The following is a 53,946-nucleotide window of genomic DNA, read 5'->3' as shown; positions in this document are numbered from 1 at the left end:
CGATCGCGGCGACCGCGTCCGGCGACGGCCGGCCGTCGAGGTCGAGGAGGTCCGGCGACGGCTCGTCCCAGGCGACGCGCCCGACCACGCGCAGTTCCGGCGTGGCCTCGACCACGGTGCCGACCAGGTCCGCGGGCAGGCGGTTGTCGTAGTCGCGGGTCATGCCGTCGACGACCGGCACCGTGACCTCGGCGCCCGCGATCATCAGGCCGGTGCTCCAGCTCTCGTCGGTGGCGGTCGCGGCCATGGCGATGTTGCCCGCGTTCACGAAGCGGATCGTGTCGCCCGGCACCGGGTGGATCACCTCGGGAAAGTAGCCGAAGCCCAGCATCAGGACCTCGTGTTCCTCGGCCATGGCGGCCTGCGTCAGCGACGCCAGGGCCAGGACGGCGGCGGCAGCGGTCTTGCGCAGCATCTCGCGCTCCTCGTAACGGTACTTCCGGCCCCACCCGCAAAGTCACGGCTTACCCGCCTAAGGGCGGAATCGGGCGGAAATGTGGCCCCTGCACGGGATCCGCACCGGGCCGGTGCCGCATTGACCCCCGGGGCGGCATCGACTACATCGGTGTCCGAGGCGGGCATGGTGAAATGGTATCACACGAGCCTTCCAAGCTCTTGGTGCGGGTTCGATTCCCGCTGCCCGCTCCAACCTCTCCGCACTCCCGGACACGTCGCCCGCCCCGCCGCGCGGGGCCCTTGATGCCGCGTCGCGGCGTCCGGGCGCGCTGCTCTGCCGCGGACGCAGGCGCTTGACCCGGCGCGTCAGCGTGGCAGAACCGTGCGGAACCGAAAGAGGCGGACGGAGACCCGAATGGCCCGAGACACCAGCCCGGCCCGGTCCGGCGAGGAGCGCGCGAAGTCCCGGAAGCTCGGGGCGCTGGCGCGACTCTGGCCGTTCATCGTGCCCTATCGCGGCCTTCTCGCCGCGGCGCTCTGCGCGCTGGTGTCGACCGCGGCGGTGTCGCTGATCCTGCCCATGGCCGTGCGGCGGGTGGTGGACAATTTCGAGGGGCCGGATTCCGCGATCCTCGACCAGTACTTCCTTGCCGCGCTCGGCATCGCGGGGCTGCTCGCCGTCGGGACCGCGCTGCGCTACGCGCTGGTGACGCGGCTCGGCGAGAGGGTCGTGGCCGACATCCGCGTCGCGGTCTTCGAGCGGGTCATCGGGCTGTCGCCCGCGTTCTACGAGAAGATCATGACCGGCGAGGTGCTGAGCCGGATCACCACGGACACGACGCTGATCCTGTCGGTGATCGGCTCGTCGATCTCGATCGCGCTGCGCAACGCGCTGATCTTCACCGGCGGGCTCGCGCTGATGCTGGTGACCTCGCCCAAGCTGACCTCCATGGTGCTGCTGATCGTGCCGGCGGTGATCGTGCCGATCCTCGTGCTCGGCCGGCGGCTGCGCCGGCTCAGCCGCGAGAGCCAGGACTGGATCGCCGAGAGCTCGGGCAACGCCTCCGAGGCGCTCCTGGCGGTGCAGACGGTGCAGGCGAACACGCACGAGGCGATGTCGCGCGCGGCCTTCGCCGGCGTCACCGAGAAGAGCTTCGATGCCGCGCGCCGGCGCATCTGGACCCGCGCGGTGATGACCGCGATCGTGATCTTCCTGGTCTTCACCGGCATCGTGGGCGTGCTGTGGATCGGCGCGTGGGACGTGCGCGCGGGCGTCATGAGCGTGGGCGACCTGGTGCAGTTCCTGATCTATTCGGTGATGGTCGCGGGCGCGGTGGCGGCGCTGTCCGAGATCTTCGGCGAGCTGCAGCGCGCCGCCGGGGCCACCGAACGGCTGGTCGAGCTGCTCGACGCCGAGGACGCGGTGGCCGATCCGGCCGCCCCGCAGGTCCTGAAGGCGCCGGTGCGCGGCGCCATCGATTTCGACGACGTGCATTTCTCCTACCCCGCGCGGCCGGGCATCGCGGCGCTCGAGGGCGTCGACCTGCACGTGCGGCCGGGCGAGACGGTGGCGCTGGTCGGCGCCTCAGGGGCCGGAAAGAGCACGATCATCCAGCTCCTGCAGCGCTTCTACGACCCGCAGGAGGGCACGGTGCGCCTCGACGGCGTGCCGCTGACCCGGCTCGCGCGGCGCGAGTTCCGCCGCCACATCGCGCTCGTCCCGCAGGACCCGGTGATCTTCGGCGCCTCGGCGCGGGACAACATCCGTTTCGGCCGGCCCGATGCCAGTGACGACGAGATCGAGGCGGCGGCGCGCGCGGCGGCGGCGCACGAATTCATCATGCGGTTGCCCGAGGGCTACGGCAGCTGGCTCGGCGAGCGCGGCGTGATGCTGTCGGGCGGCCAGAAGCAGCGCATCGCCATCGCGCGGGCGATCCTGCGCGACGCGCCGGTGCTGCTTCTGGACGAGGCGACCTCGGCGCTCGACGCGGAGAGCGAGCGCGCGGTGCAGGTCGCGGTGGAGCGGCTGGCGCAGAACCGCACCACGCTGGTCGTCGCGCACCGGCTCGCCACCGTGAAGAAGGCCGACCGGATCGTGGTCATGGACCAGGGGCGCATCGTCGCCACCGGGCGGCACGACGCGCTCGTGGCCGAGGGCGGGCTCTACGCACGGCTGGCGCGGCTGCAGTTCACCGACGGGATCGCGGCGGAGTAGCCCGACGGGCGCCGCTCGCGCTGGCGCGCATCGCCCCGCCCGCCGTCCCGTCGGCCGGCGCGCCTAGAGCTTGTCGAGGAGCGCGATCAGGCGGTCGCGCTCGCGCGGGCTGAGCCGGGCCAGCGTTTCCTCGGTGATGCGCGCGGCCACGTCCACCGCGCGCGCCGCGAAGGCCGCGCCCTCGGGGGTCAGCGAGATCTCGAGCCGGCGCATGTCGGTCTCGGAGGGCCTGCGGTCCACCAGCCCCTTGGCATGCAGGCGGTCGACCACGCCCTTGGTCGTCGCCGCGTCCATCCCCACCAGCCGGCCGAGCTGGTTCTGGCTGATCGCGCCCTCGTCGGCGAGCTTTGCCAGCACGGCGAACTGCGTCGGCGTGACTTCGGGCATGCGGCGCGCGAAGATCTCGAGATGTTTCTGGTTCGCGAGGCGGAGCTTGAAGCCCACCTGGTCCTCGAGCCGGTAGGATGTCGCCCCGGCGGGCCCGGTGTCTGTCGTCACGTGCGATGCAACTCTTTTCAGCGCGATCGTGCCGGTGTGCCGGGGTCGGGACGCGCCGCCCGTCAGGGGCGCGCGCGCCGGTCGCCCTTTGCAAACCGCACGAAACTTGCGCATCATCCTTTCATGAAAAGCGGCAGCGGTCCACATCGCCGATGGTCGAAAATTTCGTTTGACAGCTAACAAGTTTTTCGTGCCGAATAAGCGTGTCGCGGCCAAAGTCGCGATGGCCTGTCCCCGCTCGGGGGGCACGTCCGGACCCGGTGCCGCGCACCGAGAAGGCCGAGGAGAGGGCACATGTCGTTCGTCAGGAATGCGTGGTACGTCGCAGGCTGGTCGCAGGACTTCGCGGAGGCTCTGGTGCCGCTCACCATGCTGTCGCAGCCGCTCGTGATGTTCCGCGCATCGGACGGGCGCGTGGTGGCCCTCGAGGACCGCTGCCCGCACCGGCTGCTGCCGCTGTCGAAGGGGCGGCGCATCGGCGACACCATCCAGTGCGGCTATCACGGCATGACCTTCGGCACCGACGGCCGCTGCGTGCGGGTGCCGGGCCAGGACAACCTGCCGGCCTCGGCCTATGTCGACGCCTTCCCGGTCCACGAGGCGCACGGCATCGTCTGGGTCTGGATGGGCGACCCCGCGCTCGCCGACCGCAGCAAGGTCTTCGACATGCCGGAATTCTCCGACCCGGCCTGGCACCTGCACCTGGGCGACAAGCTGCACATCCGCGCGAACTACCTCAACGTGGCCGAGAACCTCGTCGACCCGGCGCATGTGAGCTTCGTGCACCCGACGACGCTCGGCAACGCCGCGTCCGAGAACGTGCCGGTGCACGTGCGCACGAGCGGCGAGGCCATCCTCGCCTGGCGCTGGATCCGCGACGCGGAGCCCGTGGGCTTCTTCAGGCAGTTCGGCGGCTTCGCCGGCAATGTCGACCGCTGGCACTACTACCATCTGCACCTGCCCTCGACGGCGGTGATTGATTTCGGCTCGGTCGACGCGGGGCTCAACTGCGCCGAGGACGAGCGCGACCGGGGCGTGCGCATCTTCGCGCTGCACTTCGTGACGCCGGTGACCGAGGGCTACACGATCGACCACTGGATGCACCTGCGCAACACCGCGATCGGAGACGAGGCCGCGTCCGAGCAGATGGACGCCATGTTCCGCGTCGCCTTTGCCGAGGACAAGGAGGTGCTCGAGGCGATCCACGAGGAGGAGCGGCGCCCGCAGAGGCGCAAGCCCATCCGCATCGCCATCGACAAGGGCCCGAACGTCTACCGCAAGCGCATCCGGGACCTGATCGCCGCCGAGGCGACCGAGGATCTGGGCGCGGCGGAAAAACCCGTCTACGTCTATCACGACTGAGGCCGCACGGCGCGGCCGCGCCGCCTTTCCCTGCCGACCCCGGCGCGACAAGACCGGGGCGTGCGCATCCCGACAGAGAGGACCCGAGGACCATGGACCGCAAGACATTCCTGAAAGGGCTCGTCGCGGCATCGCTCGCCGCGGCGACGGCCGCGCCCGCCGCGGCGCAGGATGGCGAACCGATCAAGATCGGCGAGATCAACCACTACAAGCGCATGGCGGCCTTCGCCGAGCCCTACAAGATGGGCATCGAGATGGCGGTCGAGGAGATCAACGCCGAGGGCGGCGTGCTGGGCCGCCCGCTCGAGTTCGTCTTCCGCGACGACCAGGGCGAGCCGGGCGAGGCGATCCGCATCGCCGAGGAGCTGATGACCCGCGAGGAGACCGCGATGGTCACCGGCTCGATCCTGTCGAACGTGGGCCTCGCCATCGCCTCGCTCGCCGGGAACCGCGAATTCGTCTACCTCGCGGCCGAGCCGCTGGCCGACGCCGTGACCTGGGAGCAGGGCAATCCCTGGACCTTCCGGCTGCGCGCCTCGACCTACATGCAGGCGGCGATGCTGGCCGAGGCGGCGGCCGAGACCGATGCCATGACCTACGCGACGATCGCGCCGAATTACGCCTACGGCAAGGACGCGGTCGCGGCCTTCAAGGAGGTGCTGACCGAGCTCAAGCCGGGCGTCGAGTTCGTGGCCGAGCAGTGGCCGGCGCTCTTCAACATCGATGCCGGCGCCGAGGTGCAGGCGCTGGAGCGCGCCAAGCCCGACGCGATCTACAACGTGACCTTCGGGCCGGACCTCGCCAAGTTCGTGCGCGAGGGCAACACGCGGGGCCTGTTCGAGGGCCGGCAGGTCTACGGCCTGCTGTCCGGGGAGCCCGAATACATGGAGCCGCTCGGCGCCGAGGCACCCGAGGGCTGGATCGTGACGGGCTACCCCTGGTACGATTTCGAGGGCGACGCCAATGCCGAGTTCGTCTCGGCCTACCGCGAGCGCTGGGACGACACGCCGAAGATCGGCTCGCTCGTGGGCTACGCGACCGCGCTCTCCATCGCCGCGGCGATCGAGAAAGCGGGATCGACCGAGTCGGACGCGATCCGGCAGGCCTTCGAGGGTCTGGCGGTCGACACGCCGGCGGGCGAGATCACCTATCGCGAGATCGACAACCAGTCGACGCTCGGGGCCTGGGTCGGCCGGACCGAGCTGCGCGACGGCGCGGGCGTGATGGTGGACTGGTCCTACAAGGACGGAGCCGACTACCTGCCCTCCGACGAGAGGGTGCGCGAGCTGCGTCCCTCCGAGTGACCCGAGCCGGCCGTGGCGGCGGGGCGGTCCCGCCGCGACGGCCGCTGCCGGATCGCGGGCCGCGGGGACCATGCCCCGGGCGCCTCGCCCGGGCGGGCCGTCCCTGCCGCCCCGCAGATGATCCGCCCCGTTTCCCTTCCAACGACCGGAGACCTTCATGGGCCTCTTCCTCGCGCAGCTTCTGACCGGCCTCGCCAACGCGGGCGCGCTCTTCATGGTGGCCTCGGGGCTGTCGCTGATCTTCGGCGTGACGCGCATCGTGAACTTCGCCCACGGCTCGTTCTACATGCTCGGCGCCTATGTGGGCTATTCGCTGATGCAGGTGCTGCCGGGTGCGGTGGGCTTCTGGGGCGCGATCGTGCTCGCGGGGCTCATCGTCGGCATCATCGGCGCGCTGGTCGAGGTGCTGGTCCTGCGGCAGGTCTATTCGGCGCCGGAACTCTTCCAGCTCGTAGCGACCTTCGGCGTGATCCTCGTGGTGCAGGACCTCGCGCTGATGATCTGGGGGCCGACCGACCTTCTCGGTCCGCGGGCGCCGGGGCTCGAGGGGATCGTGCGGATCATGGGGGAGCCCGTGCCGCAATACGACCTCGCGCTGATCGCGATCACGCCCTTCGTGGCGATCGCGCTCTGGTACCTCATCACGCGCACCCGCGTGGGCATCCTCGTGCGCGCCGCCACGCAGGACCGCGAGATGGTGGGCGCGCTCGGGGTCAACCAGTCGCTGCTCTTCACCGGGACGTTCTTCCTCGGCTGCGCGCTGGCGGGCCTCGGGGGCGCGCTGCAACTGCCCAAGGGCGGGGCCGACCTGCTCATGGACTTCACCATCCTCGCGCAGGTCTTCGTGGTCGTGGTGATCGGCGGCATGGGATCGCTGCCGGGGGCGCTGCTCGCGGCCGTGCTGATTTCGGTGCTGAACGTCTTCGGCGTGGCCTACCTGCCGCAATCGACCCTCGTGCTCATGTACGTCGTCATGGTCGCCGTCCTGATGTGGCGGCCCTTCGGCCTCCTGGGGCGCGAGGAGGTGGCGGGCGAGCTGGGGCAGGTGGGCGAGCCCGACCGCCCGGTCCGGCCGGCCGGCACCGCGGTGCGGGTGCTCGTCGCGGCGCTGCTCGCCGTGCTCGCCGCGCTGCCCTTCTGGGGCGGCAGCTTTGCGGTGGTGCTGGTGACCGACATCCTGATCTTCTGCCTCTTCGCGGCCTCGCTGCACTTCCTGCTGGGGCAGGGCGGGCTCGTGTCCTTCGGGCATGCGGCCTTCTTCGGCGGCGGGGCCTACGTGGCGGCGCTGCTCGTGAAATACGCGGGCACGCCCATGGAACTGGCGCTGATCCTCGCGCCGCTCGGCGCCGGTCTCGTGGCCATCGCCATCGGCTGGGTGGCGCTGCGCGCGACGGGCGTCTACTTCGCCATGCTCACGCTCGCCTTCGCGCAGCTCCTGTGGAGCCTCGTCTTCCAGTGGGGCGACGTGACGGGCGGCGACGACGGGCTCGTCGGCATCTGGCCCGCGCGCTGGGCGTCGGACAACGACGTGTATTTCTGGTTGGCGCTGGTCCTGTCGGTGGGCGGCATCCTCGTGCTGCGCCATGTCGCGCACGCGCCCTTCGGCTACGCGCTGCGGGCGGCGCGGGACAACGCGCCCCGGGCCGAGGCCATGGGTCTCGACACAAAGCGCATCCAGCACGCGGCCTTCGCCTTTGCCGGCATGATGGCGGGCGTCGCGGGCGGGCTCTTCGTCTTCTCCAAGGGATCGGTGTTCCCGAACGAGATGGAGATCGCGCGCAGCTTCGACGCGCTGATCGTGGTGTTCCTCGGCGGGGTCAAGACGCTGTCGGGCGGCTGGGTCGGCGGCGCCACCTTCAAGGGGGTCGAGGACCTTCTCGTGCGCTTCGAATACTGGCGGCTGGCGCTCGGGCTCCTGATCATCGTGGTGGTGATCGTGGCGCCGGACGGCATCGTCGGCGGCCTGCGCAAGCTTGGCGAGCGCCTGGGCCTCCTGCGCCCGGACGAGGCGCCGCGCGGCACCGCCGCCCCCGCCGCTCGGGAGCCCGCGGAATGACACGACGCAGCCGACCCCTACCGGAGGCCAGACCATGACCCCGATCCTCGAGGCCCGGCACCTGTCGCGCCATTTCGGCGCCCTGCGCGCGGTCGACGACGTGAGCTTCTCGCTCGCGCCCGGAGAGCTTCTGGCCCTCATCGGGCCGAATGGCGCGGGCAAGTCCACCTGCTTCAACATGCTGATGGGCCAGCTCCGGCCCACGGCCGGCACCGTGATCCTCGACGGGACCGACATCACGGGAAAGAAGCCGCGCCACATCTGGCGGATGGGCGTCGGGCGGACCTTCCAGATCACCGCAACCTACGCGTCGATGACCGTGGCCGAGAACGTGCAGGTGGCGCTTCTGTCGCATCACCGGCGCACCTTCGCTTTCCTGCCCTACGCGACGAGGCTCTACCGGGACGAGGCGCGGGCGCTTCTCGACACGGTGGGGATGGCCGACCAGGCGGACCGGCACGCCGCGATCCTCGCCTACGGCGACCTGAAGCGGCTCGAGATCGCCATGGCGCTCGCCCACGCGCCGAAGCTTCTGCTGATGGACGAGCCGACTGCGGGCATGGCGCCGCGCGAGCGCGTGGCGCTGATGCAGCTCGTCGCCGACATCGTCGCCGAAAGGGGAGTGAGCGTGCTCTTCACCGAACACGACATGGACGTGGTCTTTGCCCACGCGCACCGGATCATGGTGCTGAACCGCGGCCAGCTGATCGCCAACGGCGCGGTCGAGGCCATCCGCGCCGACCCGAAGGTGCAGGAGGTCTACCTCGGCGGCGGCACGCTCTTCTCGGCGGAGCGCGCCCATGCTTGAGGTTACCGGGATCGAGACCTTCTACGGCAAGGCGCGCGTGCTGAACGGGCTCGGGCTGACGGTCGGCGCGGGCCAGGTGGTGGCACTCCTGGGGCGCAACGGCGCGGGCAAGACGACCACGATGAAGTCGATCATGCAGCTCGTGCCGCCACGGGCGGGGCGCGTCGTCTTCGACGGCGCCGACATCACCGGCTGGCCGCCGCACCGCGTGGCGCAGGCGGGGCTCGGCTACGTTCCCGAGGAGCGGCGAATCTTCACGCAGCTCACCGTGGCCGAGAACCTCGAGGTCGGTCGCCAGAAGGCGCGGCCCGGCCGCGTCGCCTGGACCGAGGCGCAGCTCTTCGAGCTGTTCCCGAACCTCGCGGAACGGCGCGGCAACCGCGGCAAGGCGCTGTCGGGGGGCGAGCAGCAGATGCTGACCATCGCGCGGACGCTCATGGGCAACCCGGCGCTCGTCCTCCTCGACGAGCCGTCCGAGGGCATCGCGCCGGTGATCGTCGAGCAGATGGCGCAGGCGATCCTGACGCTCAAGGCCGAGGGATTGACGGTCCTCATCTCCGAACAGAACCTGCATTTCGCCCGAGCGGTCGCCGACAGCGTCGTTATCATCGAGCACGGCGAGGCCCGGTTCTCGGGGACGCTCGCCGATCTCGACGCCCGCCCCGACATCCGAGACGCCTACCTCTCGGTCTGAACCGCGGGCCGCGGGACTTGCATCGCGCACCGGCCCGCGGCCTAGTGGGGCGGGACCCGAGGGGAAAAGGGCGCGCGGCATGGACGAGACGGGACGACACGACACCATCCGGCCCGGCGAGCGGCAAGTGCACGTGCCGCCGCGCTGCGACGCGGCCCTGCGCTTCATCGGGCGCTGCCGGACGCCCTTTGCCACGCGCGCGGACTGTCCGCGGCAGGGCCGGCAGGACGGGCCCGACTGCGCGCTGGAATTCGACCCGCCCTGGGACGCCGCGCTCGACGGCATCGAGGCGTTCGAGCATGCGGACGTGCTGTACTGGCTCGACCGCGCGCGGCGCGACCTCGTCACCCAGTCGAAGGGCGGCACCGCGGTCCCGGTCGGCACCTTCGCGCTGCGCTCGCCGGTGCGGCCGAACCCGATCGGCCTTTCGCGGGTGCGACTCATCCGGCGCGAGGGCGCGCGGCTGATCGTCCGCGGCCTCGACTGCATCGACGGCACCCCGCTCGTCGATCTGAAACCCGAGACCTGCCATCATTCCGCGCCGGGCACACCCGCGCGGTAATCATCCGCCCACTTTTCAGGCAAACCTGTCGAAACCTGCCTGTGAAATCGGCACGTGCCCCGTGTCCGCCACCCGCCACGCCGCGCCGCCGATTGCGGCCGCGCGATGCCGTGGCACAGATGCGCAAAAGTTCGGCAGCGGGGGCGGTGCCATTCCTTACGACGAGTGCATGGAGGGAGCGGGGCAGGCCGCCCAGCGCGCGCGCGGCAGGGCCGCGCTGACCCTGCGCCTGCGCAAGGAACAGTCGCGCATCGCCCGCCTCGTGCAGGCGGGGTCGACCAAGATCCTCTTTCCCCATCCGCGCGGCGATGCCTGCGAGGCGGTGTGGCTGAACACCGCGGGCGGGATCACCGGCGGCGACGACTTCGCGCTCGACGTGGACCTCGAGGATGCGGCGCGCGGCGTCCTGACCACGCAGGCCGCCGAACGCATCTACCGCGCGGTGCCGGGCCCTGCAGGCCGCGTCGCGAACACGCTGACGCTCGGCCCCGGGGCCGAAGCCGCGTGGCTGCCGCAGGAGACGATCCTCTTCGACGGCGCGGCACTCGACCGGACGCTGCGGATCGACATGGCCGGCGACGCGCGGTTCCTCGGCTGCGAGACGCTGATCTTCGGCCGCGCGGCCATGGGCGAGAGCGTGTCGGAGCTGCGGCTGCGCGACCGGATCGATCTGCGCGTCGACGGCCGTCTTGCCTATGCCGACCGGCTGTGGATCGAGGGCGATGCGGCCGCCGAACTGGCCCGGGCCCATGTCGCGGCCGGCGCGCGGGCGGTCGCGACGCTGGTGCTCGCCCGTCCCGGGGCGGCGGCCGCGCTCTCGGCGCTCCGGGCGGACCTGCCCGCCACCGCCGGCGCCTCCGCGCTCTCCGACGACCTCGTGACCGCGCGCCTCGTGGCGGCGGACGGATTCGAGATGCGGCGCGTGCTCGTGCCGCTGCTGGCCCGGCTCTCCGGGCGTCCCCTTCCCAGACCCTGGATGATCTGACAGATGCAGCTGACCCCCCGAGAAAAGGACAAGCTCCTCGTGGCCATGGCGGCCGAGGTGGCGCGCCGGCGCCTGGCGCGCGGCGTCAAGCTGAACCACCCCGAGGCGGTGGCGCTCATTACCGACGCCGTGGTCGAGGGGGCTCGCGACGGCCGAACGGTGGCCGAGATGATGCAGGCCGGTGCCGAGGTCATCACCGCGGAGCAATGCATGGAGGGCGTGCCCGAGATGATCCACGAGGTGCAGGTCGAGGCGACCTTTCCCGACGGCACGAAGCTCGTGACCGTGCACAACCCGATCCGCTAACCGCCGAGGAGTTTCCAGATGTCCCGTTCCGCCCTTCGTTTCGCCGGCCCGGCGCTTGCCGCGGGCCCCGCGCTCGCGCATCTCGACCCGGCCGCGCACGGCTCCTTCGCCGCCGGCGCGAGCCACCCCGTCTTCGGGCCCGACCACGTGCTGGCCATGGTGGCGGTGGGCCTCTGGGCCGCGCTGCTCGGGGCCCGGGCGCTCTGGGCGCTGCCCGCGGCCTTCGTGACCGCAATGGTCGCGGGGTTCGTCGCGGCGCTGGGCGGGCTCTCGCTGCCGGCGGTGGAGCCGATGATCCTCGTCTCGGTGCTGGTCCTCGGGCTGCTGACGGCCGCGGCCCTGCGCCTGCCGCTCGGCGCGGCGGCGGGGGTCGTGGGCGCGCTCGGGCTCTTCCACGGCCATGCCCACGGCGCCGAGATCGGGGGCGCGAGCGCGCTGTCCTACCTCGCGGGCTTCGCCGTCGCGACTGCGCTCCTGCACGCGGCCGGAGTTTTCGGCGGGCGGGAACTTATTGCCCGCGGCGGCGCTTACCTGCGCGGCACCGGCGTGGCCGTGATGCTCGCGGGCTCCGCGCTGCTCGTCGCGGGCTGAGAAGGGGAACGGCGATGATCCCGGGAGAAATCATGACCGGCGACGGCGATCTCGTTCTCAACGAGGGGCGCGCGGCGATCACGCTCATGGTCGCCAATACCGGCGACCGGCCGGTGCAGGTCGGCTCGCACTACCATTTCGCCGAGGTGAACCCGGCGCTCGATTTCGACCGCGACGCGGCGCGGGGTATGCGCCTCGACATCGCGGCAGGGACGGCCGTGCGCTTCGAGCCCGGACAGCGGCGCGAGGTCCAGCTCATTCCGTATGCCGGCGCGCGCCGGGTCTACGGCTTCAACCAGAAGGTCATGGGCGCGCTCTAGACGGCGTGCCCCAGCAGGTGGGCCCGGCAGCGCCGCGGCCCCGGAAAGGAACGCGATGGTACCGTTCATGAGGGCCTACACGGCGTGGTTCGCGCTCGCCTTCGAGACGCAGATGGTGGTAATGACCCGCACGGCGGGGCTTGTCGGTCTCGGACCGCTGCCGCGTGGCGAGGCGTACCGCATGACCGCCGAGAAACTGCCCGCGTTCATCGACAGCGGACAGAAGCTCGGGATGGCGATGATGCGCGGCGCGCCGCCGGCGGCGCTGTTCGGGATCTGGTCGGCGCCGCTGACGCGGAAGGCCCGCGCCAACCGCCGCCGCCTGGCGCGGCATCGCACGCGGACGTCGCGGTCCTGACGGTGCCTCGCCGCTGCCCGGCCCCCGGGCAGGCAACCTTTCAGGGAAGAGACGAGAGATGATGATCTTCACGCCGATGACCTACACCGCCACGATGGCGGCGATGACCACCAAGGCCTGGGGTCAGCAGCTGCGGCTCGCGCAGGTGCTGTGGAACGCCACGATGGTCCAGAGCCGGGCCGTGTGGGGTCTGCCCTCCGCCGGGCCGATGAACATCTGCGCGCCGCTCCAGACGCCGCGCGCCGCGTCGCACGGCTCCGCGGCCCGGACCGCGGCGGTCGCCCGCAAGGCGGTGCCGGAACCGGCCAACGCCGCGCCGGCGCCCGCCCCCGACCTGAAATCGGGCGGGGCGGAAGAGGCCGCGCCCAAGGCGACCGCTGCCCGGGCCGAGGCGCCGAAGGCCGCGCCTGCCGCCGCCCCGAAATCCGACAGCGCGCCGGCCGCGACGGCCGAGACGAAGCCGGCCGCGAAGGCCGCGAGCGCGCCGGCGGCAAAGACCGAGACCAAGCCCGCCGCGAAGACCGAGAGCGCACCGGCTGCGAAGACGGAGAGTTCGACCGAGGCACCGGCAGGGCAGACGCCGGCCGCCAAGTTCGAGCCGGAGCCCGCGGCCAAGGCCGAGATGAAGCCCGCGGCGACGGCCGAGACGGCACCGGCCAAGGCCGCGCCCGCGGCGAAATCGGCGCCCGCGGCGAAACAGCCCCGCCGCCCTGCGGCCTCGGCCCAGCCCGGCACGGGGGCGCGCAGCGCGTCCCGGGGCACCGCCCGCGACCGCGCGCGGCGCAAGCCCGCCTCGCCGCCGTCGATGCCGCAAGGCCCGAAGGACGGCAAGACGGACTGATCCCGGCCGCGGGCGGGGCCAACAAGCCGTCCCGCCCGCGCCATTTTCCCGCATCCCGGAGACCCTGCCATGCCAGCCCGCCTGTCCCGTGCCGACCATGCCGCGATGTTCGGCCCCACGACCGGAGACCGCGTCCGGCTGGCCGACACCGACCTCGTGATCGAGGTCGAGCGCGACCTGACCGGTCCCTACGGCGAGGAGGTCAAGTTCGGCGGAGGCAAGGTGATCCGCGACGGCATGGGCCAGAGCCAGGCCACCCGGGCCGAGGGGGCCGCCGACACCGTCATCACCAACGCGCTGATCCTCGACGCGACCGGCATCTACAAGGCGGATGTGGGCCTGCGCGACGGGCGCATCGCGGCCATCGGCAAGGCGGGCAATCCCGATGTCCAGCCCGGCGTCGACATCGTCATCGGCCCCGGGACCGAGGTGATCGCGGGCGAGGGCCGGATCCTGACCGCGGGCGGCTTCGATTCGCACATCCACTTCATCTGTCCGCAGCAGGTCGAGGACGCGCTGCATTCCGGGATCACCACGATGCTGGGTGGCGGCACCGGCCCCGCGCACGGCACGCTCGCCACCACCTGCACGCCGGGGCCCTGGCATATCGGCCGGATGCTGCAGGCGCTCGATGCGTTTCCCATGAACTTCGGCCTCTCGGGCAAGGGCAACGCCTCGCTGCCCGGGCCGCTCGTCGAGATGGTACGCGCCGGGGCCTGCGCCATGAAGCTGCACGAGGACTGGGGCACCACACCCGCGGCGATCGACAACTGCCTGTCCGTGGCCGACGACATGGACGTGCAGGTGATGATCCACACCGACACGCTGAACGAAAGCGGCTTCGTCGAGCATACGGTCGCGGCCCTGAAGGGCCGGACGATCCACGCCTTCCACACCGAAGGCGCCGGCGGTGGCCACGCGCCCGACATCATCAAGGTCTGCGGCGAGCCCTTCGTGCTGCCGTCCTCGACCAACCCGACGCGGCCCTACACGGTGAACACGCTCGAGGAGCATCTCGACATGCTCATGGTGTGCCACCACCTCGACAAGCGGGTGCCCGAGGACGTGGCCTTCGCCGAGAGCCGCATCCGTCGCGAGACGATCGCGGCCGAGGACATCCTGCACGACATGGGCGCGTTCTCGATCATCGCCTCGGACAGCCAGGCGATGGGACGGATCGGCGAGGTCATCATCCGCACCTGGCAAACCGCGGACAAGATGAAGAAGCAGCGCGGCCGTCTGCCGGACGAGCAGGGTGCGAACGACAACCTGCGCGTCCGCCGCTACATCGCCAAGTACACGATCAACCCGGCCATCGCGCACGGGATCGCGCACGAGATCGGGTCGATCGAGGTCGGAAAGCGTGCCGATCTCTGCCTGTGGTCGCCGGCCTTCTTCGGGGTGAAGCCCGAGATGGTTCTGATCGGCGGGATGATCGTCTGTGCCCAGATGGGTGATCCCAACGCCTCGATCCCGACCCCGCAGCCGGTCTATTCGCGCCCCATGTTCGGCGCCTTCGGCCGCGCGGTCGAACGCTCCGCCGTCACCTTCGTCTCCGAGGCGGCGCGGGCCGACGGCATCGGCGCGTCGCTCGGGCTCGCCAAGGACACGCTCGCGGTGAGGAACACGCGCGGCATCGGCAAGAAGGACCTCGTGCTCAACGATTACTGTCCGCAGATCGAGGTGAACCCCGAGACCTACGAGGTGCGCGCCGACGGCGAGCTTCTGACCTGCGAGCCGGCCAAGGTGCTGCCGATGGCGCAGCGCTACTTCCTGTTCTGACGGGCGCCGGGGAGAGCGGAATGGAAGGTTACGGATTGATGACGCGAGCCATGCGCCTGCCGCAAGACGGGGATGCCGGTTTGTCCGTTGGGTGCCGTTCACAAACTGCCTACTTCGTGGGCACGGGAGGGGACGACACAAACCTACGGACCACCGAAAATGGCACAGAGTGCAAATTCGACCATCGCGCCCAGCACGGGCGTGTTCAGCCAGGTCGCCGAGGGCTTCACCCGCGGCCTCACCTTCCTGATCGAGAACAATCCGCGTTACGCCCGGATCGAGAAGATCAACCGGATGAGCGACGCCGAGCTCGAAGCGCAGGGCGTGACCCGCGCCGAAGTGGTGCGCCGCGTCTTCCGCGACCGCTTCTACCTGTAAGGTGCCTCGGGGCAGGGGGCGCCGCATGAGCGCCCCCGCCCTGATTGCCCGCCACGTCCATGCCCACGCGCATGGGACGCCCGCGGGCCGCGTCGTGCTCGACTACGAGGCGCGCTTTCTCCGCCGCAAGGTGCTGCCGCTCGAGGACGGGCGCCGCCTGCTGGTGGACCTTCCCCAGACCACATCGCTCGATCACGGCGTGGCGCTCGTCTGCGAGGACGGCAGCGAGGTGCTGGTCGATGCCGCGCCCGAGCCGCTCTATGCGGTCACCGGCGGGGCACTCGCCCGGATCGCGTGGCATGTGGGCAACCGCCACACCCCCTGCCAGATCGAGGCCGACCGGCTGCTGATCCGGCGCGACCACGTGATGCGCGACATGCTGGCGCGAATCGGCGCCGAGGTGACCGAAATCACCGCGCCCTTCACGCCCGAGGGCGGTGCCTACGGTCACGGGCGCACCCACGGCCACGACCATTCGCACGGCCACGGGCCGCACGACCATTCCCACGATCACGACCATTCCGGGGCCGGCGCCCACGACCACGCATGAGCGCCGACCGGCTGACCCTGCAGAGCCTCTTCTCGCCCGCCTTCCCGACGGGCGGCTTTGCCTATTCCCACGGGCTCGAGGCGCTGGTGGCCGAGGGCCGCGTGCGGGATGCCGCGGCGCTCTCAGACTGGCTCGGGACGGTGCTGGGGTCGGGGGCCGGCTGGACGGACGCCGTGCTGTTCGCGGCGGCGGCGCGGGGCATGGCGCCGGCCGCGCTCGACGAGCTCGCGCGTGCCCTCGCGGGCAGCGCGGGGCGGCGGCGCGAGACCTGCGACCAGGGCGCGGCCTTCGCGGCCGCATGTCGCGCGGTGCACGGGATCGACCTGCCGGACATGGCATGGCCGGTCGCGGCGGGACGCGCGGTGCACCTGCTCGGGCTCGAGCCGGAGGCCGCCCTCGCGGCGGCGCTGCTCGGCGTCGCGACCGCGCTCGTCGGCGCGGGCCAGCGGCTTGTCCCGGTGGGGCAGGTCGAGGGCCAGCGCGTCATCGCGGCGCTCGTGCCCCTCTGCGCCGATCTCGCGCGCCGGGCGAGCGACGCCGATCCCGACGAGATCGGCGGCTTCGCGCCGCTGGTCGATGTCGCCTGCGCGCGGCAGGAAACGCTCTCCACCCGTCTCTTCCGATCCTGAGGAGGTATTTCATGGCGTCCCCGAACGGTCCCCTGCGCGTCGGCATCGGCGGCCCCGTCGGCGCGGGCAAGACCACGCTGACCGCAACGCTTGCCCGCGCGCTGTCGCCCCGCCTGTCGATGGCGGTGGTGACGAACGACATCTACACGCAGGAAGACGCCGAGGCGCTGATGCGGATGCAGGTCCTGCCGATGGAGCGCATCCGCGGCGTCGAGACCGGCGGCTGCCCGCACACCGCGATCCGCGAGGACGCGTCGATCAACCTTGCCGCCATCGCCGAACTCACCGAAAGGCTGCCCGATCTCGAGCTGGTGCTGATCGAATCGGGTGGCGACAACCTGTCGGCGACGTTCTCGCCCGAACTCGCGGACGTCACGATCTACGTCATCGACGTCGCCGCGGGCGAGGAGATCCCGCGAAAGGGCGGGCCCGCGATCACGCGCTCGGACATCCTCGTCATCAACAAGACCGACCTCGCGCCGCATGTGGGCGCGTCCCTCGAGGTCATGGACCGCGACGCGACCCGGATGCGCGCGGGCCGGCCCTTCGTCTTCGCGGCGCTGCGCCACGGCGAGGGCGTCGCGCGGATCGTGGACCTCCTGGCCGAGATCGGCGGGCTCGACCTCGGGCGCGCGGCGGCGGAATAGACCGGCGCCGTGCCCGCCACTGGCCGGCGCCGGGTCCGGCGCTAGGTGCGGGCGGGCAATCACGGAAAGGGACTCGGCATGCGCATTCTCTTCACCGGCGGCAGCGGCAAGGCGGGGCGGCACGTGGTCCCCTATCTGGCCGGGCTCGGGCACCGGATCGTCAACGCGGACCTGCTGCCGCTCGGCGCGACCGGCGTCGACGACCTGAAGGTCGACCTGACCGACAGCGGGCAGGTGTGGAACGCGCTGACCCAGATCGGCGACATCGCGGATCTCGACGACCCGGACATGCGGACGGATTTCGACGCGGTGGTGCACTTTGCCGCGGTCCCGCGCATCCAGCTCGTGCCCGACAACGAGACCTACCGGATCAACACGCTGTCGACCTACAACGTCATCGAGGCGGCGGTGAAGCTCGGCATCCGCAAGGTGATCTTTGCCTCGTCCGAGACGACCTACGGCATCTGCTTCGCCAAGGGCGAGGTGCGGCCGGACTACTTCCCCGTGGACGAGGAGCATCCGACCGTCCCGCACGACAGCTACGCCATGTCCAAGGTCGCGAACGAGGTCACCGCGCGCAGCTTCCAGGCGCGGTCGGGGATCGACATCTACGGGCTGCGCATCAACAACGTGATCGAGCCGCACGAATACGCGACCGACTTTCCGGCCTACCTGCAGCACCCGGAACTGCGGCGGCGCAACATCTTTGCCTATATCGACGCCCGCGATCTCGGGCACATGGTCGAATGCTGCCTGAACACGGACGGGCTCGGCTACGAGGTGTTCAACGTCGCGAATGCCGACAGCTCGGTCGGCGCGACCTCGGCGGAAGTGGCGGAGCGGTTCTATCCGGGCGTGCCGCGCACCCGCGAGATGGACACCTACGAGACGTTCTATGCCATCGACAAGGCGCGCCGGATGCTGGGCTACGACCCCAAGCATTCGTGGCGGGACGCGCTCGGGATGGAGCGGCCCTGACCGGGCCCTCCGGCGTGAGCCCGCCGATGCCCGGGGCCCGCGCCGCTTGCCTGGTGCCAGGGCCGGCTGTAGAAGTCCGGGCATGATCCGTACCGCTCCGGCCCTTTTCGCCCTCGCGCTCTGGCCCGCCGCCGTCGGGGCCCATCCGCACGTCTTCGTCGACAGCGAGCTGACCGTCGAGGTCGACGCGCAGGGCCGCATAACCGGCACGCGCATGACCTGGAGCTACGACGAGTTCTTCTCGCTCCTGATCCTCGAGGACATGGGACTGGACACCGACGCGGACGGCGTCCTGACCGAGGCCGAGAAGGACGCGCTCATGGGCTTCGACTTCGTCACCTGGCCCGAGGGTTTCGAGGGCGACCTCTACCTCGATGCCGAGGGGGGCAAGGTCGCGCTCGGGCACCCGGTCTCGACCTCGATCGACCTCGTCGACGGGCGCATCGTGTCGAGCCACACGCGCACCGTGCCGGAGGTTCCCGCGGAGGGCGCGGTGTTCCGACAGTACGACCCGACCTATTACGTCGCCTACACGGTCAAGTCCGTGTCGGTGACCGGCGGCTGCTCCGCCTCGCGCGAGGCGCCCGATCCCGATGCGGGCGAGGAGGCGCTGGCGCAGGCGCTCGAGAGCTACACCGAGGACCAGTTCCAGGTGCTCGAGCTCGGCATCCACTACGCGGACGCGATCACGCTCTCATGCGACCCGTCCTCCTGATCCTCGCGGGCCTTGTCGCCGCGGCGGCGCTCTGGCTCTTCGGTTTCGGGGGCGCGGACCGCGTGGCGGCATGGGCGGCCTCGGGCCAGCAGGAGGCGCAGCGCGCCATGGCGCTCGGCCTGCGCGCGCTCAGGGCCGGCGAGCCGGGTGCGCTCGGCGCGCTTCTGGGGCTCTGCTTCGCCTACGGCTTCTTCCACGCGGCGGGGCCCGGCCACGGCAAGGTTCTGATCGGCGGCTACGGCGCGGGCACGCAGGTGCCGCTCGGCCGGCTGACGGCGCTCGCGGTGATCTCGAGCCTCGCGCAGGCAGCCAGCGCCGTCGCGCTGGTCTATGGCGGGCTCTGGGTGCTCGGCTGGGGCCGGACCGAGATGGAGGGCGCCGCGGAACGCTGGTTCGCGCCCCTGAGCTACGCCGCGGTAGCGGCGCTGGGCCTCTGGCTCGTCGTGCGCGGCGGGCGGCGGCTCTGGCGCAGCGCGCCGGCCTTCGCAGGCGGCACGGGGCTCGTCGCGGCGGGTGCGGGGCCGCACCGCGCCGGGGCGACGGTCCTGCACCGCGGGCACGATCACGACCACCATGGCCACGACCATGCGACTGCGCCGGACGGCACCTGCGCCAGCTGCGGGCACCGCCACGGCCCGAGCGTTGAGGAAGTGGCGCGCGTGCGGTCGCTGCGCGAGGCGGTCGCGCTGGTGGCAGCGGTGGCGCTGCGGCCCTGCACCGGCGCGCTGTTCCTGCTGATCCTCACCTGGCGCATGGATATCGGCGCGGCGGGTGTCCTCGGCGCGTTCGTCATGGGACTCGGCACCGCGGCGGTCACGGTGGCCGTGGCAGTGGCCGCGGTGACCTTCCGAGAGGGCGCGCTGTCGCGCATCGCGACCGGCAGCGGTGCGGTGCGCGTCGCCGCGGGCATCGAGGCGCTGGCGGGCGCGGTGATCGCGCTCCTCGCGTTCGAGCTCCTGACGCGCGCGATCTGATCTCGGCGGCCATCCGTCGCCGCAGCGACGGGTCTGCGGCAATGCGCCTTGCCCGGGATCACCGCCCGGCGTAAGGCCCGACGCGATGAGACCGCCCGCCCGCACATATCCCGAGCATGTCCGCGCCGTCCTGGCCCTGGGCCTGCCGCTCGTGGGCGGACACCTGGCGCAGTTCGCCATCGGCCTGACCGACACCGTCATGCTGGGCTGGTACGGGGCCGAGGCGCTGGCCGCGCTCACCCTGGCGCACACGCTGTTCTTCGTGCTGTTCCTCGTCGGCGCGGGCTTCGCCTGGGCGGTGATGCCCATGGTCGCGACCTTCGCCGCGCAGGGCGACGAGGTGCGCGTGCGCCGCGCGACGCGCATGGGGCTGTGGCTGTCGATCCTGTTCTTTCTCGTCGCGGCGCCGCCGCTGTGGTTCGCGGAGCCGCTCCTGCGCGCGCTGGGGCAGGGCGAGGGGGTCGCCGCGGATGCCGGCCTCTACCTGCGCGTGGCGCTCTGGGGCATGCTGCCCGCGCTGGGCGTGATGGTGCTGAAGAGCTACCTCGCCGCGCTCGAGCGCACGCGCGTGGTGTTCTGGATCACCGTCCTCGCGGCCTTCGCCAACGCGCTCTTCAACCACGCGCTGATCTTCGGAAATCTCGGCGCGCCGTCGCTCGGCATCGCCGGCGCGGCACTCGCCTCGGTCCTGACGAACCTCGTGTCGTTCCTTGCCGTCGCGCTCTACGCAGTGCGCGCGCTGCCCGGGCACGCGCTGTTCCGGCGGTTCTGGCGCCCGGACTGGGAGATGTTCGGCGAGGTCTTCCGCCTCGGCTGGCCGATCGGCATCACCTCGCTGTCCGAGATCGGGCTCTTCGCCGCCTCGGCGCTGATGATGGGCTGGCTCGGCACGGTGCCGCTGGCCGCGCACGGGATCGCGGTGCAGATCGCCTCGGCGGTCTTCATGGTGCATCTCGGGCTCGCCAATGCCGCGACGGTGCGCGCGGGCAACGCGTATGGCCGCGGCGATCCCTCGGGGCTCCTGCGCGGGGCATGGACCGTGCTCGCGCTCTCGGCGCTGACCTCGTTCCTGACGGTGGCGCTGTTCCTCGGCGCGCCGCGGACGCTGGCGGGCCTCTTCCTCGGGCCCGACGACCCGGCGCGGGCCGAGATCATCGCGACGAGCGTCGTTCTCCTTGCCGTCGCGGCGCTGTTCCAGCTCGTGGACGGCGCGCAGGTGGTGGCGCTCGGGCTCCTGCGGGGGCTGCAGGACACGCGGGTGCCCATGGTGCTCGCAGCCTTCGCCTACTGGGGCGTGGGCATGCCCGCGGCATGGTTCTTCGGGTTCGCGCTGGGCTGGGGCGGCCCCGGCGTGTGGATCGGTCTGGTCCTCGGACTTGCCGTGGCGGCGGTGGCGCTGCTCGCGCGGTTCTGGATGCGGGGCGTGCCGCAGGCGGCGGTGCGCCCTGCCTGACACCATGCTCCGCTTGCGCTGGGCCCGCCCGACCCCTAGAAGCGCCCCGGTCGCCAGAACGAGGAGAGACGCGCCATGGGCTTTCGGATGGGAATCGTGGGCCTGCCCAACGTGGGCAAGTCGACGCTGTTCAACGCGCTGACCCGGACCGCCGCGGCGCAGGCGGCGAACTTTCCCTTCTGCACGATCGAGCCCAATGTGGGCGACGTCGCCGTGCCGGATTCCCGGCTCGAGACGCTCGCGGGCATCGCGAAGTCGCGGCAGGTGATCCCCACGCGCATGACCTTCGTCGACATCGCGGGGCTGGTGAAGGGCGCGTCCAAGGGCGAGGGCCTCGGCAACCAGTTCCTGGCCAACATCCGCGAGGTGGACGCGATCGCGCATGTCCTGCGCTGCTTCGAGGATGGTGACGTGACCCATGTCGAGGGCCGCATCGACCCGGTCGCCGACGCCGAGACGATCGAGACCGAGCTGATGATCGCCGACATCGAATCGATCGAGCGGCGGCTGCAGAACATCGTGCGGAAGGTGCGCGGCGGCGACAAGGAGGCGGTCCAGCAGGAACGCCTGATGAAGCTCGCGCTCGAGGCGCTCGAGGCGGGCCGACCCGCGCGCACCGTCGAGGTCGACGCCGAGGACGCGAAGGCCTGGCGCATGCTGCAGCTCCTGACGACGAAGCCGGTCCTCTACGTCTGCAACGTGGCCGAGTCGGATGCCGGCGCCGGCAACGCGCTGTCCGAGGCGGTGGCGAAGATGGCGGCCGAGCAGGGCAACGCGCATGTCGTCATCTCGGCACGGATCGAGGAGGAGATCGCGCAGCTCGACCCCGAGGAGGCCGAGATGTTCCTGGGCGAGATGGGGCTCGAGGAGCCGGGCCTCGACCGGCTGATCCGCGCGGGGTACACGCTCCTGAACCTCGAGACCTACTTCACCGTCGGCCCGAAGGAGGCCCGCGCCTGGACGATCCCCGCGGGCACGCTGGCGCCGCAGGCGGCGGGCGTGATCCACGGCGATTTCGAGAAGGGCTTCATCCGGGCCGAGACGATCTCCTACGACGACTACGTCGCGCATGGCGGCGAACAGGGTGCCAAGGATGCCGGCCGCATGCGCGCGGAGGGCAAGGCCTACACCGTCCGCGACGGCGACGTCCTGCACTTCCTGTTCAACACCTGATCGGACGGGCGAGGGGGCCCCGCCCCCTCGGACGCCTTACGCCTTCAGCCGGTAGCCGCGGCGGAACATGGACCAGGCGAGCACGGTGATCGCCGCCACCGACACCACGCCCACCACGAAGCCGAGCCAGGGCGAGCTGTCCGACTGGCCGATCATGCCGTAGCGCGCCCCGTCGATCAGGTAGAAGATCGGGTTGAGGTGGGTGATCTCGTACATCACCGGCGGCAGCGCCTCGACCGAGTAGAAGGTCCCCGACAGGAAGGCGAGCGGCGTCACGATGAAGTTCGTGATCGCGGCCATCTGGTCGAACTTTTCGGCGAAGATGCCCGCGACCATCCCGAGGCCCGCGAGGAACGCCGCGCCGAGAAGCACGAAGACCAGGACCACCAGCGGGTGTTCCGGCACGAGCCCGATGGCGAGCCAGAAGCCCGCGGTGATCGCGACGGCGACCACGAGGCCGCGCGCGATGCCGCCGGCGAGGTAGCCGATCACCATCTCTCCGCCCGAGAGCGGCGGCATCAGCGTGTCGACGATGTTGCCCTGCACCTTGGCGATGACGATGGACGAGGAGGTGTTCGCGAACGCGTTCTGGATCACCGTCATCATCAGGATGCCGGGCGCGATGAAGGTGGTGAACGGCACGCCCATCACGTCGCCGCGGGACGGGCCGATGGCGATGGTGAAGATCACGATGAAGAGACCGGCGGTCACCAGGGGCGCCAGCAGGGTCTGCGTCCAGACATTGGTGAAGCGCAGGATCTCGCGCTGGCAGAGCGTGTAGAGCCCGAGCCAGTTGACCCGTCCGAACCGCCGGGTGCCGTGCGGCCGCGGCGCCTCGACCGCGCCCTCGCGCCCGGTCCGGGCGCCTGTCATTGTGTCGCGCATGAAACTGCCTCTTCCGTCGGGTTTCCGTTGCTCCGCGACGCGGCCGCGGGGCTCCGCCGGCTTGTAACTCGACGGCTCGTGATTAGAATAGGGGGCGTCAGGGAATTGTCAGGCGGCCGCGACGACGCGGGCCGCCTTACGTCACTCGAAGGGATGCCCGATGTCTTGGACCGATGAACGCGTGACCCTGCTCAAGAAGATGTGGAGCGAGGGCCAGTCGGCGAGCCAGATCGCCAAGGAACTGGGCGGCGTCACGCGCAACGCGGTCATCGGCAAGGTGCACCGCCTCGGATTGTCGAACCGCACGGGCGGCGAGCCCGCCGCCGAACCGCAGCCTGCGCCGGCCGCGCCCAGGGCCGAGCCGCGCGCCAAGGCGCCGCGCGAGGAGGCCCGGACCGGCGAGCCGGAACCCGCCGCCGAGGCGGCCCCGCAGGCCGCGCCCGAAACCAAGGCGGCAAGCGTGATCCCTGCCCGGAGCAAGATCATTCCTGCGGGGCAGCCGCTTCCGCCGCAGCCCTCGGCGAACGAGATCAGCCCCGAGGCCCTCGCGAAGGTGAGCGAAGTGGAGAAGAAGGCGAAGAAGCTGACGTTGATGGAGCTGACGGAGCGCACCTGCAAGTGGCCCGTCGGCGACCCGGCGACGGAGGACTTCTGGTTCTGCGGCCTGCCCGCGCAGCAGGGCAAGCCCTATTGCGAGGCGCATGTGGGCGTGGCGTTCCAGCCCATGTCCTCGCGCCGCGACCGTCGGCGCTGAGGCGGCGGCGCGTCAGCGCCCCGCCAGCGCGTCGCGCTCGGTGCGCTCGGGGGCGCCCGGCCGCGCCGCGACGGAATGGTCGGCCTCCGGGTCGGGCGATTTCAGCGTCTCGATGGCCTCCGGATCGATGCGCCGCAGGATCCAGAGCGCGATGACGCCGAGCACCACTGCCATCAGCGCCGCCGCCGCCATCGAGTAGACGCGCTCGAACGCCAGCCTCTCGACGTCCGACACGAGGCTCAGCGCCTCGATCACCGCGACGGTCAGGAGCGTGACGAAGGCGACCGAGCTGCGCGGCAGGATGCGGAAGGCGAGCGGCAGTGCGAGGATGGCGATCGCCGCCCGCAGCACCACCTCCTCCACCACGAAGGCGAGGCCGAGCGCGACGGCGACGCCCGCCACCGTCCCGAGGCTGCGTTTCGCGGTACGCGAGAAGAGCTCTCCGAAGGGCGGGATCCACAGCACCGCGAAGGTGAGCGGGAACCAGAACCCGTGCGCGCCGAAGAACGTGTTGCCGACCCAGACCGACAGCACGAGCCCCACGCCGAGGGCGGCACCGAAGAGCAGCGAGTATTCCGGGCTCGAGGCGTCGTCCTGCGCCGCGTCCGCGGCGTGGCCCATGGCCCAGGTGACCCCGACGCTCCAGAAGATGGCGGCGATCGACAGGGCGAGGATCAGGGCCTTCTGATCTTCCGGCAGCACGGGCCCGGTGAACACCGTCCAGGTGAAGAGCGCGCGCAGGCAGGGCGTCGCGAGCCCGTGCCGGAACCCGATGGCGGTGATGACCGACAGGATCGCGGCCACCTGCAGCGACAGGACCAGCGAGCCCAGGGCGAGGACGCCGCCCATGCTGGTCATGAGCGTGACGCCCGTCGCCGCGTAGATGCCCGACTGCTTGGCCGCGAGGTGGGCGGGCATCGCCGCGATGAAGACCGCGGCACCGGGACTGCCGAAGATCGCGACCGCCGCGATCACCGGCACGACCACGGCGAGCATGGTCGTCAGCACCGCGTGCCACGGCATCTGCCGCTCGCCGTCGATCAGGAAACGTCCCAGGGCTTGCAGCATCACTCCGGTCTCGCGCGGCGTCTTGGATCCGCAGGCCACGTAGGCCAAAGCGGCGGTGCGGCAAAACCGGCGGGGCGCCTTGCGTCGCGAGGGCCTTTCGCGCGGACGCGTCCGGCGCTATAGGCGCGCCATGTCCCAGAACCCGCCAAACCTCCGTCCCGACCTTGCGCGCGCCCGCGTCGACGCCACCCGCCGCGACGGTCAGCCGACCATCGGAATGGTGTCGCTCGGCTGCCCCAAGGCGCTTGTCGACAGCGAACGCATCCTCACGCGGCTGCGCGCCGAGGGCTACGGCATCTCGCCCGATTATTCGGGCGCCGACGCGGTGATCGTGAACACCTGCGGCTTTCTCGACAGCGCCAAGGCCGAGAGCCTGGAGGCGATCGGCGAGGCGCTGGCGGAGAACGGGCGCGTGATCGTCACGGGCTGCCTCGGGGCCGAGCCGGACTACATCACCGGCGCCCATCCGCGGGTGCTGGCGGTGACGGGCCCGCACCAGTACGAGCAGGTCCTCGACGCGGTCCACGCGGCGGTGCCGCCCGCGCCCGATCCGTTCATCGACCTGCTGCCCGCGGCGGGAGTGCGGCTGACCCCGCGGCATTACAGCTACCTGAAGATTTCCGAGGGCTGCAATCACGCCTGCAAGTTCTGCATCATCCCCGACATGCGCGGCAAGCTGGCCTCGCGCCCGCATGCCGCGGTCATGCGCGAGGCGGAAAAGCTGGTCGACGCCGGGGTGAAGGAGCTGCTCGTCATCAGCCAGGACACCTCGGCCTACGGCACCGACATCCGCGACCGCGCGACGAAGTTCCCCATCGTCGATCTGGCGCGCGACCTCGGCTCGCTCGGGGCGTGGGTGCGGCTGCACTACGTCTACCCCTATCCGCACGTGCGCGAGATCGTGCCGCTGATGGAGGCGACGGGTTCGGGCGGGGGCGTCCTGCCCTATCTCGACATTCCGTTCCAGCACGCCCATCCCGACACCCTGCGGCGCATGGCGCGGCCCGCGGCGGCCGAGCGCACGCTCGACGAGATCGCCGCTTGGCGCGCGGCCTGCCCGGACATCGTGCTGCGCTCGACCTTCATCGTGGGCTATCCCGGCGAGACCGAGGAGGAGTTCCAGACCCTGCTCGACTGGCTCGACGAGGCGCGGCTCGACCGGGTGGGGTGCTTCCGCTACGAGGACGTGAAGGGCGCGCGGTCGAACGCGCTCCCCGACCACGTGGACCCCGAGGTCAAGGACGAGCGCTGGGCGCGGTTCATGGAAAAGGCGCAGGCGATCTCGGCGGCCAAGCTCGCGGACAAGGTCGGCACCACGCTCGAGGTCATCGTGGACGAGGTCGACGACGAGGCGGCGACCTGCCGGACCCGCGCGGATGCGCCCGAGATCGACGGCAACCTGTTCGTGGACGAACATTTCGACGGCCTGAAGCCGGGCGACGTGCTGAACGTGGTCGTCGAGGAGGCCGGCGAATACGACCTCTGGGGCCGCCCCGCCTGACCCCGGGGGCGCCGCCGTGCGATCGGCGGCGATTCGCTCACGGAGCCGTGAGATTACCCAGTGGCCCCGTCCGCGCAAGGTCGACCTGCAAGGATTTGCAGTTTCGGGGGGTGCCGGTCTCAATCTTTCGGTAACGAAGCCCGATTCGGGCGGATAATTGCTCAGGACTCGGCGGTTTCATGCGGCTAAAATGAGGCCATTGCGAGTGCCGTCCCTTATGCGGCAGCGCGGGGCCGAAGGATCTTCCAAGCGATCGCGGTGCAATTTCGGCGCCGTACCTCTTCGGTTTCGCTCCTTTTCTCCCTTTTCTCGGGGGCGAGCCATACTGACACCCTTTCAGGACGACAGGGGGTGCCTCGCGAGGGGCACCCCATTTTCTTTGGCAGGATTGTGGCGTTCAGCGCCTCAGAGGGGGTGCGCGCCGGGGGCCGACATCGTCCATCTCGACCAGCTCCTCGACCTCCTCGCCCTCGACCGGGTGCAGCGGGTCGGGCAGGACCCCGAGCGACATGGCGAGCGCCGCGATCTCGGAGCGCGATTTCAGCCCGGTGTTCTGGCAGAGCGCCGCCATGCGCTGCCGCACGGCCGAGACCGAGATCTCGAGCTGCTCGGCGATGCGCTTGTCCTGGAGGCCCTGTCCGATGAGCTTCAGCAGCTCGAGCTGCTTTGGCGTGATGTGGTTGCGGTCGGTGAACTCGCGGCGGAAATGCATGAGGTAGCGCTGGTGTCCCATCATCGCGATGGCGTGTAGCGCCCAGCCATGGGCGCTGACGATGGTGCGCATCTCGCGCCGTCCGTGCGGGCCCGAAAAGGTGATGAGCGCGGCGCGCGGCGGCGCGTCCTGGCGCAGCGGGATCGAGAATCCCGATCGCAATCCCCGCGCCGCCGCCTCGCGCAGCACCGCCAGCCGGGCCTCGGGCATCGGGTCGTACTCGTCGGCGAACTCGATCCCCGTGACGACCGGGGTCAGCCGCGACATGGCATGGTGCCGGAAATAGGACCACCGCCGCACGTCGTCACTGCGGTAATGGTCCTGCAGCCACGAGGAATCGTAGGACGTGCGCATGAAGAGGGTGCGCCGCCAGTCCTGCAGGCCGCCCGCCGACACGAAGTCCACGAAGGGCAGTCCGACCTTGGCGCCGGCGCCGACGATCAGCTTCCACACCTCAAGGCTGCTTTCCGTGCGCTCGAGCGCGAGGAGGAAGTCCTGCAGAAGCTCGGGCGTGTAGCTCTCGGCCTGCGAGAGCCGGCGCCGCGGGGTGCCCGCCGGCACGGGCGCCACGTCGCCCAGGACCGGGTCGATGGCGCCGTCCTGGACGCCGTTCAGGGTGTGCTTGTCTTGCGGCGTGGGCTCGGGCATCTGACCGTCATGGCGAAGCTCTATTTCCACTATTCCACCATGAACGCGGGAAAATCGACACTGCTTTTGCAGGCCGCGCACAACTACGAGGAACGCGGCATGCAGGTCATGCTCATGACCGCGGCCATCGACGCGCGTGCCGGCGAGGGGCGGATCGGCTCGCGCATCGGGCTCGGCCGGTCGGCGGACACGTTCGCGGCGGACACCGATCTCTTTGCCGCGGTGACGGACCGCGCGGCACCGCCCGCCTGCCTGTTCGTGGACGAGGCGCAGTTCCTGACCGAGGAACAGGTGTGGCAGCTCGCGCGGGTGGCGGACGATCTCGGCGTGCCGGTGATGTGCTACGGGCTGCGCGTCGATTTCCGCGGCAAGCTCTTCCCGGGCTCGGCGGCGCTCCTCGCGCTGGCCGACTGGATGCGCGAGGTGCGCACGATCTGCTGGTGCGGCCGCAAGGCGACGATGGTGGTGCGGCAGGACGCGGAGGGCCGGGCGCTGCGCGACGGCGCGCAGGTGCAGATCGGCGGCAACGAGACCTATCGAAGCGTCTGCCGCCGCCACTGGCGCGAGGCGGTCGAGGCGGAGTGAGGCGCGCCTCAGGCGCGTTCGACCAGCACCGAGCCGACGGAATAGCCCGCCCCGAAGGAGCAGATGACGCCGCGGTCCCCGGGCGACAGGTCGTCCGAGTTCTGCGCGAAGGCGATGATCGATCCGGCCGACGAGGTGTTGGCGTAGTCCTGCAGGATGTTCGGCTGCTCGTCCGGCGCCGGCACGCGCCCCAGCACCTTGCGTCCGATGAAGTCGTTCATCGTCTTGTTCGCCTGGTGCAGCCAGAGGCGGCGCAGCTCGTCCGGGCGCCAGCCCGCACCTGCGAGGTGCGCGGCGATGTGGTCGGACACCATCGGCAGCACTTCCTTGAACACCTTGCGGCCGTTCTGCATGAACTGCATGTCGCGGCGGTCCTCCATCTGGTCGCGCGTGCGCCGGAGAAAGCCGTTGTTGTTGCGGATGTTGTTGGAGAACTGCGTCGCGCAGCGGGTCGAGTCGACCACGAAATGGGCACCCTGCGCGTCCTCGGCCCGCTCGATCACCACCGCGGTCGCCACGTCGCCGAAGATGAAATGGCAGTCGCGGTCCCGCCATTCGAGGTGACCCGAGCAGATCTCGGGGCTGACAACCAGCGCGCGGCGCACCGATCCCGCGCGGACCATGTCGGCCGCCGCCTGGATCCCGAAGGTCGCCGACGAGCAGGCCACGTTCATGTCGAAGGCGAAGCCCGTGGCGCCGAGCAGTTCCTGGATCTCGATGGCGACGGCGGGGTAGGGCCGTTCGTGGTTCGAGGCGGCGCAGAGGATGCAGTCCACGCCCGCCGCATCCCGCCCCGCCTGCGCGAGCGCGGTGCGCGCCGCCGACAGCGCCATCTCGGCCATGATCGAGGGTTCGTCGTCGCTGCGCGCGCGCAGGCGCGGATACATCCGGTCGGGATCGAGCACGCCTGCCTTGTCCATCACGTGCCGCCGTTCGATTCCCGAGGCCGAGAGGATGAAGTCCGAGCTCGAATGCGGCTTGGCCTCCACCGTGCCTGCGGTGATCTCGTCGGCATGGGCCGCGTTCCAGCGATCGGCGTAGGCGTTGAACGCCACGACGAGCTCGTCGTTCGTGATCGTCTCGGGGGGCGTGAAGACGCCGGAGCCGGTGATGGCGGGCTGGTACATGGCTCTCCTCCGGAAGTGGCGGGCCACAGAAGCGCAGCCGCGCCCGCGGGTCAAGGGATGCGCCCCGGGTGACGCTGCGCCTCAGTGCATCCGCGCCCCGTCGGGCACGGGCATGTCCGGGGCCAGAAGCACGATCGCGCCGTCCGCATCCGAAAGCCCGAGGACCAGCACCTCGGACAGCATCGGGCCGATCTGGCGCGGCGGGAAGTTCACGACCGCCAGCACCTGCCGGCCCACCAGTGTCGCGGGGTCGTAATGCACGGTGATCTGGGCCGAGCTCTTCTTCTCGCCGATCTCGGGCCCGAAATCGATCCAGAGACGGATCGCGGGCTTGCGTGCCTCCGGAAAGGGTTCGGCCCGGGTCACGGTGCCCGCGCGGATGTCGACCTTGAGGAAGTCGTCGAAGGCGATCTCAGCCACGGCCAAGCTCCCGCGCGCGGTCGGCGGCGGCGGCGACGGTGCGGCGCACGAGCGGCTTCAGGCCGGCCGCGTCGTCCATCAGCACCTCGAGCCCCGCCTGCGTGGTGCCGTTCGGGCTCGTCACGTTGCGCCGCAGCTCCGCGGGATCGGTGCCGGTCTCCATCGCCAGCGCGCCGGCGCCGGCGACGGTGGCGCGGGCAAGCCGGAGGGCGAGGTCGGGTGCGAGCCCCTCGGCCTCGGCCGCCGCGGCGAGGCATTCGATCATGTGGAACACGTAGGCCGGCCCCGATCCCGACACGCCGGTGACCGCGTCGATCTGGGCCTCCTCCTCGAGCCGCACGACCTCGCCCACGGCGGACAGGAGCAGCTCGGCCTGCTGCAGGTGCGTCTCGGTCGTCCGGGCGTTGCCGACGATGGCGGTGATGCCGCGGCCGATGGCCGCCGGCGTGTTGGGCATGGCGCGGATCACCGGCGTCCCGTCGCCCAGGAGGTCCTCGTAGGTCGCGATCGACACGCCCGCCGCCACCGACAGGAACAGCGTTCCGCTGCCGCCAAGCGCGGCGAGGTCGGGCAGGGCGTCGGCCATCATCTGCGGCTTGACCGCCACGAGGACGAGCGCCGGGGCGTCCGGCAGGTCCGTATTCAGGTGGACGTCCTGGCGTTCGAGCCAGTCCGAGGGCTTGGGGTCGCGCACCGTGACCGAGGCGGGCGGGAGCCCGCGGGCAAGCCAGCCTTCGAGCATGGCCGATCCCATCTTGCCGCAGCCCAGAAGGACGAGCCCGCGGCGGGCGATTTCGGTGTCCTGCATCGCGTGTCTCCCGTGCGCTGACGGGGCGGCCGCGCGGACGCGCCGCCCCTTTCCGTGCCGGGCGCGAGAGTTACGCGTGCCCGTAGGCTTCCGCAATGGCGATCTGCAGCGCCTCGGTCGGGGTCTTCTCCGACAGGGCCATGAGCTGGAACGCCGGATAGTAGCGTTCGGCCGACAACACGGCCGCGGTGATCATCGTGTCGATCTGGTCGGCGCTCGCCACCTGGCCGCCGGCAAGCACCAGCCCGTAGCGGTAGACCATCAGCTTCTGCTCGATCCAGAACGAGAACGCGCCGGCCCAGCACTGGTCGTTCACGAGGTTCAGCCCCTCGTAGAGCGCCGGCAGCTTCTCCGCGGGCGGATCCATCTCGAAGGTGCAGATCAGCCGCAGCGTCTCGTCGTAGCCCGACCAGGCGAGGGTGATGGAGTAGGTGCGCCACTGGCCCTCGACCGCCATCGCGATCTGGTCGTCGCCGATCCGGTCGAAATCCCATTCGTTGTGCGAGGCGAGATGCTCGACGATGTCGATGGGATGAATGTCCTCCGTGAAGAAGTGTTCGGACAATGCCATGGCGCCACCTCTGCTGTTGTCGCGCTGGGGGCTGGCAGCGCCCCCAAGCGCTTGGTGCCTGCTCTAGGGTCGGCGCGGTTCCGCGACGCCCATACCACATATGGTGCATGGGCCTGCGCTGCGGTGTAAAGCGATATTTTCGTGACGGCCGCAGTAAGTTGTGGAAAAGCGGTGGGCCGGGCGCAACATGCTGCCGGCCCGGCCGCGGAGCTGGTCTCGGGGGCCTTTGCCGCGTTCGCATCGTGCACAAAATTTACCGTTTGATAAAATTTTCTTCCGTGCCACTCTGGCCTCGACAGAACCCAGGGAGGGATGGATGACCGATCCGTTGACGCCCGGCATCGCCGCGGGACGCCTGAGTGCCCGCGAGATCGCGGCGAACTTCGTCGACCTCCACGCGCCGCTCGACGCGCACGAGGCGCAGGTGGCCGCGGACCGCTGCTACTTCTGCTACGACGCGCCCTGCGTGACCGCGTGCCCCACCGGCATCGACATCCCGCTCTTCATCCGGCAGATCGCCACCGGCCAGCCCGAGGCGGCGGGGCGCACCATCTTCGACAGCAACATCCTGGGCGGCATGTGCGCGCGGGTCTGCCCGACAGAGGATCTGTGCGAGGGCGCCTGCGTGCGCGAGGCCGCCGAGGGCAAGCCGGTCGAGATCGGCCTGCTGCAGCGGCACGCCACCGACGCGCTGATGGCGCGGCAGGGCCATCCCTATCTACGCGCGGCCGCGACGGGCCGGCGGGTGGCGGTTGTCGGGGCGGGGCCGGCAGGTCTGGCCTGCGCCCACCGGCTCGCCATGCACGGCCACGACGTGACGGTCTACGAGGCGCGGCCCAAGGCGGGCGGGCTCAACGAGTTCGGCATCGCCGCCTACAAGTCGGTCGACGGCTTTGCCGCGCGCGAGGTCGAGTGGCTGTGCGGCATCGGCGGCATCACGATCGAGACCGGCCGCGCACTCGGCCGCGACCTGGACCTCGGGACGCTCGCGGCGGAGTTCGACGCGGTGTTCCTGGGCGTGGGCCTCGGCGGAACGAACCCGCTCGACGTCGACGGGGCCGAGCGCGAGGGCGTGGCGGACGCGGTGTCCTTCATCGCCGAGCTGCGGCAGGCCGAGGACCTGACGACGCTGCCGGTGGGGCGCGACGTGGTGGTGATCGGCGGCGGCATGACCGCCATCGACGCGGCGGTGCAGGCGCGGCTTCTCGGTGCCGAGACGGTGACCATCGCCTATCGCCGGGGCCGCGACCGCATGGGCGCGTCGCGCTACGAGCAGGACCTCGCCGCGACGAAGGGCGTGCGAATCCTCTGCAACGTCATGCCCGTGGCGGTTCACGGCAACGGCGCCGCGACCGAGATCGAGCTCGAATACACCGAGGAGGGGGAGGCCGGCCTCGTCGGCACCGGCCGCACGCTGCGGCTGCGCGCCGACCAGGTGTTCCGCGCCATAGGCCAGGCCATCGTCGCGCCGGACGGGCTCGAGATGGACGGCCGCAAGGTCCGCGTGACCGGCGCCGGGCGCACCTCGATGGCGAAGGTCTGGGCGGGCGGCGACTGCACGGCGGGTCAGGACCTGACCGTGGTCGCCGTGGCCGAGGGTCGCGACGCGGCCGAGGACATCCACGCCGCGCTTACCGGCGCGGCGGGCTGATCAACGTCCGGCGCCCGGTGCGCCAGGCAGGACAGGGAGACGAGCGGAATGGCCAATCTCGAGACGACCTTCGCGGGCATCACCAGCCCGAACCCGTTCTGGCTGGCCTCGGCGCCGCCGACGGACAAGGAATACAACGTGCGCCGCGCCTTCGAGGCCGGCTGGGGCGGCGTCGTGTGGAAGACGCTCGGCGCCGAGGGCCCGCCGGTCGTGAACGTGAACGGCCCGCGCTACGGCGCGATCTGGGGCGCGGACCGGCGCCTTCTCGGGCTCAACAACATCGAGCTGATCACCGACCGGCCGCTCGAGACCAACCTCGAGGAGATGGCGCGGGTCAAGGCCGACTATCCCGACCGCGCGCTGATCGCCTCGATCATGGTTCCCTGCGAGGAGGAGGCGTGGAAGGCGATCCTGCCGCGCGTCGCAGAGACGAACGCCGACGGGATCGAGCTGAACTTCGGCTGCCCGCATGGGATGAGCGAGCGCGGCATGGGATCGGCCGTCGGGCAGGTGCCCGAATACATCGAGATGGTCACCCGCTGGTGCAAGAAGTATTACGACCGGCCGGTGATCGTGAAGCTGACGCCGAACATCACCGACATCCGCAAGCCCGCGACCGCGGCGCGCAACGGCGGGGCGGACGCGGTGTCGCTCATCAACACGATCAACTCGATCACGTCCGTGAATCTCGACACGATGGCGCCCGAACCCACCATCGACGGCAAGGGCTCGCACGGCGGCTATTGCGGTCCCGCGGTCAAGCCCATCGCGCTGTCCATGGTATCCGAGATCGCCCGCGATCCCGAGACGCGCGGCATGCCCATCTCGGGGATCGGCGGCGTCACCACGTGGCGCGACGCGGCGGAGTTCCTCGTCCTCGGCGCCGGCAACGTGCAGGTCTGCACCGCGGCCATGACCTACGGTTTCCGCATCGTGGAGGAGATGGCCCGCGGCCTGTCGGCGTGGATGGACGACAAGGGGCACGCCTCGGTCGCCGACGTGGTCGGACGCGCGGTGCCGAACGTCACCGACTGGAAGCACCTCAACCTCAACTACGTGACGAAGGCCCGCATCGACCAGGAGGCCTGCATCCAGTGCGGGCGCTGCTATGCCGCGTGCGAGGACACCTCGCACCAGGCGATCGCGATGAAGCCCGGCCGGGTGTTCGAGGTGATCGACGCGGAATGCGTGGCCTGCAACCTCTGCGTCAATGTCTGCCCGGTCGAGAACTGCATCTCGATGGTCGAGATGGAGGCCGGCAGCGTCGACCCGCGGACCGGCCGCACGGTCGAGCCCGCGCATGCGGACTGGACCACGCATCCGAACAATCCCGGGGCTCTCCGCGCCGCGGAGTGACCGCCCGGGCAGCCGGGACCACCGGCTGCCCCTGCGCGCGGCTCAGCCCTGACGGGGTCCGCGCATGTCGTGGATCAGGTCGCGGATCGTCTGCCACTCGGCCGCTTCCTGCTGCTGGCCCTTGGCCTCGCTGTCGCGGGCCCGGCGCGCGGCCTCGGCCGCGGCGGCGGGGCCCTGCCGCCGGTAGAGGGCGCGGGCATATTCGGAGATCTGCATGGCGTCCATCGTCGTGCCTCCTGGTTCAGGGGTTCCGACCGTCTGGTCACCCGGAAAACGAGCGGCCGCGTGGCCGGGTTCCGCCATGGTAGAGCACCGCGGCCCCGGTCGGCGAGGATTTTCCGACCCCGCGGGACCGTCAGGGCAGGAGCATCCCGCGGAACATGCCGTCCACGTGCCGGCGCGCCCCCGACCAGGCCGCCTTTCCGTCGGGCATCAGGACGGCGACCTGCGCCTCGAAATCCGCGTAGTGCTGGGTCACCGCCCAGACGGTGAACAGGAAATGGCCGGGATCGACCGGGGCGATGCGGCCCTCGGCGGCCCAGCGGCGGATCAGCGCGCATTTCGCGTCGAAGAGCGGCTTCAGCCCGCGTTCCAGATGCGGCCCCATGCGCGGCGCGCCCTGCAGGATCTCGTTGGCGAAGAGCCGGCTCTCGCGCGGCAGGCGGCGGCTCATCTCGAGCTTCGTCATGACGTAGCCCATCAGCGCCTCGACCGGGTCCTCGGCCTCCTCGAGCGCCTCGAGCGGAGCCAGCCATTCCGCCATCAGCGCGTTCAGGAGCGTGACGTGGATCGCCTCCTTGCCGTCGAAGTAATAGAGCACGTTCGGCTTCGACATCCCGGCGCCGTCGGCGATCTGGTCCAGCGTCGCGCCACGGAAGCCGTGCGCCGAGAACACGTCGAGCGCCGCCTCGAGGATCCGCCGGCGGTTGCGCGTCTGGATGCGGCTGCGCGGCCGGGGCGTGCTGGCAGCGGGCGCGGCGTCTTCGGCCATTGGCGACTCCGTCCTGATGACGCATTGTGCACGGTGCGAACCGTTTGGGCATCGGCGCCGAGCAGGGCCCCCCGGGCAGCTTGACAGAGGCACGGCCGGTTGCAATCGTGCCTTTACCAAATGGTAAAAAACCCTCGTGGCCGCGGTCAAGCTCCGTCGTGCCGCGCGTCCGGAACCGGGGCGGGCCGCGCAGGCCCTCGCCGTGCAACCGGGCAGAAGACTGGGCAGAAGGACGCGAGATGGCAGCACCCGGCGAGAACCTCAGGATCGACGGCGACCGGCTCTGGGACACCCTCATGGAGATGGCGAAGATCGGACCGGGCGTTGCGGGTGGCAACAACCGCCAGACCCTGACCGATGCCGACGCCGAGGGCCGTGCGCTGTTCCGCCGCTGGTGCGAGGCGGCGGGCTGCACCATGGGGCTCGACGGCCTCGGCAACATGTTCGCCGAACGCGCCGGGACCGATCCCGACGCGCTGCCGGTATACGTGGGCAGCCACCTCGACACCCAGCCCACGGGCGGCAAGTACGACGGCGTGCTGGGCGTGCTCGGCGGGCTCGAGATCCTGCGCACGCTGGACGACCTCGGCATCCGCACCCGGCGGCCCATCGTCGTGACCAACTGGACGAACGAGGAGGGCACGCGCTTTGCCCCGGCGATGCTGGCCTCGGGCGTCTTCGCCGGCGTGCACGCGCAGGACTGGGCGGAGGACCGCACCGACGCGGACGGCAAGCGCTTCGGCGACGAGCTCGACCGGATCGGATGGCGCGGCGACGAGGCCGTGGGCGCGCGCAAGATGCACGCCTTCTTCGAGTTGCACATCGAGCAGGGGCCGATCCTCGAGGCCGAAGGCAAGGACATCGGCGTCGTGACCCACGGGCAGGGTCTCTGGTGGCTGCAGGTCACGCTGACGGGCAAGGATGCACATACGGGGTCGACCCCGATGGAGATGCGGGTGAACGCGGGCCTCGGCATGGCGCGCGTCACCGAGGCGGTGCACCGGATCGCCATGGACCACCTGCCGAACGCGGTGGGCGCGGTCGGGCAGGCCAACGTCTATCCCAACTCGCGCAACGTGATCCCAGGCAAGGCGGTCTTCACCGTCGACTTCCGCTCTCCGGACCTCGACAAGCTCAATTCCATGCGTGCGCGGCTCGAGACGGAGGCGGCGGACATCGCCATGGACCTCGGCCTCGGGATCGAGATCGAGCCGGTCGGCCATTTCGATCCGGTGACCTTCGACGAGACCTGCGTGGGCGCCGTGCGCGCGGCGGCCGAACGGCTCGGCTATTCGCACCGCGACATCGTGTCGGGCGCCGGGCACGACGCCTGCTGGATCAACCAGGTCGCGCCGACCGCCATGATCATGTGCCCCTGCGTCGACGGCCTGAGCCACAACGAGGCCGAGGAGATCACCCGCGACTGGGCCAAGGCCGGCGCCGACGTGCTGCTCCACGCGGTGCTCGAGACGGCGGAAATCGCCGAATGATCGGGCAGTCGTCGTTCCGCGCCGGTCCTGCGGCATCGCGACGTCTTCCCGGGCCGCAAGCGCATGGTTAGGCTCGTATCCGGCATGATGTTCTTGGGCCGTCGCGGGGCGGCCGGGGAGGCCTCGGGTGCTCGGCGGGATCCAGTGCGGACGTGCAGTCGCGGCCATCATGGTGGCCGTCTTCCATGCCAATTCGTTCTTCCTGCCGGACAAGCTCTATGGCGGGCGCGATGCGGGCGCGGGCTGGTCCATGGGCTATGCCGGGGTCGAGTTCTTCTTCGTGCTGTCGGGCTTCATCATGCTGTACGTGCACGCGCGGGATTTCGGCGTGCCGGCACGGGCGCAGCGGTTCATGCGCAAGCGCATCGTGCGGATCTACCCGTTCTACTGGTGCGTGATGGCGCTGCTGCTTCTCAGCTACGCCGCGCTGCCGGGAACCGGGCCCGAGGCCGCGCGCGACCCGCTGACGGTGCTCGGCTCGCTCCTGCTGTGGCCCGGCACGGTGCCGCAGGTCATGAACGTCGCCTGGACGCTGCAGCACGAGATGCTGTTCTACCTCGTCTTCGTGACCATGATCCTGAGCGCGCGGGCGGGCGTCGCGCTGTTCGGCGGCTGGATGCTGGCCTGCCTCGTGGCGGTGCCGTTCGGGATCGAGGCGCTGCCGCTGGCCTTCCTGCTCTCGCCCTACAACCTCCTGTTCCTCTTCGGCATGGTCGCGGCCCACGCGACGGGACGCCTGTCGGTGCCGGTGGCGTGGGCGCTCTTCGCCGCGGGCGCGGTCCTCTTCTTCGGCGTGGGACTGATCGAGCAGTGGACGGAGCTCGCATGGCATCGCGGCGCGCGGACGCTGCTCTACGGGATCGGCGCGGCGCTGATGGTCGCGGGGCTTGCCTCGGGCCGGCCGCCGGTACCGCGCTGGCTGTCCTTCCTCGGGGACGCGTCCTACGCGATCTATCTCGTGCACGTCCCGGTCATGAGCGCGGCAACGCTGGTGGTGGCGAAGCTCGGCCTGCAGGAGGGCGTGCCGCCCGCGCTCATGCTGGCCCTGCTGGTGGCGACCGGGGTCACTGCGGGGGCCGTGGCGCACGTGCTGGTGGAACGGCCGCTCCTGCGCGCGTTCGCGGGCCGGCCGCCGCCGGCCACGCAGCCCAGCGCCTGACCGCGCCGGCCATCGGGCCGGCACCCGAAACGGAGGCACGGCCATGAGGCGGACCGCGATCCTGCTGATCGCCTGCGGCGCGCTTGCGGGCTGTGCGGCGTCGGGCACCCCCACGGGCATCCGCCAGGTGGGCGGCACGACGCTGGTCGAGGATGCCGAGGGCGCGACGCTCGTGATCGACGAGAACGGCTGTCAGTCGGTCGTGCCCGAGGGCTCGACCGTGGCCGAACCGGTGACCGACGCCGACGGCGCGCCCGTCTGCGTGCCCGACGGCACCTAGCGGGGGAGGACACCGGCCCGTGCCCCGCATCACCGTTCAACCGGACCGACGGCGCGCGCCGCGGCCCAGCCCGGCAGAGACCGGATATCGCAGAACCAGGGGAGGCTGATCATGTCCACCAAGGTCATCAAGAACGGCACCATCGTCACCGCCGACCGGACCTGGAAGGCCGACGTGCTGATCGAGGGGGAGACGATCAAGTCGATCGGTCCCGACCTCAGGGGCGACGAGACCATCGACGCCGAGGGCGCCTACGTGATCCCGGGCGGCATCGACCCCCACACGCATCTCGAGATGCCGTTCATGGGCACCACCGCCGCCGAGACGTTCGAGACCGGCACCTGGGCGGCGGCCTGCGGCGGCACCACGATGCTCGTCGACTTCGTGCTGCCGGGAGCCGACGGGTCGATCAAGAACGCGATCAACGACTGGCACCGCAAGTCCGGCCACCAGATCTGTTCCGACATCGGCTTTCACTGCGCGATCACGGGCTGGAACGAGACCATCTTCGACGAGATGAAGGACGCCGTCGAGATGGGCGTCAACTCGTTCAAGCACTTCATGGCCTACAAGGGCGCGCTGATGATCGAGGACGACGAGATGTTCGCCTCGTTCAAGCGCTGCAAGGAGCTGGGCGCGCTGCCCATGGTGCATGCCGAGAACGGCGACCTCGTCGCCGACATGCAGCAGCAGATGCTCGAGCAGGGAATCACCGGCCCCGAGGGCCACGCCTATTCCCGCCCGCCCGAGTTCGAGGGCGAGGCCGCGAACCGCGCGATCACCATCGCCGATGCCGCCGGCGTGCCGCTCTACATCGTGCACGTCTCCTGCGAGCAGGCGCACGAGGCGATCCGCCGCGCGCGACAGAAGGGCATGCGCGTCTACGGCGAGCCGCTCGCGCAGTTCCTGACCCTCGACGAGAGCGAGTACTTCAACAAGGACTGGGACCACGCCGCGCGGCGCGTGATGTCGCCGCCCTTCCGGTCGAAGGACCACCAGGAATCGCTCTGGGCGGGCCTCCAGGCGGGATCGCTGCAGGTGGTGGCGACCGACCATGCCGCCTTCTCGACCGAGCAGAAGCGCATGGGCGTGGGCGACTTCACGCGCATCCCCAACGGGTCGAACGGGCTCGAGGAACGCCTCGCCGTCCTCTGGACCCACGGGGTCGAGACCGGGCGGCTGACGATGAACGAGTTCGTCGCCGTGACCTCGTCGAACATCGCCAAGATCCTCAACATCTACCCGCAGAAGGGTGCGATCGTCGAAGGCGCCGATGCCGACATCGTGGTCTGGGACCCCTCGATCCGGAAGACCATCAGCGCGTCGAACCACCATTCGATCCTCGACTACAATGTCTTCGAGGGGTTCGAGGTGGTGGCGCAGCCGCGCTACACGCTGAGCCGCGGCGACGTGATCTGGGCCTGGGGGCAGAACAGCCAGCCGCAGCCCGGGCGCGGCCGCTACGTGCCCCGGCCGGCCTTTCCTTCCGCCCACGCGGCGCTGTCGAAGTGGAAGGCGCTGACCGCGCCCAAGATGATCCACCGCGACCCGCTCAACATCCCGGCCGGGGTATGAGCGGCGTGCGGGCCCACGTCTTGTCCGTCGTGCTCGCGTCCGGCGCCGCCGCCTCCGCGGCCGAGGCGCAGGCCGTGCTCGGGACCGAGGCCGGCTGCGCCTTCGTGGAGGGGCGCGAGAGTGCCGTCGAGGACCGCTACGCGCTCCTGCACGGGCACCTGACGCTGCGGGATGCGACCTGCCAGATCCAGGGCGTGCAGACCGGCACCATGATCGCGAGCTGCAACGGCGACATGAGCGGGCGGTTCCGCGCCGTCCTCGGCATCGCGCCGAGCCCGGACGGCGGTGTCGTCCTGACCCTGCCCGAGGGCGGCGGCACCGAGGTGCTCTACCCGTGCGAGTGACCGTCCGCCACATGCCGCGCCGCATCCGCGGCGCACAGACGAAGGAGGCCGGCACATGGACCCGGTGATCTCGGCCAGGGGGCTGAACCTGACCTTCCGGACGAACGACGGCCCGGTGCACGCGCTCAAGGACGTGGACCTCGACATCGGCCCCGGCGAGTTCGTGTCCTTCATCGGCCCCTCGGGTTGCGGCAAGACCACGTTCCTGCGCTGCGTCGCGGGGCTCGAGACGCCCACGGGCGGCACGCTGCAGGTCAACGGGATGAGCCCCGACGCCGCGCGGCGCGCGCGCGCCTACGGCTACGTGTTCCAGGCTGCGGGGCTCTACCCGTGGCGCACCATCGGCGGCAACATCCGCTTGCCGCTCGAGATCATGGGCTTCCCGGAGGAGGAGAAGCGCAAGCGTGTGCGCGACACGCTGGCGCTTGTCGACCTCGAGGGCTTCGAGAAGAAATATCCCTGGCAGCTCTCGGGCGGCATGCAGCAGCGCGCCTCGATCGCGCGCGCGCTGAGCTTCGATGCGGGCATCCTGCTGATGGACGAGCCCTTCGGCGCGCTCGACGAGATCGTGCGCGACCGGCTGAACGAGGAACTGCTGTCGCTCTGGGCGCGGACCGGCAAGACCATGCTCTTCGTCACCCACTCGATCCCCGAGGCGGTCTATCTCTCGACCCGCATCGTGGTGATGAGCCCGCGGCCCGGCCGGATCTCCGACGTGATCGAGAGTCCGCTGCCGCGCGAGCGCCCGCTCGACATCCGCGACAGCCGCGCGTTCATCGAGATCGCGCACCGCGTCCGCGAGGGCCTGCGCGCGGGCATGGAGGCGGCATGACCCCGCGCCGCGCTTGCCCGGACGACGCGCCGGCCTGCGCCGCGATCGTGCGGGCGTGGCTCGACCGGACCGACTGGATGCCCGAGGGGCCGGACCTGCGCACGCTCGAGGAGGCGATGCGCGCGGCCTTCGCCGAGCGCGAGGTCTGGGTCGTGGGCGATCCGGCCGAGGGCTACCTGTCCTTCGATCCGGGCACGTCGCACGTCCGTGGGCTCTATGTGGGGCGGCCCGGCGCCGGGATCGGCCGCGCGCTGCTTGACCGGGCGAAGGAGGGGCGCGACCGGATCACCCTCGACACCCATGTGCCGAACCGCGACGCGCACCGGTTCTACGCGCGCGAGGGCTTCCGCGTGATCGAGACCGACCGCGCGGGAAGCGACGGCGTGCCGGAGCTGCGCATGGAGTGGCGACGATGAGCGACACGACGCCGCTGGCCGCCCAGGGCGCCGGCATCGGACGGTCGGGGCGGGTCGCGCTCTGGGCCCGCGGCATGCGCCGCGCGCTGGTGCCGGTGCTGACCGTGGTCGCGGTGCTGGTCGCGTTCTGGTACCTCGCCTGCATCCCGATGAATGCCGGCGCGGCGGTCCAGCAGGCCGCGCGCGCCGACATCGCGGTCAGCCCCGAGAGCGCGGCGGAGCGGCGGCAGATGGGCGGGCTCGCCCTCGCGCTCAGGAACCCGGGCGTGGCGGTCGCCGGCGCCTTCGGGCAGGAGCGCGCGCGGCTGCCCGCGCCGCACCAGGTGGCGGCGGAGCTCTGGTCGGGCGTCGCCGGACAGTCCGTGACCTCGAACCGCAGTCTCGTCTACCATGCCTGGGTGACGCTGTCGGCGACGCTGCTCGGCTTCGTCTTCGGCACCGGGCTCGGGATCGCGCTGGCGGTGGGGATCGTGCACAGCCGGGTGATGGACATGAGCGTGATGCCCTGGGCCATCGTCAGCCAGACGGTGCCGATCATCGCCATCGCGCCGATGATCATCGTCGTGCTCTACTCGGTGGGCATCCAGGGCATCGTGCCGAAGGCGATCATCTCGGCCTACCTGTCGTTCTTTCCCGTGGTGGTCGGCATGGTGAAGGGACTGCGGAGCCCCGACGCCATGCAGCTCGACCTGCTGTCGACCTACGGGGCCTCGGCGCGGCAGGTCTTCTTCAAGCTGCGCCTGCCGGCCTCGATGCCCTACCTCTTCGCCTCGCTGAAGATCGGCATCGCCGCCTCGCTGGTCGGCGCCATCGTGGGGGAGCTGCCGACCGGCGCCTCGGCCGGGCTTGGCGCGCGGCTGCTGGCGGGCAGCTACTACGGACAGACCGAGCAGATCTGGGCCGCGCTGCTCGCCGCGACGGTGCTGGCCGCCGCCTGCGTCGGCGCGCTCGGCGCGGTGGAGCGTGTGCTCCTCGGGCGGATGGGGATGCGGACATGAGGGCGCGCCTGCCCGGCGCCCGAGGGGGGCTGCGCGCCCCCCGCTGCCTGCGGCAGCCCCCCGCGGGATATTTCCGCCAAGAAGAAGGAGGAGCGGCATGCTGCTCGTGAGCCTCGCGCTGGTGCTCTGGGCGGGGGCGTGGTGGATGAACGCGCGCCTCGCCACCGGGCCCGCCCGCGACAGCGCCGCGGTCCGGGCGGCGGTGCCGCTGATCTTCGGCGCGACGCTGCTCGCGCTCTGGGAACTCGGGGTGCGCGGGCTCGACGTGCCCATGGTCATCCTGCCCGCGCCCTCGGTGATCGCCGCGACCTTCGCGGGCCGGCTGCCGACGCTCTGGGAGGATTTCGTGCAGACCTTCCTCAAGGGGGCGCTGTCGGGCTACGTGATCGGCTGCGCGGCGGCGGTCGCGGTCGCCATTGTCGCCGACCGCTTCGCGTTCCTGCGCAGGGGTCTTCTGCCCGTGGGCAACTTCATGGCGGCGCTGCCCATCGTCGGCACGGCGCCGATCCTCGTGATGTGGTTCGGTTTCGACTGGCAGTCGAAGGCGGCGGTCGTGGTGGTGATGGTGTTCTTTCCCATGCTCGTGAACACGGTAGCGGGGCTGGCCGATACCGGGTCCATGCAGCGCGACCTCATGCGCACCTACGGCGCGGGCTACCTGCAGACGCTCGTGAAGCTGCGGCTGCCGGCGGCGATGCCGTTCATCTTCAACGGGCTCAAGATCTGCACCACGCTGGCGCTGATCGGCGCCATCGTCGCCGAGTTCTTCGGCTCGCCCATCCGCGGCGTGGGCTTCCGCATCTCGACCTCGGTCGGGCAGCTCGCGCTCGACATGGTCTGGGCCGAGATCGCGGTCGCCGCGATCGCCGGCACGCTCTTCTACGGCGCGATCGCCGCGCTCGAGAAACGGGTCACGTTCTGGCACCCGTCGCACCGCTCCTGAGAGGGCCGGGCGAGAAGACGGAACCGACAAGGAGAGGTATGACATGAAGACGACGATCATCGGGGCGACCGTGGCCCTGGCGCTGGGCGCGCCGGCCGCCTTCGCGCAGGACGCGGTGACGCTGCAGCTCAAGTGGGTCACGCAGGCGCAGTTCGCGGGCTATTACGTGGCCGAGGACAAGGGCTTCTACGACGAGGAGAACCTCGATGTCACCATCAAGGCCGGGGGCCCCGACATCGCGCCCGAGCAGGTGATCGCGGGCGGCGGCGCCGACGTGATCGTGACGTGGATGGCGGCGGCGCTCGCGGCACGGGAACGCGGCGTGCCGCTCGTCAACATCGCGCAGCCCTTCGCCACCGGCGGCCTGCAGCTGACCTGCCTCAAGGAGGCCGGGGTCGAGACGCCCGAGGACTTCCCGGGCCGCACGCTCGGGGTCTGGTTCTTCGGCAACGAGTACCCGTTCTACGCCTGGATGGCGCAGCTCGGCGTGGGCACCGACGGGGCGGACGAGGACGGCGTCACGGTGCTGAAGCAGGCGTTCAACGTCGACCCGCTGCTGCAGGGGCAGGCCGACTGCATCTCGACCATGACCTACAACGAGTACGGTCAGGTGCTCGACGCGGGCTACGCGCCCGAGGAGCTCGTGAACTTCAACTATCTCGAGGAAGGCATCGGGATGCTGGAGGACGGGCTCTACGTGATGGAGGACGACCTCGAGGACGCGGCGTTCCGCGACCGGATGGTTCGCTTTGTCCGGGCCTCGATGAAGGGCTGGAAATATGCCGAGGAGAACCCCGAGGAGGCCGCGCAGATCGTCGTCGACAACGACATGACCGGCGCGCAGACGCTCGACCACCAGACCTACATGATGAGCGAGGTCGCGAAGCTGACGGCCGGGTCGGACGGCGCGCTCGATCCCGACGACTACCAGCAGACGGTCGACACGCTGCTCTCGGCGATCTCGGAGGAGAACCCGGCGATCACCGAGGAGCCCGAGGGCGCCTGGACGCACGTGATCAGCGACGAGGCGCTGAACGGCGGATCGTGACCCCCGGGGGGGGCGCCGGTCCCCGTGTTCCGGGGGCCGGCGGCCCCGCCTCGGGTCAGCCGCGCGCGGTGCGGGCGGCTGCCACGGCCTCGCGCAGGAGCACGAGGTCGACCCCCACCGCGAGGAACAGGGCGCCCGCCGCCTCGGCATCGGCCAGCATGCCGCGGTCGTGGCTCAGGATGCCGGGCGCCTTGCCGGCCGCGCGGATGCGGCGCGTGGCGTCGAGGATGGCCGCGCGCACCGGCGGCGCGGTCAGATCGTCGGGATGGCCCATGGAGGTCGAAAGGTCCGCGGGTCCGATGAAGACGCCGTCGAGATCCGGCACCGCGAGGATGTCGTCGAGCGCGTCGAGCCCCGCGACCGTCTCGACCTGCACGATGGCGCAGATCTCGGCGCCCGCGCGGGAGACGTAGCCGGGGATGCGGCCGAACCCGCTCGACCGCGTCGCGCCGCCCACGCCGCGCATGCCGCGGGGCGGGTAGTGCATGGCGGCGACCGCCGCCTCGGCCTCGGCGCCCGACTGGACGTAGGGCACGATCACCGTCTGGGCGCCCGCATCCATCAGCTTCTTGATCTCGGTGGAGTCGTTGGCGCCCGGGCGCACGCAGGCCGAGACCGGGTAGGCGGACGCGGCCTGCAGGAGCGGCATCACACGCTCGGCATCGAGGGGCGTGTGCTCGGTGTCGATCACGATCCAGTCGAGGCCCGCGCCCGCATGCATCTCGATCACGGCGGGGTCGGGGATGGTGCACCAGAGGCCGATCTGGCGCCGGCCTGCGGCGAGCGCGGCCTTGAAGGCGTTGCGGGGAAGGTCCATGGGCGGTGTCGTCCTCGTCTGGGTCTGCGGGGCCCGCGACATGCGGGTCCCCTCGGCGGGCACCTTGGGGGCGGACGGCTGGGGGAGTCCATGCGCAAGGCGGCTCAGCGTTCGCGTCGCCTGAGCAGCCAGTCGGCGCCGAGGTCCACCGCCCGGTGCAGCGCCAGCGTGAAGACGGCGAGCACGGCCAGGGCCGCGAACATCAGGTCGATCTTGGCGCGCCCGTTGGCCAGCAGCATGAGGTAGCCGAGCCCTTTCGACGCGCCGACCCATTCGCCGATGATCGCGCCGATGGGGGCGTAGACCGCGGCGAGGCGCAGGCCCGACAGGAAGCCCGGCAGCGCCGCGGGGATGCGCAGGTGCCAGAGCGTGCGCCACTTGCCCCCGCCCATGACGCGGGCAAGGCGGTCCCAGCCCTCGGGGGTGCGCATGAGCGCGTCGAAGAAGCTCGACGTCACCGGGAAGTAGATGATGAGGAGCGCCATGGCGATCTTCGAGCCGAGCCCGTAGCCGAACCAGAGCGTGAGGATCGGGGCGAGCGCGAAGACCGGCACCGCCTGGCTGAAGACGAGGATCGGGCGCAGCGTCCGGCGCGCCCAGGCGCTGGCGGCGAGCCCCACGGCCGAGATCCAGCCGAGCGCCGCGCCGAGCACGAGCCCCGCGAGCACCTCGGTGATGGTGACGAGCGCGTTCTCGGCGATGAGCGCGCGGCTTTCCCAGAGCGTGCTGGCGACGCGCGCGGGCGCGGGAAGGATGAAGTTCGGCATGGCGAACGCCGTCACCACGCCCTGCCAGATCAGCAGCATCAGCGCCGCCGGCACGAGGAGGCGCAGCGCGTTCATGCCGCACCGTCGAGAAGGAGGCGCGTCAGGCGGCCGGTCGCGGCCAGCGTCTCGGGCGCGTCGGGGGCGCGGGGGGCGGGCGCCTCGGGCGGGGCGACCGGGTGGATGCCCGCCCCGGTCATCACGAGGATGCGGGTGCCGAGGCGCGCGGCCTCGGCGGCGTCGTGCGTCACGTGCAGGACCGTGCGCCCGGCGAGCCGGAGCGCGGCGAGGTCCTGCATGCGCGCCCGCGTCGCCGCGTCGAGCGCCGAGAACGGCTCGTCGAGCAGCACGACGGGCCGGTCCTCGACCAGCGTGCGGGCGAGGGCGGCGCGCTGGCGCTGGCCGCCCGACAGCGCGCCGGGCTTGCGGTGGGCGAGCGCGGAGAGGCCGACCTGGTCGAGGACGGCGGCGACGCGCGCGGGATCGGCCCGCTCGCCGCGCAGCCGGGCGCCGAGCGCGGCGTTCCCGGCCACGTCGAGCCAGGGCAGGAGGAGGTCAGATTGCGCCATGAGCGCGACGCGGCCCGCGAGCGGCGCGCCGTCCGTGGCCTCGGCCCGGCCGTCGAGGTCGACGGCGTCCGCGATGCCCGCGAAGAGGTGCAGGATGGTGGACTTGCCGACGCCCGAGGGGCCGAGAAGGCAGGTCCAGCCGCCCGCGGGCGCCTCGAGCGACAGCGGCCCGAAGACGCGCCCGCCGCCGATCCGCGCGCTGCCCTCGAGGACGAGGCCCGGGGCGGTCACGGGGCAAGCCCCATGTCCCAGAACCCGACCTCGAGCCGCGTGGCGGTGCGGAAGGTCGCGCAGAGCCTCTCCCAGCGCGGGCTTGCCGCGGGATCGGGGCCGAGCGCGCGAGCCGCCGCCCCGTCGATGAGCGCGCCCACGTCGGCGCAGACCTGCTGGTAGTCCGTGCCCGCATAGGTGTCGATCCACGCCCCGTAGGACGCGCCGGGGGCCGCCGGCGCGAGCCGTGCGCCGATCTCGCCGTAGCCCAGGACGCACGGCGCGAGCGCCGCGAGCAGGTCGAGGAAATCGCCGGAATGTCCCGCATCGAGCACATAGCGGGTATAGGCGAGGTTCTCGGGCCGTTCCTCGGCCGCGGCGAGCGTCGCCGCGTCGATGCCCGCTTCGGCGCAGGTGGCCACGTGCAGCCGCATCTCGTCGTCGATGAGCGCGTGCACCGTGCCCGCGCAGATGCGCATCTCCTCGATCGTCGCGGCCTTGGTCACGGCGAGCGCCCAGGCGCGGGCGAAGTGCACGAGGAACAGGTAGTCCTGCACGAGGTAGTGCAGGAACGCCGCCCGCGGCAGCGACCCGTCCCGCAGCCCCTCCACGAAGGCGTGGCGCACATAGGCGTCCCAGTGCGGCGCGGCGGCGGCGCGCCAGGCGGGAAAGACGCGGCCGTAGCTCATGGCGCGTCGCCGAGGTCGAGGGCCAGGTCCGACACCGGGCGTTCCTCGGGGATGAGGCCCGCCGCCTGCAGGAACGCGCCGAACCGGGCGTAGCGGCCGTGGTCGAGCGCCGCCGGCCGGAGCGCGAAGCGCGGGATCGTGTCGTGCCAGGCGCGCGCGTTCAGCTCGTCGTCGAGTTCGGTCGAGGTCGCGGCGAAGATGTCCCACGATTCGTCGGGATGGTTCACGATGTACTGCGTTGCGCGCTCCGTCGCGGCGAGGAAGCGGGCGATCTTGTCCGCGTCCATGGTGTCGGGATTGGCCACGTAGATCAGCTCGTCATAGGTCGGCAGGCCCTCTTCCTCGACATAGAAGCAGCGGCCCGGCACGCCCTCGATCGCCATCTGGTTCAGCTCGAAGTTGCGGTACGCACCGATCACCGCATCGACCTGCCCGGACATCAGGGCGGGCGAGAGCGACCAGTTGACGTTCACGAGGTCCACGTCGTCGAGCGACAGCCCCGCATGGTCGAGGAGCGCCGACAGCATCGCCTCCTCGACGCCCGCCACGGAATAGCCGATGCTGCGGCCCGCGAGGTCGGCGACCTCCCGGACCGGGCCGTCGTCGAGCACGAGCAGGCAGTTCAGCGGCGAGGCGATGAGCGTGCCCACCCGTTTCAGGGGCAGGCCCTCGGCCACCTGCAGGTGCAGCTGCGGCTGGTAGGACACCGCGAGGTCGGCGCGCCCCGCGGCGGCCATCTTGGGGGGATCGGCCGGATCGGCGGGCGCGATCACCTCGACGTCGAGACCCGCCTCCTCGAAATAGCCGAGTTCCTCGGCAAGGACGATGGGGCCGTGGTCCGGGTTCACAAACCAGTCGAGGATCAGGGTCATCTCGTCCTGCGCGGCCGCCGGAGCGGCGGCAAGGGCGAGGATCAGGGCGGCGGCGGCACGTTTCATGGCGCGTCTCCTTGGGGGGTGTCTTCTTGGGGACCCGCGTCGCCCAGCGCGACGAGGACGATCTCGCCCGGCCAGTGCGGCGCGAGGCGTTCGGCCGCCTGCCAGGCGCGCAGCCCGCTGCGGCAGCAGAGGACGGCGCGCGCGTCGCAGGGGGCGAGGCCCTCCGCGACGCGCGCGACCTCGAGGCGCAGGGCGCCGGGATGCGCGAGCGGCCCCTCGTCGGGCCGGCGCAGGTCGACGACCACGTCGTCCGCGCGGATGTCGGCCGCGGCGATGAAGCCGTGGCGGCGCGCGGGTTCCTCGGCGCCCGCGAAGCCGAAGCCGCCGAAGCGATGCGCGGCGGCGTCGTAGCTCACCAGCCGGCCAAGGGGCGAGGGCGCCATGCCGGCGAGCGCCGCCACCGCCATCTGCGCCTGCAATGCGCCGATCACGCCCACGACGGGACCCAGGACACCGTCCTCGGCGCAGGAGCCCATCCGCTGCGGCAGGTCGGGAAAGACCGCGCGGAGCGACGGCGCCCCGCCGCAGAACCCGCCGGCATAGCCCTCGAGCCCGATCACCGAGGCGTGGATCAGGGGTAGGCCGCGCGCCGCGCAGAGGTCGGAAAGCGTGTAGCTCGCGGCGAAGCTGTCGGCGCAGTCGAGGACGAGGTCCGCCTCGCGGGCCAGCGCCGCGGCATTTGCCGGGTCGAGGCGCGTCACCACCGGGTCGATGCGGACGGCGGGGTCGAGCCGCGCCAGCGTCGCGGCCGCCGCGGTGGCCTTGGGCGTGCCGATGTCGTCCATGCGGAACAGCGTCTGGCGGTGCAGGTTGCTTTCCGCGACGCGGTCGTCGTCGACGAGGGTGATCGCGCCCGCGCCGGCACCGACGAGGTATTGCAGGACCGGCGCGGCCAGGCCGCCCGCGCCGACCACGAGCACGCGCGCGGCGGCAAGCCGTGCCTGCCCCTCCGCGCCGAAGCCCGGTACCCGAAGCTGGCGGGCGTGCCGCGTCATCGCGTGACCCCCATCCATTGCCGGATGCGCAGCTCGGGGTCGCGGGCGCGGGTGATGTCGGTCACCACCGACACGATGTCGGCGCCGGCGGCAAAGGCCGCGGGCGCGCGTTCGACGCTGAGCCCGCCGATGGCCACGAGGGGGATGTCGCCCACGCGGGCCTTCCAGTCGGCCACCCGGTCGAGGCCCTGGGGGTCCCACTTCATCTCCTTGAGGATGGTGGGCCAGACAGGGCCGAGCGCCACGTAGTCCGGCGAGAGCGCCAGCGCCCGGTCGAGCTCGGCCGCGTCGTGGGTCGAGAGGCCGAGCCGCAGCCCCGCGGCGCGGATGGCGTCCACGTCCGCGGTGTCGAGGTCCTCCTGCCCCAGGTGCACCCAGTCGCAGCCGAGCTCGATGGCGAGCCGCCAGTGGTCGTTCACGACGAGTGTCGCGCCCGCCGCGCGGCAGAGGTCGCGCGCCTCGGCCAGCTGGGCGCGCAGCGCGTCCCCGTCCGCGTCCTTGATGCGCAGCTGCACGAGCGTGACCCCGAGCGGCAGGGCGCGGCGCAGCCAGTCGGGGTGGTCGAAGATCGGGTAGAACCGGTCGAGCCTCATCCGAGCACCGCCAGTCCCAGAACCGGGGTCGAGGGGGCCGCCATGTCGCGCGGCTCCATCGGGTCGGCCTCGCGGGCGAGGCGGCCGGCCTCGAGCGCGCGGGCGAAGCCTTCGGCCATCGCGGCCGGATCGCCGGCCCGCGCGACCGCGGTGTTGAGGAGCACCGCGTCGAAGCCCAGCTCCATCGCCTGCGCTGCGTGGCTCGGCAGGCCCAGCCCCGCGTCGATCACCATGGGCACGTCGGGGAACTGCGCGCGCAACGTGCGCAGGCCGTAGACGTTGTTCAGCCCGCGGCCGGTGCCGATGGGCGCGCCCCAGGGCATCAGCACCTCGCAGCCGGCCTCGAGCAGCCGCCCGCCCAGCACGCCGTCCTCGGTCGTGTAGGGAAAGACGCGAAAGCCGTCCTCGGTCAGGATGCGCGCGGCCTCGACCAGCCCGAACGGGTCGGGCTGCAGCGTGTCGGCGTGGCCGATCACCTCGAGCTTGATCCAGTCGGTGTCGAACAGCTCGCGCGCCATATGGGCCGTGGTCACCGCCTCGCGCACGGAATGGCATCCGGCGGTATTGGGCAGGACCGGCAGGCCCAGAGCGCGGATCATCTCCCAGAACGCGGTGCCCGCGCCCTCGCCGCCGGCCTCGCGGCGCAGCGACACCGTCGCGATGCCCGCGCCCGAGCGGCGGAACGCGTCCTCGAGCACGCGGGGCGAGGGATATTGCGCCGTGCCGAGCATCAGGCGCGAGGCGACGTGGGTTCCGTAGAATTCGGGCATCTCAGCCTCCCTGCCGGGGCGCCAGCACCTCGATCCGGTCGCCGTCGCGCAGCGCGTGGCCGGCGCGGGCCGGGGCGGGTACGAAGGTCTCGTTCACCGCCGTCGCGACGCGCGCGCCGCCATAGCCGAGCTCGTCCAGCGCCGGGCCCAGCGTCTCTGCCACGATCTCGCGCGGCTCACCGTTCAGCGTGATTCTCATGCATCCTCTCCGTCGCGGCCTGCCCGGTCACGTGGTCCGCCGCACGCCGCGCGAGCGCGGGCGCGAGCAGGAAACCGTGCCGGAAGAGGCCGTTCACATGGATCGTGTCGCCCCGCGCGACGACGCGGGGCAGGTTGTCGGGGAAGGCGGGGCGCGCATCGGCGCCGAGCTCGAGGACCTCGGCCTCGCCGAAGGCCGGGTCGAGCGCGTAGGCCGCGCCGAGAAGCTCCACCGCCGAACGCAGGCGCACGGGGCCGCGCGCGCCGCTCTCGATCTGCGTGGCGCCCAGCATGAACACGCCGTCGCCGCGCGGCACCACGTAGAGCGGGTGCCGCGGATGGAGGAGCCGCACCGGCCGCGACAGGCTCACCTCGGGCGCGCGCAGGACCGCCATCTCGCCCCGCACGCCGCGCAGGTCGGGCAGCGCGTCCCGGGCGGCGAGCCCGCGGCAATCGATCACCCGGGGCCCCGGCGTGCCCTCGCGCGCGATGGTGACCCCGCGGCGGGCGAGGCCCTCGACCAGCGCCCGCAGCGCCCGGCGCGGGTCGAGATGCGCCTCCGTGCGGAAGTGCAGCGCGCGGTCGAAGCGCTCGGCGACCTGCGGTTCGAGCGTTGCGAGCCCCGCCCGGTCGAGCGCCGCGTGGCCCTCCGTGCGCCGGCCGAAGCGGTCGAGTTCCTGCCGGTCGCGGCCGAGCGCCACCACGAGCGAGCCGTTGCACGTCACTTCGGCGCCGGCCCGCGTCCACCATTCCGCGGCCTCCTGACCCATGGCCACGACCGTCGCCTCGGCGGTCTCGCCCTCGCAGAAGGGCGCGAGCATGCCGCCGGCCCACCACGAGCAGCCATGCGCGCCGGGCCCGCCCGCGGGATCGACCACGCGCACGGGCACGTCCCGCGCCACAAGTTCGGTCGCCACGCAAAGACCCGCGACGCCCGCGCCGAGAATGGTGACCGTGCTCATGTCCAGACCTCGTGGAAATGGTGCACCGGACCGTGGCCGCTGCCCACCTCGAGCCGGTCCGCGGCGGCGATCGCGCCGTGCAGCCAGCGATGCGCCCGCGCGACGGCGGCGTGCGGCGAACTGCCCCGCGCCATGTTGGCTGCGATGGCGGAAGACAGCGAACAGCCGGTGCCGTGGGTGTTGCGGGTCGCAAGGCGCGGCGCCTCGAAGGTGGCGACGCCGTCCCGGGTCACGAGAAGGTCGGCGCACCGCGCGCCCGCGCCGTGCCCGCCCTTCATCAGCACCGCGCGCGGCCCGAGCGCGCAGAGCGCGCGGCCCTGCGCCGCCGCCTCGTCGGCGGTGCGCGCAGGCGCGGTGCCGAGGAGCCGCGCGGCTTCGGGCAGGTTCGGTGTCAGGAGCGCGGCGCGGGGCAGGAGCCGGTCGGCCAGGGCCGCGACCGCGTCGTCCGAGAGAAGCGCGTCACCCGACTTTGCCACCATGACCGGGTCGAGCACGATCGGCCCAGCGAAGCGGTCCAGCGCGTCCGCCACCGCCGCGACGATCGCGTCATCGGCGAGCATGCCGATCTTGACCGCGCCCGCACCGATGTCGTCGAGGACGGATGCGATCTGTGCCGCGACAAGCGCGGGCGCGAGCGCCGCGACCGCCTGCACGCCGAGCGTGTTCTGCGCGGTCACCGCGGTGATGGCCGTGGAGGCGTAGACGCCCATCGCCGAGGCCGACTTGATGTCGGCCTGGATGCCGGCGCCGCCGCCGCTGTCGCTGCCCGCGACGATCAGGAGTTTCGCGATCCCGCCCATGCCGTCGGCGTTCCTCGGTTGCGGGGCACGTGCCGGGGCGGGGAAGGGTCTGGCGCGATGGGCATGCGCCGGATCGGTCTCCGTTCCCTACGCCGGCATTGCCCGGATCAGGTTCGATGGGTTGGCGTCGCGCCTCTCAGCCCCTCACGGGCACCCCAACGGAAGTGAGGGGAAACGTAACGTCGCCGCCGCACCGCATCAAGGGGGCGTGCGCACACGCGCCGCGGGACGGCCCCGGGGGTCATGCAATCCGGACTGGTCTTTTGGCGGCGGGCTGGCATGCTGGACCCCATTGAAGAGCCGACCGATCATTTTCACACACGGGATTTCCAGCCATGCGCTTCGCAGCGACCACTGCACCGCCATCTGTCCGGTCCCTCCGCCCCGCGCCGCCCCGCGCGCGGCCCTGCTGACGGGAGGGCGCGCCATGGGACATGTGGGGGACACGCGCGGCACCACGGTCGTCTGCGGGCCGGACCCCTCCGGCGAGACGGTCTGCCGCTTCGTCGCCGACGTGAAGGAGGTCGAGGCAGCCGCGGCCGGTGGCGATCCGGCGCGGCTCAACGCGCTCGACGACCTGCCGCGCTACGTGACCCGGCTCGTGCAGCTCGGCCGGCCCGACCTTGCCGCCGACGTGGTGCGGGAAGCCGGGCGCGACACACCGCCCGAGCGCTCGGTGCTCGAGCGGGTGATCGAGCAGAACGAACTGATGGCGGTCGCCTTCTTCGCCCGCGGCATGATCGCGAGCCGCGCCGTGGGCCGCGTCGTCGTCCGCGACGGGGCAGGGCGTGCGCGCGATTACGGCACCGGGTTCATGGTGTCCTCCGAACTCCTGATGACCAACCACCACGTGCTTCCCGACGCGCAGAGCGCGCTGCAGAGCGTGATCGAGTTCGATCATGCG

Annotated in this window: 61 protein-coding genes, 1 tRNA gene and 1 riboswitch (2 of these 63 cut by a window edge); of the genes, 40 read left to right on the top strand and 22 right to left on the bottom strand. The window is 71.4% G+C overall.

Features of this window, described 5'->3' with window-relative positions:
• On the bottom strand, positions 1–415 hold the 5' portion of the coding sequence (locus tag RISW2_RS04855; protein WP_051491805.1) for a cupredoxin domain-containing protein. Its footprint begins 5 nt before the window's first position; the window shows 415 of its 420 coding nt (coding positions 1–415); it begins with the start codon at positions 413–415; its stop codon lies off the left edge, out of view.
• 159 nt (positions 416–574) lie between these two features.
• On the opposite strand from RISW2_RS04855, the gene RISW2_RS04850 reads away from it, so the two are divergent.
• Both RISW2_RS04850 and RISW2_RS04845 read left to right on the top strand, forming a co-directional pair.
• Positions 575–648: transfer RNA gene (locus tag RISW2_RS04850), tRNA-Gly, on the top strand.
• A 163-nt stretch (positions 649–811) separates the two neighbouring features.
• Positions 812–2,611 (top strand): ABC transporter transmembrane domain-containing protein, encoded by a 1,800-nt coding sequence (locus RISW2_RS04845; RefSeq protein WP_043767326.1) that lies wholly within the window; start codon positions 812–814, stop codon positions 2,609–2,611.
• A 63-nt stretch (positions 2,612–2,674) separates the two neighbouring features.
• On the opposite strand, the gene RISW2_RS04840 is transcribed toward RISW2_RS04845, so the two are convergent.
• Complete coding sequence (locus RISW2_RS04840) at positions 2,675–3,109, bottom strand: MarR family winged helix-turn-helix transcriptional regulator (protein WP_043767324.1); 435 nt, start codon at positions 3,107–3,109, stop codon at positions 2,675–2,677.
• Positions 3,110–3,403: 294 nt separating this feature from the next.
• Here RISW2_RS04840 and RISW2_RS04835 point away from each other — a divergent pair, with 294 nt between their 5' ends.
• The 22 genes from RISW2_RS04835 to ychF all read left to right on the top strand — a co-directional run bounded on the left by RISW2_RS04835 (position 3,404) and on the right by ychF (position 22,575).
• Entirely contained in the window at positions 3,404–4,471 is a 1,068-nt protein-coding gene (locus RISW2_RS04835) for an aromatic ring-hydroxylating dioxygenase subunit alpha (protein WP_043767322.1), read from the top strand.
• Positions 4,472–4,563: 92 nt separating this feature from the next.
• Positions 4,564–5,775 carry an ABC transporter substrate-binding protein gene (locus RISW2_RS04830; RefSeq protein ID WP_043767320.1) on the top strand — a complete coding sequence of 404 codons (1,212 nt, stop codon included), beginning with the start codon at positions 4,564–4,566 and terminating at the stop codon, positions 5,773–5,775.
• 157 nt (positions 5,776–5,932) lie between these two features.
• Complete coding sequence (locus RISW2_RS04825; RefSeq protein ID WP_051491804.1) at positions 5,933–7,831, top strand: ABC transporter permease; 1,899 nt, start codon at positions 5,933–5,935, stop codon at positions 7,829–7,831.
• A 34-nt stretch (positions 7,832–7,865) separates the two neighbouring features.
• Positions 7,866–8,639, top strand: coding sequence for an ABC transporter ATP-binding protein (locus RISW2_RS04820; RefSeq protein ID WP_043767318.1), 774 nt, complete (start codon positions 7,866–7,868; stop codon positions 8,637–8,639).
• Positions 8,632–9,333, top strand: a complete 702-nt coding sequence (locus RISW2_RS04815; RefSeq protein WP_043767316.1) for an ABC transporter ATP-binding protein — start codon at positions 8,632–8,634, stop codon at positions 9,331–9,333. The genes RISW2_RS04820 and RISW2_RS04815 overlap by 8 nt, the downstream gene beginning before the upstream one ends.
• A gap of 79 nt (positions 9,334–9,412) precedes the next feature.
• Positions 9,413–9,895: a tRNA (N6-threonylcarbamoyladenosine(37)-N6)-methyltransferase TrmO gene (tsaA, locus tag RISW2_RS04810; protein WP_043767314.1), complete on the top strand. Its 483-nt coding sequence runs from the start codon at positions 9,413–9,415 to the stop codon at positions 9,893–9,895.
• 169 nt (positions 9,896–10,064) lie between these two features.
• On the top strand, positions 10,065–10,880 hold the full coding sequence (locus tag RISW2_RS04805; protein ID WP_043767313.1) for an urease accessory protein UreD: 816 nt from the start codon (positions 10,065–10,067) through the stop codon (positions 10,878–10,880).
• A 3-nt stretch (positions 10,881–10,883) separates the two neighbouring features.
• Positions 10,884–11,186 carry an urease subunit gamma gene (locus tag RISW2_RS04800; protein ID WP_043767311.1) on the top strand — a complete coding sequence of 101 codons (303 nt, stop codon included), beginning with the start codon at positions 10,884–10,886 and terminating at the stop codon, positions 11,184–11,186.
• A gap of 18 nt (positions 11,187–11,204) precedes the next feature.
• Positions 11,205–11,777 (top strand): HupE/UreJ family protein, encoded by a 573-nt coding sequence (locus RISW2_RS04795; protein WP_043767309.1) that lies wholly within the window; start codon positions 11,205–11,207, stop codon positions 11,775–11,777.
• Positions 11,778–11,791: 14 nt separating this feature from the next.
• A complete protein-coding gene (locus RISW2_RS04790) occupies positions 11,792–12,097 on the top strand; it encodes an urease subunit beta (RefSeq protein WP_043767307.1) in 306 nt (101 codons plus the stop codon).
• A 55-nt stretch (positions 12,098–12,152) separates the two neighbouring features.
• Positions 12,153–12,455: an antifreeze protein gene (locus RISW2_RS04785; protein ID WP_211238665.1), complete on the top strand. Its 303-nt coding sequence runs from the start codon at positions 12,153–12,155 to the stop codon at positions 12,453–12,455.
• A 58-nt stretch (positions 12,456–12,513) separates the two neighbouring features.
• On the top strand, positions 12,514–13,296 hold the full coding sequence (locus tag RISW2_RS04780) for a hypothetical protein (RefSeq protein WP_051491803.1): 783 nt from the start codon (positions 12,514–12,516) through the stop codon (positions 13,294–13,296).
• A gap of 69 nt (positions 13,297–13,365) precedes the next feature.
• A complete protein-coding gene (ureC, locus tag RISW2_RS04775) occupies positions 13,366–15,078 on the top strand; it encodes an urease subunit alpha (protein WP_043767303.1) in 1,713 nt (570 codons plus the stop codon).
• A gap of 159 nt (positions 15,079–15,237) precedes the next feature.
• Positions 15,238–15,456 (top strand): hypothetical protein, encoded by a 219-nt coding sequence (locus RISW2_RS04770; protein ID WP_043767301.1) that lies wholly within the window; start codon positions 15,238–15,240, stop codon positions 15,454–15,456.
• 25 nt (positions 15,457–15,481) lie between these two features.
• Complete coding sequence (gene ureE, locus RISW2_RS04765) at positions 15,482–16,006, top strand: urease accessory protein UreE (protein WP_051491802.1); 525 nt, start codon at positions 15,482–15,484, stop codon at positions 16,004–16,006.
• Positions 16,003–16,635: an urease accessory protein UreF gene (locus RISW2_RS04760; protein ID WP_043767299.1), complete on the top strand. Its 633-nt coding sequence runs from the start codon at positions 16,003–16,005 to the stop codon at positions 16,633–16,635. Before ureE ends, RISW2_RS04760 begins: the two co-directional genes overlap by 4 nt.
• Before the next feature lie 11 nt (positions 16,636–16,646).
• Entirely contained in the window at positions 16,647–17,282 is a 636-nt protein-coding gene (gene ureG / locus RISW2_RS04755; RefSeq protein ID WP_043767297.1) for an urease accessory protein UreG, read from the top strand.
• 78 nt (positions 17,283–17,360) lie between these two features.
• Entirely contained in the window at positions 17,361–18,260 is a 900-nt protein-coding gene (locus RISW2_RS04750; RefSeq protein WP_043767295.1) for an NAD-dependent epimerase/dehydratase family protein, read from the top strand.
• Between the two features lie 82 nt (positions 18,261–18,342).
• Complete coding sequence (locus tag RISW2_RS04745) at positions 18,343–18,975, top strand: DUF1007 family protein (RefSeq protein WP_043767293.1); 633 nt, start codon at positions 18,343–18,345, stop codon at positions 18,973–18,975.
• On the top strand, positions 18,957–19,949 hold the full coding sequence (locus tag RISW2_RS04740; RefSeq protein ID WP_043767291.1) for a nickel/cobalt transporter: 993 nt from the start codon (positions 18,957–18,959) through the stop codon (positions 19,947–19,949). The genes RISW2_RS04745 and RISW2_RS04740 overlap by 19 nt, the downstream gene beginning before the upstream one ends.
• An 85-nt stretch (positions 19,950–20,034) precedes the next feature.
• Positions 20,035–21,402 carry an MATE family efflux transporter gene (locus RISW2_RS04735; RefSeq protein WP_043767290.1) on the top strand — a complete coding sequence of 456 codons (1,368 nt, stop codon included), beginning with the start codon at positions 20,035–20,037 and terminating at the stop codon, positions 21,400–21,402.
• 75 nt (positions 21,403–21,477) lie between these two features.
• A complete protein-coding gene (gene ychF / locus RISW2_RS04730; RefSeq protein WP_043767288.1) occupies positions 21,478–22,575 on the top strand; it encodes a redox-regulated ATPase YchF in 1,098 nt (365 codons plus the stop codon).
• Between the two features lie 36 nt (positions 22,576–22,611).
• On the opposite strand, the gene RISW2_RS04725 is transcribed toward ychF, so the two are convergent.
• Positions 22,612–23,448 carry an ABC transporter permease gene (locus RISW2_RS04725; RefSeq protein WP_051491810.1) on the bottom strand — a complete coding sequence of 279 codons (837 nt, stop codon included), beginning with the start codon at positions 23,446–23,448 and terminating at the stop codon, positions 22,612–22,614.
• Between the two features lie 172 nt (positions 23,449–23,620).
• Here RISW2_RS04725 and RISW2_RS04720 point away from each other — a divergent pair, with 172 nt between their 5' ends.
• The gene (locus RISW2_RS04720) at positions 23,621–24,214 is read left to right on the top strand and encodes a GcrA family cell cycle regulator (protein WP_043767286.1); all 594 of its coding nucleotides are present in this window, start codon (positions 23,621–23,623) and stop codon (positions 24,212–24,214) included.
• 12 nt (positions 24,215–24,226) lie between these two features.
• On the opposite strand, the gene RISW2_RS04715 is transcribed toward RISW2_RS04720, so the two are convergent.
• Entirely contained in the window at positions 24,227–25,282 is a 1,056-nt protein-coding gene (locus RISW2_RS04715; RefSeq protein ID WP_051491801.1) for an FUSC family protein, read from the bottom strand.
• 130 nt (positions 25,283–25,412) lie between these two features.
• Between RISW2_RS04715 and rimO the strand changes: the two genes are divergently transcribed.
• Positions 25,413–26,783, top strand: a complete 1,371-nt coding sequence (gene rimO, locus RISW2_RS04710; RefSeq protein WP_043767284.1) for a 30S ribosomal protein S12 methylthiotransferase RimO — start codon at positions 25,413–25,415, stop codon at positions 26,781–26,783.
• Positions 26,784–27,180: 397 nt separating this feature from the next.
• Here rimO and RISW2_RS04705 read toward each other — a convergent pair whose 3' ends face one another.
• Positions 27,181–28,143, bottom strand: a complete 963-nt coding sequence (locus RISW2_RS04705) for a helix-turn-helix transcriptional regulator (RefSeq protein WP_043767282.1) — start codon at positions 28,141–28,143, stop codon at positions 27,181–27,183.
• Positions 28,144–28,152: 9 nt separating this feature from the next.
• On the opposite strand from RISW2_RS04705, the gene RISW2_RS04700 reads away from it, so the two are divergent.
• Positions 28,153–28,728, top strand: a complete 576-nt coding sequence (locus tag RISW2_RS04700; protein WP_043767412.1) for a thymidine kinase — start codon at positions 28,153–28,155, stop codon at positions 28,726–28,728.
• Positions 28,729–28,736: 8 nt separating this feature from the next.
• Here RISW2_RS04700 and RISW2_RS04695 read toward each other — a convergent pair whose 3' ends face one another.
• The 4 genes from RISW2_RS04695 to RISW2_RS04680 form a co-directional block, all read right to left on the bottom strand.
• On the bottom strand, positions 28,737–29,855 hold the full coding sequence (locus RISW2_RS04695; RefSeq protein ID WP_043767280.1) for a beta-ketoacyl-ACP synthase III: 1,119 nt from the start codon (positions 29,853–29,855) through the stop codon (positions 28,737–28,739).
• 81 nt (positions 29,856–29,936) lie between these two features.
• Positions 29,937–30,275 (bottom strand): tRNA-binding protein, encoded by a 339-nt coding sequence (locus RISW2_RS04690; protein ID WP_043767278.1) that lies wholly within the window; start codon positions 30,273–30,275, stop codon positions 29,937–29,939.
• A complete protein-coding gene (gene proC / locus RISW2_RS04685; RefSeq protein ID WP_043767276.1) occupies positions 30,268–31,083 on the bottom strand; it encodes a pyrroline-5-carboxylate reductase in 816 nt (271 codons plus the stop codon). The genes RISW2_RS04690 and proC overlap by 8 nt, the downstream gene beginning before the upstream one ends.
• A gap of 70 nt (positions 31,084–31,153) precedes the next feature.
• Positions 31,154–31,654 (bottom strand): type III secretion system chaperone family protein, encoded by a 501-nt coding sequence (locus tag RISW2_RS04680; RefSeq protein ID WP_043767275.1) that lies wholly within the window; start codon positions 31,652–31,654, stop codon positions 31,154–31,156.
• Positions 31,655–31,970: 316 nt separating this feature from the next.
• On the opposite strand from RISW2_RS04680, the gene RISW2_RS04675 reads away from it, so the two are divergent.
• Together RISW2_RS04675 and preA are read left to right on the top strand one after the other, a co-directional pair.
• Positions 31,971–33,305 carry an NAD(P)-dependent oxidoreductase gene (locus tag RISW2_RS04675; RefSeq protein ID WP_043767273.1) on the top strand — a complete coding sequence of 445 codons (1,335 nt, stop codon included), beginning with the start codon at positions 31,971–31,973 and terminating at the stop codon, positions 33,303–33,305.
• A 48-nt stretch (positions 33,306–33,353) separates the two neighbouring features.
• Positions 33,354–34,661, top strand: a complete 1,308-nt coding sequence (gene preA / locus RISW2_RS04670; protein WP_043767270.1) for an NAD-dependent dihydropyrimidine dehydrogenase subunit PreA — start codon at positions 33,354–33,356, stop codon at positions 34,659–34,661.
• 42 nt (positions 34,662–34,703) lie between these two features.
• Here preA and RISW2_RS04665 read toward each other — a convergent pair whose 3' ends face one another.
• Both RISW2_RS04665 and RISW2_RS04660 read right to left on the bottom strand, forming a co-directional pair.
• Positions 34,704–34,886, bottom strand: a complete 183-nt coding sequence (locus tag RISW2_RS04665; RefSeq protein ID WP_043767267.1) for a hypothetical protein — start codon at positions 34,884–34,886, stop codon at positions 34,704–34,706.
• A 130-nt stretch (positions 34,887–35,016) separates the two neighbouring features.
• On the bottom strand, positions 35,017–35,652 hold the full coding sequence (locus tag RISW2_RS04660; RefSeq protein WP_043767264.1) for a TetR family transcriptional regulator C-terminal domain-containing protein: 636 nt from the start codon (positions 35,650–35,652) through the stop codon (positions 35,017–35,019).
• 239 nt (positions 35,653–35,891) lie between these two features.
• Here RISW2_RS04660 and RISW2_RS04655 point away from each other — a divergent pair, with 239 nt between their 5' ends.
• The 10 genes from RISW2_RS04655 (at position 35,892) to RISW2_RS04610 (ending at position 44,737) form a co-directional block, all read left to right on the top strand.
• Positions 35,892–37,142, top strand: coding sequence for a Zn-dependent hydrolase (locus RISW2_RS04655; RefSeq protein WP_043767262.1), 1,251 nt, complete (start codon positions 35,892–35,894; stop codon positions 37,140–37,142).
• Between the two features lie 127 nt (positions 37,143–37,269).
• Positions 37,270–38,301, top strand: coding sequence for an acyltransferase family protein (locus RISW2_RS04650; protein WP_156943780.1), 1,032 nt, complete (start codon positions 37,270–37,272; stop codon positions 38,299–38,301).
• Between the two features lie 43 nt (positions 38,302–38,344).
• Positions 38,345–38,581, top strand: coding sequence for a hypothetical protein (locus RISW2_RS04645; protein ID WP_043767258.1), 237 nt, complete (start codon positions 38,345–38,347; stop codon positions 38,579–38,581).
• Between the two features lie 111 nt (positions 38,582–38,692).
• On the top strand, positions 38,693–40,156 hold the full coding sequence (hydA, locus tag RISW2_RS04640) for a dihydropyrimidinase (RefSeq protein WP_043767255.1): 1,464 nt from the start codon (positions 38,693–38,695) through the stop codon (positions 40,154–40,156).
• Entirely contained in the window at positions 40,153–40,500 is a 348-nt protein-coding gene (locus tag RISW2_RS04635) for a hypothetical protein (RefSeq protein WP_043767253.1), read from the top strand. Before hydA ends, RISW2_RS04635 begins: the two co-directional genes overlap by 4 nt.
• A 55-nt stretch (positions 40,501–40,555) precedes the next feature.
• Positions 40,556–41,332 carry an ABC transporter ATP-binding protein gene (locus tag RISW2_RS04630; protein WP_043767249.1) on the top strand — a complete coding sequence of 259 codons (777 nt, stop codon included), beginning with the start codon at positions 40,556–40,558 and terminating at the stop codon, positions 41,330–41,332.
• Complete coding sequence (locus RISW2_RS04625; RefSeq protein WP_043767245.1) at positions 41,329–41,748, top strand: GNAT family N-acetyltransferase; 420 nt, start codon at positions 41,329–41,331, stop codon at positions 41,746–41,748. The genes RISW2_RS04630 and RISW2_RS04625 overlap by 4 nt, the downstream gene beginning before the upstream one ends.
• 74 nt (positions 41,749–41,822) lie before the next feature.
• Positions 41,823–42,746 carry an ABC transporter permease gene (locus RISW2_RS04620; RefSeq protein ID WP_043767408.1) on the top strand — a complete coding sequence of 308 codons (924 nt, stop codon included), beginning with the start codon at positions 41,823–41,825 and terminating at the stop codon, positions 42,744–42,746.
• A gap of 97 nt (positions 42,747–42,843) precedes the next feature.
• Positions 42,844–43,689, top strand: a complete 846-nt coding sequence (locus tag RISW2_RS04615) for an ABC transporter permease (RefSeq protein ID WP_043767243.1) — start codon at positions 42,844–42,846, stop codon at positions 43,687–43,689.
• Positions 43,690–43,732: 43 nt separating this feature from the next.
• Complete coding sequence (locus tag RISW2_RS04610) at positions 43,733–44,737, top strand: ABC transporter substrate-binding protein (RefSeq protein WP_043767241.1); 1,005 nt, start codon at positions 43,733–43,735, stop codon at positions 44,735–44,737.
• Positions 44,738–44,792: 55 nt separating this feature from the next.
• Here RISW2_RS04610 and RISW2_RS04605 read toward each other — a convergent pair whose 3' ends face one another.
• From RISW2_RS04605 to thiD, 11 genes are all read right to left on the bottom strand, one after another.
• Positions 44,793–45,554, bottom strand: coding sequence for an HpcH/HpaI aldolase family protein (locus RISW2_RS04605; protein WP_043767239.1), 762 nt, complete (start codon positions 45,552–45,554; stop codon positions 44,793–44,795).
• A gap of 104 nt (positions 45,555–45,658) precedes the next feature.
• Positions 45,659–46,396: an ABC transporter permease gene (locus RISW2_RS04600; protein WP_043767237.1), complete on the bottom strand. Its 738-nt coding sequence runs from the start codon at positions 46,394–46,396 to the stop codon at positions 45,659–45,661.
• Positions 46,393–47,118 (bottom strand): ABC transporter ATP-binding protein, encoded by a 726-nt coding sequence (locus tag RISW2_RS04595; protein WP_043767235.1) that lies wholly within the window; start codon positions 47,116–47,118, stop codon positions 46,393–46,395. Before RISW2_RS04595 ends, RISW2_RS04600 begins: the two co-directional genes overlap by 4 nt.
• A complete protein-coding gene (tenA, locus tag RISW2_RS04590; RefSeq protein ID WP_043767233.1) occupies positions 47,115–47,786 on the bottom strand; it encodes a thiaminase II in 672 nt (223 codons plus the stop codon). Before tenA ends, RISW2_RS04595 begins: the two co-directional genes overlap by 4 nt.
• Positions 47,783–48,724: an ABC transporter substrate-binding protein gene (locus tag RISW2_RS04585; protein ID WP_043767231.1), complete on the bottom strand. Its 942-nt coding sequence runs from the start codon at positions 48,722–48,724 to the stop codon at positions 47,783–47,785. Before RISW2_RS04585 ends, tenA begins: the two co-directional genes overlap by 4 nt.
• On the bottom strand, positions 48,721–49,719 hold the full coding sequence (locus tag RISW2_RS04580) for a HesA/MoeB/ThiF family protein (RefSeq protein WP_211238664.1): 999 nt from the start codon (positions 49,717–49,719) through the stop codon (positions 48,721–48,723). The genes RISW2_RS04585 and RISW2_RS04580 overlap by 4 nt, the downstream gene beginning before the upstream one ends.
• Complete coding sequence (locus RISW2_RS04575) at positions 49,716–50,312, bottom strand: thiamine phosphate synthase (protein WP_043767228.1); 597 nt, start codon at positions 50,310–50,312, stop codon at positions 49,716–49,718. The genes RISW2_RS04580 and RISW2_RS04575 overlap by 4 nt, the downstream gene beginning before the upstream one ends.
• Positions 50,309–51,082: a thiazole synthase gene (locus RISW2_RS04570; RefSeq protein ID WP_043767226.1), complete on the bottom strand. Its 774-nt coding sequence runs from the start codon at positions 51,080–51,082 to the stop codon at positions 50,309–50,311. The genes RISW2_RS04575 and RISW2_RS04570 overlap by 4 nt, the downstream gene beginning before the upstream one ends.
• 1 nt (position 51,083) lies before the next feature.
• On the bottom strand, positions 51,084–51,281 hold the full coding sequence (gene thiS / locus RISW2_RS04565; protein WP_043767224.1) for a sulfur carrier protein ThiS: 198 nt from the start codon (positions 51,279–51,281) through the stop codon (positions 51,084–51,086).
• Positions 51,259–52,242 (bottom strand): FAD-dependent oxidoreductase, encoded by a 984-nt coding sequence (locus RISW2_RS04560; RefSeq protein WP_043767222.1) that lies wholly within the window; start codon positions 52,240–52,242, stop codon positions 51,259–51,261. Before RISW2_RS04560 ends, thiS begins: the two co-directional genes overlap by 23 nt.
• Entirely contained in the window at positions 52,239–53,042 is an 804-nt protein-coding gene (thiD, locus tag RISW2_RS04555) for a bifunctional hydroxymethylpyrimidine kinase/phosphomethylpyrimidine kinase (RefSeq protein ID WP_043767220.1), read from the bottom strand. The genes RISW2_RS04560 and thiD overlap by 4 nt, the downstream gene beginning before the upstream one ends.
• A 67-nt stretch (positions 53,043–53,109) precedes the next feature.
• A riboswitch (TPP riboswitch) is annotated at positions 53,110–53,210 on the bottom strand.
• 259 nt (positions 53,211–53,469) lie between these two features.
• Between thiD and RISW2_RS04550 the strand changes: the two genes are divergently transcribed.
• A protein-coding gene (locus RISW2_RS04550; protein ID WP_051491798.1) for an endonuclease crosses the window boundary here: on the top strand, positions 53,470–53,946 show its beginning. The gene runs 1,692 nt beyond the window's last position; 477 of the gene's 2,169 nt are visible here — the first part of the coding sequence; it begins with the start codon at positions 53,470–53,472; its stop codon lies off the right edge, out of view.

Origin of the sequence: Roseivivax isoporae LMG 25204 (genome assembly GCF_000521865.1) — a bacterium.
Taxonomy (GTDB): domain Bacteria; phylum Pseudomonadota; class Alphaproteobacteria; order Rhodobacterales; family Rhodobacteraceae; genus Roseivivax; species Roseivivax isoporae.
This window is presented reverse-complemented; position numbering and strand designations above follow the sequence as displayed.

Coding starts and splice junctions, on each gene's coding strand:
- preA (WP_043767270.1), top strand. CDS start 33,354: ATGGCCAATCTCGAGACGACCTTCGCGGGCATCACCAGCCCGAACCCG.
- ureG (WP_043767297.1), top strand. CDS start 16,647: ATGGCGTCCCCGAACGGTCCCCTGCGCGTCGGCATCGGCGGCCCCGTC.
- tenA (WP_043767233.1), bottom strand. CDS start 47,786: ATGAGCTACGGCCGCGTCTTTCCCGCCTGGCGCGCCGCCGCCGCGCCG.
- RISW2_RS04790 (WP_043767307.1), top strand. CDS start 11,792: ATGATCCCGGGAGAAATCATGACCGGCGACGGCGATCTCGTTCTCAAC.
- RISW2_RS04720 (WP_043767286.1), top strand. CDS start 23,621: ATGTCTTGGACCGATGAACGCGTGACCCTGCTCAAGAAGATGTGGAGC.
- RISW2_RS04745 (WP_043767293.1), top strand. CDS start 18,343: ATGATCCGTACCGCTCCGGCCCTTTTCGCCCTCGCGCTCTGGCCCGCC.
- RISW2_RS04735 (WP_043767290.1), top strand. CDS start 20,035: ATGAGACCGCCCGCCCGCACATATCCCGAGCATGTCCGCGCCGTCCTG.
- RISW2_RS04785 (WP_211238665.1), top strand. CDS start 12,153: ATGGTACCGTTCATGAGGGCCTACACGGCGTGGTTCGCGCTCGCCTTC.
- RISW2_RS04575 (WP_043767228.1), bottom strand. CDS start 50,312: ATGAGGCTCGACCGGTTCTACCCGATCTTCGACCACCCCGACTGGCTG.
- RISW2_RS04570 (WP_043767226.1), bottom strand. CDS start 51,082: ATGCCCGAATTCTACGGAACCCACGTCGCCTCGCGCCTGATGCTCGGC.
- RISW2_RS04610 (WP_043767241.1), top strand. CDS start 43,733: ATGAAGACGACGATCATCGGGGCGACCGTGGCCCTGGCGCTGGGCGCG.
- RISW2_RS04705 (WP_043767282.1), bottom strand. CDS start 28,143: ATGCCCGAGCCCACGCCGCAAGACAAGCACACCCTGAACGGCGTCCAG.
- RISW2_RS04605 (WP_043767239.1), bottom strand. CDS start 45,554: ATGGACCTTCCCCGCAACGCCTTCAAGGCCGCGCTCGCCGCAGGCCGG.
- rimO (WP_043767284.1), top strand. CDS start 25,413: ATGTCCCAGAACCCGCCAAACCTCCGTCCCGACCTTGCGCGCGCCCGC.
- RISW2_RS04725 (WP_051491810.1), bottom strand. CDS start 23,448: ATGACAGGCGCCCGGACCGGGCGCGAGGGCGCGGTCGAGGCGCCGCGG.
- RISW2_RS04675 (WP_043767273.1), top strand. CDS start 31,971: ATGACCGATCCGTTGACGCCCGGCATCGCCGCGGGACGCCTGAGTGCC.
- RISW2_RS04665 (WP_043767267.1), bottom strand. CDS start 34,886: ATGGACGCCATGCAGATCTCCGAATATGCCCGCGCCCTCTACCGGCGG.
- ureE (WP_051491802.1), top strand. CDS start 15,482: ATGAGCGCCCCCGCCCTGATTGCCCGCCACGTCCATGCCCACGCGCAT.
- RISW2_RS04770 (WP_043767301.1), top strand. CDS start 15,238: ATGGCACAGAGTGCAAATTCGACCATCGCGCCCAGCACGGGCGTGTTC.
- RISW2_RS04780 (WP_051491803.1), top strand. CDS start 12,514: ATGATGATCTTCACGCCGATGACCTACACCGCCACGATGGCGGCGATG.
- RISW2_RS04845 (WP_043767326.1), top strand. CDS start 812: ATGGCCCGAGACACCAGCCCGGCCCGGTCCGGCGAGGAGCGCGCGAAG.
- RISW2_RS04600 (WP_043767237.1), bottom strand. CDS start 46,396: ATGAACGCGCTGCGCCTCCTCGTGCCGGCGGCGCTGATGCTGCTGATC.
- RISW2_RS04620 (WP_043767408.1), top strand. CDS start 41,823: ATGCGCCGCGCGCTGGTGCCGGTGCTGACCGTGGTCGCGGTGCTGGTC.
- RISW2_RS04825 (WP_051491804.1), top strand. CDS start 5,933: ATGGGCCTCTTCCTCGCGCAGCTTCTGACCGGCCTCGCCAACGCGGGC.
- RISW2_RS04820 (WP_043767318.1), top strand. CDS start 7,866: ATGACCCCGATCCTCGAGGCCCGGCACCTGTCGCGCCATTTCGGCGCC.
- RISW2_RS04715 (WP_051491801.1), bottom strand. CDS start 25,282: ATGCTGCAAGCCCTGGGACGTTTCCTGATCGACGGCGAGCGGCAGATG.
- RISW2_RS04750 (WP_043767295.1), top strand. CDS start 17,361: ATGCGCATTCTCTTCACCGGCGGCAGCGGCAAGGCGGGGCGGCACGTG.
- ychF (WP_043767288.1), top strand. CDS start 21,478: ATGGGCTTTCGGATGGGAATCGTGGGCCTGCCCAACGTGGGCAAGTCG.
- hydA (WP_043767255.1), top strand. CDS start 38,693: ATGTCCACCAAGGTCATCAAGAACGGCACCATCGTCACCGCCGACCGG.
- RISW2_RS04615 (WP_043767243.1), top strand. CDS start 42,844: ATGCTGCTCGTGAGCCTCGCGCTGGTGCTCTGGGCGGGGGCGTGGTGG.
- tsaA (WP_043767314.1), top strand. CDS start 9,413: ATGGACGAGACGGGACGACACGACACCATCCGGCCCGGCGAGCGGCAA.
- RISW2_RS04680 (WP_043767275.1), bottom strand. CDS start 31,654: ATGGCATTGTCCGAACACTTCTTCACGGAGGACATTCATCCCATCGAC.
- RISW2_RS04625 (WP_043767245.1), top strand. CDS start 41,329: ATGACCCCGCGCCGCGCTTGCCCGGACGACGCGCCGGCCTGCGCCGCG.
- ureC (WP_043767303.1), top strand. CDS start 13,366: ATGCCAGCCCGCCTGTCCCGTGCCGACCATGCCGCGATGTTCGGCCCC.
- RISW2_RS04695 (WP_043767280.1), bottom strand. CDS start 29,855: ATGTACCAGCCCGCCATCACCGGCTCCGGCGTCTTCACGCCCCCCGAG.
- RISW2_RS04630 (WP_043767249.1), top strand. CDS start 40,556: ATGGACCCGGTGATCTCGGCCAGGGGGCTGAACCTGACCTTCCGGACG.
- RISW2_RS04835 (WP_043767322.1), top strand. CDS start 3,404: ATGTCGTTCGTCAGGAATGCGTGGTACGTCGCAGGCTGGTCGCAGGAC.
- RISW2_RS04795 (WP_043767309.1), top strand. CDS start 11,205: ATGTCCCGTTCCGCCCTTCGTTTCGCCGGCCCGGCGCTTGCCGCGGGC.
- RISW2_RS04700 (WP_043767412.1), top strand. CDS start 28,153: ATGGCGAAGCTCTATTTCCACTATTCCACCATGAACGCGGGAAAATCG.
- RISW2_RS04740 (WP_043767291.1), top strand. CDS start 18,957: ATGCGACCCGTCCTCCTGATCCTCGCGGGCCTTGTCGCCGCGGCGGCG.
- RISW2_RS04645 (WP_043767258.1), top strand. CDS start 38,345: ATGAGGCGGACCGCGATCCTGCTGATCGCCTGCGGCGCGCTTGCGGGC.
- RISW2_RS04560 (WP_043767222.1), bottom strand. CDS start 52,242: ATGAGCACGGTCACCATTCTCGGCGCGGGCGTCGCGGGTCTTTGCGTG.
- RISW2_RS04830 (WP_043767320.1), top strand. CDS start 4,564: ATGGACCGCAAGACATTCCTGAAAGGGCTCGTCGCGGCATCGCTCGCC.
- thiD (WP_043767220.1), bottom strand. CDS start 53,042: ATGGGCGGGATCGCGAAACTCCTGATCGTCGCGGGCAGCGACAGCGGC.
- proC (WP_043767276.1), bottom strand. CDS start 31,083: ATGCAGGACACCGAAATCGCCCGCCGCGGGCTCGTCCTTCTGGGCTGC.
- RISW2_RS04580 (WP_211238664.1), bottom strand. CDS start 49,719: ATGACGCGGCACGCCCGCCAGCTTCGGGTACCGGGCTTCGGCGCGGAG.
- RISW2_RS04815 (WP_043767316.1), top strand. CDS start 8,632: ATGCTTGAGGTTACCGGGATCGAGACCTTCTACGGCAAGGCGCGCGTG.
- RISW2_RS04635 (WP_043767253.1), top strand. CDS start 40,153: ATGAGCGGCGTGCGGGCCCACGTCTTGTCCGTCGTGCTCGCGTCCGGC.
- RISW2_RS04800 (WP_043767311.1), top strand. CDS start 10,884: ATGCAGCTGACCCCCCGAGAAAAGGACAAGCTCCTCGTGGCCATGGCG.
- thiS (WP_043767224.1), bottom strand. CDS start 51,281: ATGAGAATCACGCTGAACGGTGAGCCGCGCGAGATCGTGGCAGAGACG.
- RISW2_RS04660 (WP_043767264.1), bottom strand. CDS start 35,652: ATGGCCGAAGACGCCGCGCCCGCTGCCAGCACGCCCCGGCCGCGCAGC.
- RISW2_RS04760 (WP_043767299.1), top strand. CDS start 16,003: ATGAGCGCCGACCGGCTGACCCTGCAGAGCCTCTTCTCGCCCGCCTTC.
- RISW2_RS04655 (WP_043767262.1), top strand. CDS start 35,892: ATGGCAGCACCCGGCGAGAACCTCAGGATCGACGGCGACCGGCTCTGG.
- RISW2_RS04585 (WP_043767231.1), bottom strand. CDS start 48,724: ATGAAACGTGCCGCCGCCGCCCTGATCCTCGCCCTTGCCGCCGCTCCG.
- RISW2_RS04805 (WP_043767313.1), top strand. CDS start 10,065: ATGGAGGGAGCGGGGCAGGCCGCCCAGCGCGCGCGCGGCAGGGCCGCG.